The sequence below is a fragment of the Alteromonas lipotrueae genome (assembly GCF_019249215.1).
Lineage (GTDB): Bacteria > Pseudomonadota > Gammaproteobacteria > Enterobacterales > Alteromonadaceae > Alteromonas > Alteromonas lipotrueae.
In genome coordinates this window covers 1-57,671 of sequence record NZ_JAESDI010000015.1, presented here as the reverse complement: position 1 = coordinate 57,671, position 57,671 = coordinate 1, and the positions used below count along the sequence as shown (strand labels likewise).

General features: G+C 44.1%; 46 protein-coding genes and 3 tRNA genes (1 of these 49 running past the window's edge). 25 read left to right on the top strand and 24 right to left on the bottom strand.

The window, feature by feature from the left end; translation table 11 throughout:
* Together JKP82_RS16835 and pckA are read left to right on the top strand one after the other, a co-directional pair.
* Positions 1-859 carry the 3' portion of an aldo/keto reductase gene (locus tag JKP82_RS16835; RefSeq protein WP_218397918.1) on the top strand. The gene continues 128 nt to the left of window position 1, outside the view, so 859 of the gene's 987 nt are visible here — the last part of the coding sequence; the start codon falls outside the window, past its left edge; its stop codon occupies positions 857-859.
* A 135-nt stretch (positions 860-994) separates the two neighbouring features.
* Positions 995-2,629 (top strand): phosphoenolpyruvate carboxykinase (ATP), encoded by a 1,635-nt coding sequence (pckA, locus tag JKP82_RS16830; protein WP_159531394.1) that lies wholly within the window; start codon positions 995-997, stop codon positions 2,627-2,629.
* 137 nt (positions 2,630-2,766) lie between these two features.
* On the opposite strand, the gene JKP82_RS16825 is transcribed toward pckA, so the two are convergent.
* Positions 2,767-3,291, bottom strand: a complete 525-nt coding sequence (locus tag JKP82_RS16825) for a DUF3237 domain-containing protein (protein ID WP_218397916.1) — start codon at positions 3,289-3,291, stop codon at positions 2,767-2,769.
* Positions 3,292-3,352: 61 nt separating this feature from the next.
* Positions 3,353-6,262, bottom strand: a complete 2,910-nt coding sequence (locus JKP82_RS16820; protein ID WP_218397915.1) for a TonB-dependent receptor domain-containing protein — start codon at positions 6,260-6,262, stop codon at positions 3,353-3,355.
* A 706-nt stretch (positions 6,263-6,968) separates the two neighbouring features.
* Between JKP82_RS16820 and JKP82_RS16815 the strand changes: the two genes are divergently transcribed.
* The 6 genes from JKP82_RS16815 to JKP82_RS16790 all read left to right on the top strand — a co-directional run bounded on the left by JKP82_RS16815 (position 6,969) and on the right by JKP82_RS16790 (position 15,122).
* Positions 6,969-8,594 (top strand): tannase/feruloyl esterase family alpha/beta hydrolase, encoded by a 1,626-nt coding sequence (locus JKP82_RS16815; protein WP_159531388.1) that lies wholly within the window; start codon positions 6,969-6,971, stop codon positions 8,592-8,594.
* Between the two features lie 53 nt (positions 8,595-8,647).
* Complete coding sequence (locus JKP82_RS16810; protein ID WP_159531386.1) at positions 8,648-9,682, top strand: AraC family transcriptional regulator; 1,035 nt, start codon at positions 8,648-8,650, stop codon at positions 9,680-9,682.
* A gap of 266 nt (positions 9,683-9,948) precedes the next feature.
* A complete protein-coding gene (locus tag JKP82_RS16805) occupies positions 9,949-11,295 on the top strand; it encodes an MFS transporter (RefSeq protein WP_201299260.1) in 1,347 nt (448 codons plus the stop codon).
* A 42-nt stretch (positions 11,296-11,337) separates the two neighbouring features.
* Positions 11,338-12,735 carry an aldehyde dehydrogenase gene (locus JKP82_RS16800; protein WP_159531384.1) on the top strand — a complete coding sequence of 466 codons (1,398 nt, stop codon included), beginning with the start codon at positions 11,338-11,340 and terminating at the stop codon, positions 12,733-12,735.
* Between the two features lie 65 nt (positions 12,736-12,800).
* Positions 12,801-13,640, top strand: a complete 840-nt coding sequence (locus JKP82_RS16795) for a p-hydroxycinnamoyl CoA hydratase/lyase (protein WP_159531382.1) — start codon at positions 12,801-12,803, stop codon at positions 13,638-13,640.
* A gap of 6 nt (positions 13,641-13,646) precedes the next feature.
* Entirely contained in the window at positions 13,647-15,122 is a 1,476-nt protein-coding gene (locus tag JKP82_RS16790; protein WP_218397913.1) for an AMP-binding protein, read from the top strand.
* Between the two features lie 62 nt (positions 15,123-15,184).
* Here the strand turns inward: JKP82_RS16790 and JKP82_RS16785 are convergent, their stop codons facing one another.
* Both JKP82_RS16785 and JKP82_RS16780 read right to left on the bottom strand, forming a co-directional pair.
* Positions 15,185-15,733 (bottom strand): GDSL-type esterase/lipase family protein, encoded by a 549-nt coding sequence (locus JKP82_RS16785; protein ID WP_159531378.1) that lies wholly within the window; start codon positions 15,731-15,733, stop codon positions 15,185-15,187.
* The gene (locus JKP82_RS16780; RefSeq protein ID WP_159531376.1) at positions 15,718-16,203 is read right to left on the bottom strand and encodes a GNAT family N-acetyltransferase; all 486 of its coding nucleotides are present in this window, start codon (positions 16,201-16,203) and stop codon (positions 15,718-15,720) included. Before JKP82_RS16780 ends, JKP82_RS16785 begins: the two co-directional genes overlap by 16 nt.
* A gap of 174 nt (positions 16,204-16,377) precedes the next feature.
* On the opposite strand from JKP82_RS16780, the gene JKP82_RS16775 reads away from it, so the two are divergent.
* The gene (locus tag JKP82_RS16775) at positions 16,378-18,312 is read left to right on the top strand and encodes an extracellular catalytic domain type 1 short-chain-length polyhydroxyalkanoate depolymerase (protein ID WP_258544420.1); all 1,935 of its coding nucleotides are present in this window, start codon (positions 16,378-16,380) and stop codon (positions 18,310-18,312) included.
* A 95-nt stretch (positions 18,313-18,407) separates the two neighbouring features.
* On the opposite strand, the gene JKP82_RS16770 is transcribed toward JKP82_RS16775, so the two are convergent.
* From JKP82_RS16770 to JKP82_RS16735, 8 genes are all read right to left on the bottom strand, one after another.
* A complete protein-coding gene (locus tag JKP82_RS16770; protein WP_159531374.1) occupies positions 18,408-19,169 on the bottom strand; it encodes a hypothetical protein in 762 nt (253 codons plus the stop codon).
* A 69-nt stretch (positions 19,170-19,238) separates the two neighbouring features.
* Positions 19,239-19,619, bottom strand: a complete 381-nt coding sequence (locus JKP82_RS16765) for a VOC family protein (protein WP_159531372.1) — start codon at positions 19,617-19,619, stop codon at positions 19,239-19,241.
* Positions 19,620-19,732: 113 nt separating this feature from the next.
* A complete protein-coding gene (locus JKP82_RS16760; protein ID WP_159531370.1) occupies positions 19,733-22,888 on the bottom strand; it encodes an efflux RND transporter permease subunit in 3,156 nt (1,051 codons plus the stop codon).
* A 10-nt stretch (positions 22,889-22,898) separates the two neighbouring features.
* Positions 22,899-24,053 carry an efflux RND transporter periplasmic adaptor subunit gene (locus tag JKP82_RS16755; RefSeq protein WP_159531368.1) on the bottom strand — a complete coding sequence of 385 codons (1,155 nt, stop codon included), beginning with the start codon at positions 24,051-24,053 and terminating at the stop codon, positions 22,899-22,901.
* A 168-nt stretch (positions 24,054-24,221) separates the two neighbouring features.
* The gene (locus JKP82_RS16750) at positions 24,222-25,331 is read right to left on the bottom strand and encodes a GGDEF domain-containing protein (protein ID WP_218397911.1); all 1,110 of its coding nucleotides are present in this window, start codon (positions 25,329-25,331) and stop codon (positions 24,222-24,224) included.
* Positions 25,332-25,341: 10 nt separating this feature from the next.
* Positions 25,342-25,956: a PqiC family protein gene (locus JKP82_RS16745; protein ID WP_159531364.1), complete on the bottom strand. Its 615-nt coding sequence runs from the start codon at positions 25,954-25,956 to the stop codon at positions 25,342-25,344.
* Positions 25,957-26,080: 124 nt separating this feature from the next.
* Complete coding sequence (gene pqiB / locus JKP82_RS16740) at positions 26,081-27,715, bottom strand: intermembrane transport protein PqiB (RefSeq protein ID WP_218397909.1); 1,635 nt, start codon at positions 27,713-27,715, stop codon at positions 26,081-26,083.
* A complete protein-coding gene (locus JKP82_RS16735) occupies positions 27,712-28,854 on the bottom strand; it encodes a paraquat-inducible protein A (protein WP_218397908.1) in 1,143 nt (380 codons plus the stop codon). The genes pqiB and JKP82_RS16735 overlap by 4 nt, the downstream gene beginning before the upstream one ends.
* 202 nt (positions 28,855-29,056) lie before the next feature.
* Between JKP82_RS16735 and JKP82_RS16730 the strand changes: the two genes are divergently transcribed.
* Entirely contained in the window at positions 29,057-30,187 is a 1,131-nt protein-coding gene (locus JKP82_RS16730; RefSeq protein WP_159531359.1) for a hypothetical protein, read from the top strand.
* Between the two features lie 99 nt (positions 30,188-30,286).
* On the opposite strand, the gene asnS is transcribed toward JKP82_RS16730, so the two are convergent.
* Positions 30,287-31,684 (bottom strand): asparagine--tRNA ligase, encoded by a 1,398-nt coding sequence (asnS, locus tag JKP82_RS16725; protein ID WP_013784826.1) that lies wholly within the window; start codon positions 31,682-31,684, stop codon positions 30,287-30,289.
* Between the two features lie 292 nt (positions 31,685-31,976).
* Here asnS and JKP82_RS16720 point away from each other — a divergent pair, with 292 nt between their 5' ends.
* Complete coding sequence (locus tag JKP82_RS16720) at positions 31,977-32,372, top strand: hypothetical protein (protein ID WP_159531357.1); 396 nt, start codon at positions 31,977-31,979, stop codon at positions 32,370-32,372.
* Here the strand turns inward: JKP82_RS16720 and JKP82_RS16715 are convergent.
* Positions 32,365-33,333 (bottom strand): calcium/sodium antiporter, encoded by a 969-nt coding sequence (locus tag JKP82_RS16715; RefSeq protein WP_218397906.1) that lies wholly within the window; start codon positions 33,331-33,333, stop codon positions 32,365-32,367. The two genes, JKP82_RS16720 and JKP82_RS16715, sit on opposite strands and share 8 nt — an antisense overlap.
* Before the next feature lie 340 nt (positions 33,334-33,673).
* On the opposite strand from JKP82_RS16715, the gene JKP82_RS16710 reads away from it, so the two are divergent.
* Together JKP82_RS16710 and JKP82_RS16705 are read left to right on the top strand one after the other, a co-directional pair.
* The gene (locus JKP82_RS16710) at positions 33,674-35,173 is read left to right on the top strand and encodes a RimK family ATP-grasp domain-containing protein (protein WP_218397904.1); all 1,500 of its coding nucleotides are present in this window, start codon (positions 33,674-33,676) and stop codon (positions 35,171-35,173) included.
* 2 nt (positions 35,174-35,175) lie between these two features.
* Positions 35,176-36,387: a GNAT family N-acetyltransferase/peptidase C39 family protein gene (locus JKP82_RS16705; protein ID WP_159531351.1), complete on the top strand. Its 1,212-nt coding sequence runs from the start codon at positions 35,176-35,178 to the stop codon at positions 36,385-36,387.
* 167 nt (positions 36,388-36,554) lie between these two features.
* On the opposite strand, the gene JKP82_RS16700 is transcribed toward JKP82_RS16705, so the two are convergent.
* The 3 genes from JKP82_RS16700 to bioA all read right to left on the bottom strand — a co-directional run bounded on the left by JKP82_RS16700 (position 36,555) and on the right by bioA (position 38,990).
* Complete coding sequence (locus JKP82_RS16700) at positions 36,555-36,836, bottom strand: hypothetical protein (RefSeq protein WP_159531349.1); 282 nt, start codon at positions 36,834-36,836, stop codon at positions 36,555-36,557.
* Positions 36,837-37,108: 272 nt separating this feature from the next.
* Entirely contained in the window at positions 37,109-37,630 is a 522-nt protein-coding gene (locus tag JKP82_RS16695) for a DUF2937 family protein (protein ID WP_159531347.1), read from the bottom strand.
* Positions 37,631-37,712: 82 nt separating this feature from the next.
* Positions 37,713-38,990: an adenosylmethionine--8-amino-7-oxononanoate transaminase gene (gene bioA, locus JKP82_RS16690; protein ID WP_159531345.1), complete on the bottom strand. Its 1,278-nt coding sequence runs from the start codon at positions 38,988-38,990 to the stop codon at positions 37,713-37,715.
* 98 nt (positions 38,991-39,088) lie between these two features.
* Here bioA and bioB point away from each other — a divergent pair, with 98 nt between their 5' ends.
* Genes bioB through bioD form a run of 4 tightly spaced genes read left to right on the top strand, consistent with a single transcriptional unit; the run spans position 39,089 to position 43,159 of the window.
* Complete coding sequence (bioB, locus tag JKP82_RS16685; RefSeq protein WP_218397902.1) at positions 39,089-40,207, top strand: biotin synthase BioB; 1,119 nt, start codon at positions 39,089-39,091, stop codon at positions 40,205-40,207.
* The gene (locus JKP82_RS16680) at positions 40,207-41,607 is read left to right on the top strand and encodes an aminotransferase class I/II-fold pyridoxal phosphate-dependent enzyme (protein ID WP_218397900.1); all 1,401 of its coding nucleotides are present in this window, start codon (positions 40,207-40,209) and stop codon (positions 41,605-41,607) included. The genes bioB and JKP82_RS16680 overlap by 1 nt, the downstream gene beginning before the upstream one ends.
* On the top strand, positions 41,604-42,491 hold the full coding sequence (locus JKP82_RS16675; RefSeq protein WP_218397898.1) for a methyltransferase domain-containing protein: 888 nt from the start codon (positions 41,604-41,606) through the stop codon (positions 42,489-42,491). Before JKP82_RS16680 ends, JKP82_RS16675 begins: the two co-directional genes overlap by 4 nt.
* The gene (bioD, locus tag JKP82_RS16670) at positions 42,488-43,159 is read left to right on the top strand and encodes a dethiobiotin synthase (protein ID WP_218397897.1); all 672 of its coding nucleotides are present in this window, start codon (positions 42,488-42,490) and stop codon (positions 43,157-43,159) included. Before JKP82_RS16675 ends, bioD begins: the two co-directional genes overlap by 4 nt.
* Here the strand turns inward: bioD and pepE are convergent.
* Positions 43,130-43,852, bottom strand: a complete 723-nt coding sequence (gene pepE / locus JKP82_RS16665; protein WP_218397895.1) for a dipeptidase PepE — start codon at positions 43,850-43,852, stop codon at positions 43,130-43,132. The two genes, bioD and pepE, sit on opposite strands and share 30 nt — an antisense overlap.
* Before the next feature lie 94 nt (positions 43,853-43,946).
* On the opposite strand from pepE, the gene JKP82_RS16660 reads away from it, so the two are divergent.
* The 4 genes from JKP82_RS16660 to JKP82_RS16645 all read left to right on the top strand — a co-directional run bounded on the left by JKP82_RS16660 (position 43,947) and on the right by JKP82_RS16645 (position 47,584).
* Positions 43,947-44,414, top strand: coding sequence for a low molecular weight protein-tyrosine-phosphatase (locus tag JKP82_RS16660; RefSeq protein WP_159531335.1), 468 nt, complete (start codon positions 43,947-43,949; stop codon positions 44,412-44,414).
* A 2-nt stretch (positions 44,415-44,416) separates the two neighbouring features.
* On the top strand, positions 44,417-45,385 hold the full coding sequence (locus tag JKP82_RS16655; RefSeq protein ID WP_201299259.1) for a FecCD family ABC transporter permease: 969 nt from the start codon (positions 44,417-44,419) through the stop codon (positions 45,383-45,385).
* A complete protein-coding gene (locus tag JKP82_RS16650) occupies positions 45,382-46,155 on the top strand; it encodes an ATP-binding cassette domain-containing protein (RefSeq protein WP_159531333.1) in 774 nt (257 codons plus the stop codon). Before JKP82_RS16655 ends, JKP82_RS16650 begins: the two co-directional genes overlap by 4 nt.
* A gap of 85 nt (positions 46,156-46,240) precedes the next feature.
* Positions 46,241-47,584, top strand: coding sequence for a class II 3-deoxy-7-phosphoheptulonate synthase (locus JKP82_RS16645; protein ID WP_159531331.1), 1,344 nt, complete (start codon positions 46,241-46,243; stop codon positions 47,582-47,584).
* A 95-nt stretch (positions 47,585-47,679) separates the two neighbouring features.
* On the opposite strand, the gene JKP82_RS16640 is transcribed toward JKP82_RS16645, so the two are convergent.
* The 3 genes from JKP82_RS16640 to JKP82_RS16630 all read right to left on the bottom strand — a co-directional run bounded on the left by JKP82_RS16640 (position 47,680) and on the right by JKP82_RS16630 (position 51,293).
* Positions 47,680-48,882: an MFS transporter gene (locus tag JKP82_RS16640; RefSeq protein ID WP_159531329.1), complete on the bottom strand. Its 1,203-nt coding sequence runs from the start codon at positions 48,880-48,882 to the stop codon at positions 47,680-47,682.
* Between the two features lie 218 nt (positions 48,883-49,100).
* Positions 49,101-49,316 carry a DUF3820 family protein gene (locus JKP82_RS16635; RefSeq protein ID WP_013784808.1) on the bottom strand — a complete coding sequence of 72 codons (216 nt, stop codon included), beginning with the start codon at positions 49,314-49,316 and terminating at the stop codon, positions 49,101-49,103.
* Positions 49,317-49,490: 174 nt separating this feature from the next.
* On the bottom strand, positions 49,491-51,293 hold the full coding sequence (locus JKP82_RS16630; RefSeq protein WP_159531327.1) for an ABCB family ABC transporter ATP-binding protein/permease: 1,803 nt from the start codon (positions 51,291-51,293) through the stop codon (positions 49,491-49,493).
* A 300-nt stretch (positions 51,294-51,593) separates the two neighbouring features.
* On the opposite strand from JKP82_RS16630, the gene moaA reads away from it, so the two are divergent.
* Together moaA and JKP82_RS16620 are read left to right on the top strand one after the other, a co-directional pair.
* A complete protein-coding gene (gene moaA / locus JKP82_RS16625) occupies positions 51,594-52,562 on the top strand; it encodes a GTP 3',8-cyclase MoaA (RefSeq protein ID WP_218397893.1) in 969 nt (322 codons plus the stop codon).
* An 81-nt stretch (positions 52,563-52,643) separates the two neighbouring features.
* The gene (locus JKP82_RS16620; RefSeq protein ID WP_218397891.1) at positions 52,644-53,171 is read left to right on the top strand and encodes a GNAT family N-acetyltransferase; all 528 of its coding nucleotides are present in this window, start codon (positions 52,644-52,646) and stop codon (positions 53,169-53,171) included.
* Here the strand turns inward: JKP82_RS16620 and JKP82_RS16615 are convergent.
* The 3 genes from JKP82_RS16615 to JKP82_RS16605 form a co-directional block, all read right to left on the bottom strand.
* On the bottom strand, positions 53,159-54,784 hold the full coding sequence (locus JKP82_RS16615) for a response regulator (protein ID WP_218397889.1): 1,626 nt from the start codon (positions 54,782-54,784) through the stop codon (positions 53,159-53,161). The genes JKP82_RS16620 and JKP82_RS16615 overlap by 13 nt on opposite strands.
* A gap of 543 nt (positions 54,785-55,327) precedes the next feature.
* Positions 55,328-55,403 (bottom strand) — tRNA-Val (locus JKP82_RS16610).
* Between the two features lie 110 nt (positions 55,404-55,513).
* Positions 55,514-55,589: transfer RNA gene (locus tag JKP82_RS16605), tRNA-Val, on the bottom strand.
* Between the two features lie 313 nt (positions 55,590-55,902).
* On the opposite strand from JKP82_RS16605, the gene gltX reads away from it, so the two are divergent.
* Together gltX and JKP82_RS16595 are read left to right on the top strand one after the other, a co-directional pair.
* Entirely contained in the window at positions 55,903-57,312 is a 1,410-nt protein-coding gene (gene gltX / locus JKP82_RS16600; protein WP_218397887.1) for a glutamate--tRNA ligase, read from the top strand.
* A gap of 85 nt (positions 57,313-57,397) precedes the next feature.
* Positions 57,398-57,473, top strand: a tRNA-Ala gene (locus tag JKP82_RS16595).
* Positions 57,474-57,671: the final 198 nt, after the last annotated feature.

Here is a 57,671-nt window from a genome sequence, read left to right as displayed (position 1 = left end):
GCTTGGCGTAACCCATTTCGATACCGCGGCATTGTATGGTTTTGGTAAAAACGAAGCCTTGTTGGGGAAGTTACTCAAGCCCCATCGGCAGCGTATTTTTTTAGCAAGTAAATGTGGTATGACGGGCGTTGACGGTAAGCGCGTAATTGATGGCCGTCCGGCCACGTTGCGCGCCACCCTTGAAAAGACGCTAACCAGCTTAAAAACCGACAGTATCGATTTATATTACCTTCATCGCTGGGACAAAAATGTACCAATTGAAGATAGCGTTGGTGAGTTATCACGAATGGTTGAGGAAGGGAAAATCCAAGGGATAGGACTAAGCGAAGTGTCGTCCCACACTTTGCGCAAAGCCCATGCCGTGCATCCCATCGCGGCACTTCAAACAGAATACTCGTTGTGGACGCGAAATGCAGAAATTTCAGTACTTGAAGCTTGTGCTGAACTAGGTACGGCCTTTGTGGCATTTTCGCCGTTAGCCCGTGGCTTTTTGAGCGGAAAAGTGACGGATAGTAGTGGCTTAATTGAAGGGGATATTCGCAAAGGTATGCCGCGTTTTCAAGCCGAACATATGCAAAAAAACCTACCTTTGTTGACCGCGCTAAATGGGATTAGTCAGGTACATCAGTGCTCAATGGCGCAAGTCAGTTTGGCGTGGTTACTACAGCAAGGCCGCCATATTCATTTAATTCCTGGTACTACTAAACTGCCACACCTTCGTGAAAACGTTAAGGCGTCAAATGTAACCTTGAGTGGCAGGGAAATTGAAACCTTGAACAGGGTATTCGACCATCAAAAAATTAGTGGAAAGCGATACCCCGCAGCTACGCAGTTGGAAATCGATACCGAAGAATTTTAACAGTGGTTTCGCTAATCTATTGCCTAGCCTAATCCATATGTTGCAGCGCGCCAATGTCTAATAAATAAAACGGCGCGCGTAAAATAACAATGAAAAACATCAATCTCTACTCTACACCCTTAAGGAAATAACCCTATGCGAGTGCTGCAAGAACCTCATTCCGACATTGGAAAAAGCGATATCAATTTATCGACGTTAGGCATTACCGATAACCCAGAAATAATCTATAACCCAAGCTATGAAACCTTGTTTACTGAGGAAACTAATCCATCTTTAATTGGGTTTGAGAAAGGTCATCAAACTGAGTCCGGCGCTATTTCAGTCGACACTGGGGTTTTTACCGGCCGCTCGCCAAGAGATAAGTACATTGTTAAAGATGACACTACACGAGAGACCATTTGGTGGTCTGATCAAGGTAAGAACGACAACAAAGCCATGACACCAGAAACTTGGTCTCACCTTAAAGGCCTGGTTACCGAGCAACTGTCGGGTAAACGTTTATTTGTTGTTGATGCCTTCTGTGGTGCTAACGACAATACCCGTTTAAGCGTGCGCTTTGTAACCGAAGTAGCGTGGCAAGCTCATTTCGTGAAAAACATGTTTATTCGCCCAAGCGACCAAGAGCTTGAAGACTTTGAGCCCGATTTTGTTGTGATGAATGGCGCTAAGGTGGTGAATAACAAATGGCAAGAACAAGGTTTACATTCTGAAAACTTTGTAGCATTTAACCTTACTGAGAAAATTCAAATTATTGGCGGTACATGGTATGGCGGTGAAATGAAAAAAGGGATGTTCTCAATGATGAACTACTTTTTGCCGCTTAAAGGTATTGCCTCTATGCACTGTAGTGCTAACGTGGGTGAAAAAGGGGATGTCGCCATATTCTTTGGATTGTCAGGCACAGGCAAAACTACGCTGTCTACTGATCCCAAAAGAGAGCTTATAGGCGATGATGAACATGGATGGGATGACAATGGCATCTTTAACTTTGAAGGTGGTTGTTACGCCAAAACGATTAACCTCAGTGAAGAGAACGAACCGGATATATACCAAGCCATAAGGCGAGATGCGTTATTAGAAAACGTGGTTGTAAATGCTGACGGTAAGATAGATTACGACGACAACGCAAAAACTGAAAATACACGGGTGTCATACCCAATAAATCATATCGACAATATAGTTAAACCTATATCTCGCGCAGGGCACGCCAATAAAGTCATTTTTCTTACTGCGGATGCATTTGGTGTACTCCCATCGGTATCTAAGTTAACTCCAGAACAAGCCGAATATTATTTTTTATCGGGCTTTACCGCTAAGTTAGCCGGTACCGAGCGAGGAATAACAGAGCCTGCTCCCACCTTTTCCAGTTGTTTTGGCGCAGCATTTTTAAGTCTGCACCCGACAAAATACGCAAATGTGTTACGTAAACGGATGTTAGCATCAGGGGCTCGCGCCTATTTAGTCAATACGGGCTGGAATGGGAGCGGCAAGCGTATATCAATCAAAGACACCCGTGCCATTATAGACGCAATTTTAGATGATTCGATTGAGCAACATACTACCGAAAATTTACCCATTTTTAATTTAGAAATTCCATGTTCGATAGATGGGGTTAGCCCTGAAGTGCTCGACCCTCGACACACTTATTCAAAGGCCGAGGAATGGCAAACCAAAGCAAAAAGTTTAGCGACGCAATTTGTCGAGAACTTCGAAAAGTTTACCGATGTGGAAAATGGTGCTGCGCTCGTGTCTTCAGGCCCACAATTGTAGATATTGTAGAAGGTTGACTGGCTACGATTTAATAAGCATATTATTGTTTAAATCTTCATGTATAAGAAAGGGCGATGTTGATCATCGCCCTTTTTTATATGTGTAGCGTGTTGAGATACATTTAGGTTGGTGTGGAATTAGCGTACTTCATAAACGCTAATTACTACTGACCGTGGATTATGTCGCGACTGTATGGTTCCCACAAAAAAAGACGTATTTAGCCAGTCGTATTGACCCTTTGGGGCGTGAAACACAGGGCGCGTAAACGCATAACGACTTCCGGTAAGGTGGTGCACTATCCCCTTGTTGTGAATAATAATAGTTGTGCCATCATGGGTTTTAATCGTATACAGCGCCTCAATGTTTTTCACCTTGTCGGGCCGGTCAACTTGCCAATCAGCCCCCCCCGGCACAACATGGCCGCGGATATCGTTCCCTTGAAAGCTGCCTCCGGTTATGGGCACTATGTAGCGATGGCCGTCATCGGTATTGCCCACATCGACTTTGTCACCCAATAATACGTTTATTTCCAAAACCGGTTCGGCGGCGATCTGCGGTAAAGGGGAGGGTGATTTAATGAGGGGAAGGTCGTTGTCAGTGTGTGGGGAAGAATGAGCTATTAATGAAAATAGTAAGGATAAAAATAATGCAAAGGTTCTCATGCACTTTCTCCGATAAAAAAAGGGCGCTGCATGCGCCCTGTACTGTTACTAACACAGCGACCTAAATTTTGAGTGAAGCCTGTAAATACATAGTGCGACCAATTGCGTCAAATACGCCCTGGTTGGTCACACCTACAGAGCCGCCAATGACAGGTGGTTCTTTGTCTGTGAGGTTGTTCACCCCGCCTCTAAGAGACAAGTTTTCTGTTATTTGGTAGCTACCTGATAAATCAATATAGCTATAGCTATCGCTGCCTGCGGTATCAGATTCTGGGTTATTAACCACGCTTACATCATCCATACTTGATGTATAGCGCCATCTTGCTGTTAGAGAAAATACATCATGATTTAGGGTGATGCTGTTCATCACTTTCCAATCAGGGTAGCTTTCTGAATTAGATATTGTGCCTGCAAAATCCTGATATGGACTGTCTTCAAATACAGCGGTTTCGAACTTATTCAAATGGTTTGCAAAACTCATAATTTCAATGGTAGTTGAGTCGCTAATAAAACTGGCTGGCAACGACCAATTAAAAGAAATATCGAGACCACTCGTCTTATAGCCACCTAGATTCAAATAAGGTTGATTTACATACGAAAAGATACCACTGGACTGGCGCTCAAACTGCTGACAGAAAAAGTTTTCAGTGTCATATGAAGGGTTAGAGCCGTCTAAGTTGTAGCATTTGGCCAGCGATTGATCTGCTGGAATAGCAGCAATTGCTTTATCTATTTCAATACTGTAGAAGTCCACCGTTAAGGACATATCTTTCAAATACGCTTCGGTAAATGGTGACTCTATTACTGCACCGAGGGTAATAGAGTCAGCCTCTTCTGGAGACAATGTTCTATCGCCATAGGTAGTAGTTACTAACGCATCTGAAGGCTGACGAAAGCGCCCCAGTAGAGAAGGGTTAAGCCCGGTTGCTATGCACAAATTAGCAATTGCTTCGGCATTCTCCCCTGAAAGGCCGGGGTGACGATAGTCACAGGGATCGCCGCTACCACTGTTCGGCGAGCCAATTCCAGATACTTGTTGTGTTCCTGCATTGAAGAACTCTTCAGCGTTAGGAGCACGTAAAGCACTCTGGTAGCCTGTGCGTAATAACACATTACTGATTGGACGCCAATCTAACTCTGCCTTGTAAGTATTTGCGGTGCCAGCCAAATTGTATTCAGAGAAGCGATAACCTAGTGTTAAGTTAAGTGATTCCGCAAATTCATGTCCACTTAGTAAAGGAACATATACTTCAGCGGATATCTCCTTAATATCAATACTACCTTCCGTATACTGCGAAGCTGAAAGGCTTGCTAAACGGTTCGCGGCAATGTCATCATCAGGTTTAAATTCGTATGAATTTTTTCTATAGTGGGCGCCTAATGCGAAGCGCACTTCACCAGCATCTAACTCCATCAACATCCCTTCAAGCAAACCTTCTACAACGGTCTGTTCTAAAGTGGTGGTGTTAAGTGGTGTTCTGGAAATATAGGCTAAACACTCGTCAGAAACTTGGCTTAAGCCATTAAAAACCTGATACCCACCGCTACAAATACTATCGCCGCCATCTGGCGCATCAACAAGTTCTTGCATTGCGGTGTAACTAACTGAGCCTGAAGTCGTTTGGTCTTTATTAACTGTGCGACCTTGCGATACGTGAATATTCCAGGACATATCACGGCTATCGATATACCCGCTAAGTCCTACCAAACCTTGCCATACCTCAGACTCAGTATTGTAAGTTCTAGGGCCAGCCGCACCAAATCGCACTTGATATTCAACTGGGGCATCTGGCGTGTTGCGTGAAGCTAGCAACGTAGAGAGCGCTTCATTTTGCGCTAAGTAGGGGTTAGTAACCGGAACGAATACGCTCCAAGGTGCAGCAAGAACTGGTTCAGAGCCAATATTTTGGGCTTCACTGTTTGAATATTGAAAATGACCATAAGCCGTAATTTCATTATCTAAGGTATAGTCCGCTTTACCAAAAATGGCTGTGCGCTCTAACGGTACTTGAACATAGTTATTATACCCTGGGTGATAACCAAACGAACTATCGGTCTTAATGAAAGGCGCGTCTGTTGGTCCTCTATAGTTAGTCGCTCTGCCGCCACTAACGGCAAATATTGTATTGTCATCATTAACACCGAAAAAACTTCTATTGCTTACACCTGAAATACCATACGAGGCAAATAACGCATCAACGGCAGCTTGGCTAGGGGCTACATCCGGGAGTGTGCGGCTATAAGGGGTGAAGCCACTAGGGTTCTGTTCTAAGAAGAAGGGCCTTTCTTGAATAGATATCCCTTTGCGATCTACATATTCTGCGCTAATAAAAGCGTTACCATGGGAGTCGGCAAAATCACTGCCATAGGCTAACCCATACAGTGTGCTTAATCCGTCACCATCTTTAGGCTGCGTCAACTTGGCGGTAACTTCAATACCATCGAGATCTCGACGACTTTTAAAGTTCACCACGCCAGACATTGCATCAGAACCATAGGTCGCTGATGCACCTCCGCTGACAATTTCAACACCGCCAATTGCATTTGAAGGTAATGTGTTGATATCGATGGCGCTATTGGCGCTTGAAGACTGCAAGCGTCGACCATCGAGTAGCACTAGATTGCGCTGAGGTCCCAATCCCCTAAGGTTTAACGTAGATTGCCCAACCGTTCCGCCGGAGCTACTATTACTAAAGTTCCCCGTCCCTGGTTGAAACTGAGGAAGTTGGCGAAGGTAGTTATCTATAGTGGCATCACCAGACACAGCAAAATCTTCAGCAGAAGTTGAGATGGTTGGACTGGAGGAGACCAAGTCTTTGCGCTTTATGCGAGTGCCGGTAACCTCTATGGTTTCAACAACTGATTCGTCAGCCGCTGTTTGATCTGATGGGACTTGTGCCTGCACCATGGCAGGCGTTAACAAGATATTTAATAAGACCGCTAGTTTTGTTTTTGTGTGCTTTTTAGTCATTGCATTCCCCTTGTAATGCTTATGTTTCCTAATCGTTTCGTCTACATCTATAAAAAACTAAGAGCACTAACTTCACGGTGTATTCTCGTTTTATAGAATTGATGGCAAATATTTGAATGTTGCTTAAGTGTTTAATTTGTTGTGAAGATGTTAATGGCGTGCGGATTTAATGAAATGGCAAAAAATGACTAAATAATTGCCATTTAGTGACAATTAGTATTTTATGCAAAGTGTAAGGGGCTCTCGTTGACGAAAGTTAATCGGTCAATGCGGTGTATAGCGCTGCGTAGCTCGCCTTTTATACCAGCAACAGCGCTTACAATAGGAAGGTATAAATATTAGTAATTTCCTACTAAGTTACTGTAACTATAGGTAATTACGTAAATCCATACGTCAAATAATGTCACGCAGCGTTTTTAATCGTTTAATAATATTCAATGAGGTACTAATACCTTATAAAAGCACAACAGCATTTAGGTGAGAACGCTTTTTCAATTTATGTGCATAAAATTGGTTTTGGCGTGATATGTCACATTAATTGTCATTCTGTGCCATGTTAAATAATATACAAACAATTAACATATTTATTGCTTGGCCTCAGATACCGCGTGATTTGGTAAAAAAGAGGATGGAGCGGGTGGTCAACCGCCTTCAACAGATAGCTCAAATGCTATATCGACCCATAAATTATGATGAGAAGATTTTTGTGAATATACCTACGCTAGTTGCTTCTGCCTTATTGGGGACCGTGATAGTAAGTGCATGTGCACCAACGCAATCAATCGAACCGCAAGGCATTACAAATGATCCTACTATTCTAACTGGCGCAGAGCGTTGTGCAGCCTTAATCAATACGAAAAATAGTCGGGTTGCGTTAGAGATTACAGAGGCTACGTACGTAAAAAATGTCGATGGCATTCCTCCACAGCAACATAAGCTGCGACAATTACAACGGGAATCGTTTAAACCCTATTGCAAAATAAGTGGTTATTTTGAACAAAGAAAGGGTGTAAATAACGCGCCGTATGCCATTGGTTTCGGTTTATCGCTTCCAGATGATTGGAATGGAAAGTTTTTATTTCAAGGCGGCGGAGGTCTAAATGGCTTTATTCGAGAACCATTGGGTGCACTGGCAGCAGGAGATACACCAGCCGTATTTAGAGGCTATGCGGTAGCCACTACCGACAGTGGACATCAAAGCAAAAACCGATTCGATACTACCTTTTTCGAAGATCAACTTTCACTGTTAAATTTTTACTCGGGTGCGATTGAAAAATCGACGGCGTTGGCCCTACAGATTGTCGAGGATGTTTACCAAGCGCCGCCTGACAATAAATATTTTGTTGGCTGTTCTACAGGAGGACGTGAAGCGCTCACCATGGCGCAACGTCAGCCAGAGCTATTCAATGGTGTGATAGTGGGAGCGCCAGCTAGGCAAACCAATTACTCAGAGGTAGCAGACCTATGGTCGGCCAAGCGCCTGCATCAAGCCAGTAGTATACCCAATTCAACCCCTTTTTCGAAGGCGCAGCAACACGCAATTGTGACAGAGGTATTGGCGCAATGCGATTATAAAGACGGGCTTATAGATGGTTTAATTTTTAATGTGGAAGCGTGCGACTTCAAACCAGAAAAACTTATCTGTAGTAACAATTCAGACGCAAAAGCATGTATTGATGCATCGAGTGCCACCGCATTGAATGAAGCTTTCGCAGGGCCTAAATACGACAGTGGTAGACAAATTTACCCTGGTTTTTATTTTGATACCGGCATTAGCGCTAGTGGGGAAAAGTCGGTACCTGGGTTGTTGCAAGCGAAGGCTGGACCGTTAGGCCGTCAGTATGCAAAAGAAGATTTCAATCTCGAAAAGCAACTTGCATTGGCTGAGAATTTTCCTTTAGCAGGAGGCAATGCATTACTCACTAATTTATCGAGCTTTGCCCACAAAGGCCATAAAGTCATGTTTTTTCATGGTGTGAGTGACCCTTGGTTTTCTGCTAAAGACACATTGCAGTATTACCAACAGATGCGCAAAGATAGTGGCAATTCTGAATTAGCCTCCCAATGGTCACAGTTTTATTTTGTACCAGGCATGGGACATTGCCGAGGCGGCGAAAAGGCACTGGATAACTTCGATATGCTAACTCAATTAGAGCATTGGGTTGAACATAACCAAGCACCTGAATTCATTCTAGCCACTGGCGATTCCATGCCTGATATCAGTCGTCCGCTGTGTCCTTATCCGCAAATTCCTATTTATGATGGGCTCGGTGATACCTCAAAGGCAACGTCGTTTGTCTGTAAAGTATCGAAACCGGCAAGTGCAAAGTAATAGACGGGCAATATAGTGGTTCAATAGCGCGGTTAATAACCTTTGGAAGTGACATGCGAAATAAAAGCGAATATGGAACGGGTTGTAATCACTATATTAGTGCGCTTTATCATTTGTCTAAAAAAATTGGCTTAGATGCAGATGCGCTATTGGCGCAGGCAAACATATCTAAAGACATCATAGACAAACCAGAAATACGCGTAAAAACAGAGAGTTTGTCTATTTTTCAAAAAGCCTGCTGGGATGGCTCTAAAGAAGAAAGTATGGGGCTGCTGCCTCAACGTCTTGAGCTGGGTACCTACTACATGATGGGTAAGCTAACCGTTAATCAGCCTACGTTACAAAAGGCGTTAGAATTAGGCGCACGCTTTTATAATTTGGTCACTCGTTTCGAATTTATTTCAGTAGATGTCGGTGCTGAAGTGACTGTCATGTCATTTAACAATGTTTTTCCAGAAGACGATTTTGGCCACTTGTTTGCTGAAATGTGTTTGCTAGCTTGGCACCGTTATGCATCATGGTTAATCGCTGATGCACTTCCTTTGATTGAAACAAGATTCAATTATCCCAGTCCACAGCACGCAAGAGAATACAGTTATTTATTTCCAGGGATCCACCGGTTCGAATGTGCGTCGCTGAGTTTAGTTTTCCCTAGCCACTATTTGTCACTTGGGGTGAAACAGAACGAGTCTTCATTGAAGTCCTTTATGCATAATTGCCCGCTTGAATTATTCCGCCAGTATAAGGCTGATTATAGCGTGTCGACAGAAGTGAAACGTATTATAAATCGAACGATTACTGCTGGTAATACCTCGATTGACGACGTTGCAGCTAGTTTGTACATGACCACACGTACCATCATGCGTCGCCTGAAAGAAGAAGGCTCTTCATTTCAACAAATCAAAGATCTTGTTCGACGCGACAAAGCCATTACGCTGTTAACGCTTTATTCTTTGCCCATTAAAGAGGTGGCAGAAAAGGTGGGGTATTCAGACCCGGCCGTTTTCACTCGAGCGTTTAAAAGCTGGACGGGTGAATCTCCACGTCAGTATCGAGACAAATATAACCAAAGTACTGCACCATATTAAGTCTCATCTTTACCCTTATTTCTGCTAGGCCTTTTATGACAAGCGGAAAGGTTTGCAATATTAATTGATATAAATTTCACCATGTCATTTTATGCATGTTATTTAGTCGTAATCTGCCATTCAAGATTTGTACACATAACATTAACATCTTTATCATCTAATCCGACTGGATTTACAGATATGTAACACTTACTAAGGCAATCGCTTAGCCAATATCTGAAAAGTCCTTTTTATAAAATATAACGAAACTAAACGGATAACACTTGATGGGTCAAAGTCCAGCGAACATGCTTAATCATTCTCCTATGAGCCAACTGCAAATAGTCGCCGTGATAATTTGTATCGCGCTCAATGCTTTAGACGGTTTTGACGTGTTAGCAATAAGTTTTGCATCTCCAGGCATCGCAGCAGAGTGGGGTATTAACCGGGCAGAACTAGGTGTTGTCCTCGCCATGGAAATGTTTGGTATGGCATTAGGTTCAGTTATTCTAGGTAATGCGGCGGACAGATTCGGCCGCAAGCCTACCATCCAGTTTTGTTTAATACTGATGACGTCGGGTATGTTCTTGGCCGCAATGGTAGATACGGTTAATCACCTTTTAATGGTCCGTTTTCTTACCGGTTTAGGTATTGGGGGAATGCTAGCATCCACCAACGCTATGGTCGCTGAGTTTGCTAATCAAAAATTCAGACATTTGTGCGTCATTATTATGGCTACGGGTTATCCCCTCGGTGCCATTGCTGGCGGGTCAGTGGTGTCAGTGTTACTAGAGACCCATACTTGGCGTTCTATCTTTGTTTTTGGTGGCAGTGTTACGGCGATGTTTTTAGTGATAGTCGCTTGGCTTCTACCTGAGTCAGTTGAATATTTATCGAATAAACAGCCAGCTAATGCGCTGCAGCGTATTAACGCCACGCTGACCAGAATGGGGCATCAAGGGATTGTGCAACTGCCTGAAAAGGTGCTCACGGTTAAAAAATCAAGCTTCAAGATACTCCTCTCAAAAGATTTAAGGGTGCTGACATTATTATTGATGCTGGCCTATTTCGCCCAAATCATGACCTTTTACTTCATTTTAAAGTGGATCCCTAAATTTGTAGTCGATATGGGCTTTGCACCCGCGCAAGCTGGACAGGTGTTAGTTTGGGCCAACGTTGGTGGTGCGATAGGTGCCATATTACTCGGGTTACTAACCCACAAAATTAAGTTACATAAATTGTTAATTGGCGTGCTGCTTATCGCGTTCGTGATGGTGTCAGTGTTTGGTCGCGGTTATGAGTCATTAAGTAGCTTAGCGATGGTGTCAGCAGCAACGGGTTTTTTCACCAATGCAGGTGTAGTGGGGTTATATGCACTTATGGCTCAATCCTTCCCTTCTGATGTGCGTGCCAGTGGCACGGGCGTCGTGATTGGTTTTGGGCGAGGCGGAGCAGCAATAAGCCCTATCGTTGCAGGTTATCTATTTACTGCAGGTGTAAGCCTTCAAGGGGTGTCTATAGCAATGGGGACGGGAGCCCTCGTCGCTGCACTTTCCATATTTTGTATTGGTATTTTTCAACATCGAACTAGCAACAAGAAATCCTTATCAACTAATAAAAAATCAGTGATTTGACTTAAGTCTAGGCCAAATACGATAACAAATTGCGGAGAAAATATGAATTTTCAGCGAATTAACCCATTAACTGGCGAGCCTGCAAGCGAAGCCGTAGCGATGCAAAGTAGTGACATGGCAGCTATTGCACAAAAAGCACAGCAAGGCTTCAAGCTCTGGTCTGTAATGGGACCAAATGCCCGCAGGGCGGTATTGAATGAAGCGGCACTCGCATTAGAATCGCGCCAAGAATCATTTGTAAATGCCATGATGAATGAAACCGGCTCTACCGCAGGGTGGGCAATGTTTAATTTAAATTTGGCAGTGTCGATGTTGCGAGAAGCATCTTCACTTACCACACAAATAAGTGGGGAAGTTATTCCTTCAGATAAACCTGGGTGCCTAGCATTGGCACAACGGGTGCCTGTCGGCGTTATTTTAGGCATTGCGCCATGGAATGCACCAATCATTTTGGGTGTTCGTGCTATTTCTACCGCGCTGGCTTGTGGTAACGCCGTTATCTTAAAAGCATCTGAAATTTGTCCACTTACCCACTCGTTAATTATCGAAGCGCTAGAAGAAGCTGGGTTTCCAGATGGTACGGTAAATATTGTGACGAATTCACCTCAAGACGCAGGTGAAGTTGTCGGTACGCTTATTGATTGCCCAGAGATAAAGCGTATTAACTTTACCGGTTCTACCACTGTAGGTCGCATTATCGCTAAGCGAGCAGCAGAAAACCTCAAGCCCTGTCTACTTGAGCTAGGTGGTAAAGCGCCCATGCTTGTACTGGAGGACGCCGATTTAGAAGAAGCGGTTAAGGCCGCGGCGTTTGGTGCCTTTATGAATCAAGGACAAATTTGTATGTCGACAGAGCGCCTAGTGGTTGTCGATGCCGTTGCGGATGAATTTGCAGCTCAGTTCAAGCAAAAAGTTGAAACTATGCCTACCGGCGATCCTCGTGAAGGTAATACGCCTTTAGGGGCGGTGGTAGATAAGGCAACTGTGCTGAAGGTCAATAGTTTAATACAAGATGCTGTGTCGAAAGGCGCAACAATACTCGTTGGTGGCACCAGCGACACAGTCTTGATGAAAGCCACCGTTATTGATGGCGTAACCAAAGACATGGCGATTTACAGTGAAGAAAGTTTTGGTCCTGTTGTTGCCATTATACGGGCAACCGATGAGCAAGATGCCATCGAAATATCTAACGATTCAATTTACGGCTTAAGCGCTGCAGTATTCACTAAGGATACTGCAAAAGGACTGAAGGTAGCCGGTCAAATTAATTCAGGAATTTGCCATGTTAATGGCGCGACCGTTCACGATGAAGCTCAAATGCCTTTTGGCGGGGTGGGGGCGTCAGGGTACGGACGATTCGGTGGTAAAGCTGGGATTGATCAATTTAGCGAGTTGCGTTGGATCACGGTTGAAACCCAACCGAGCCATTACCCAATTTAATGCTAGCGGACCATTAAGCCCGCTAGCAATTTGATATTAGTTTATTTGCACAAGAGGAATATGTTGTGAGCATTGAAAGAACTGAACAAGAAACGGTTGCATACGTAGTTGAAAATAATATTGCTTGGGTGAAATTTAATCGTCCTGAGAAGCGAAACTGTATGAGTCCAAAGTTGAATCGTCAGATGCAGCGTGTACTGGATGAATTAGAGTTTCGTGATGATGTTGGTGTAGTCGTGCTAACCGGTGAAGGAACGTCGTGGTCTGCGGGTATGGATCTTAAAGAGTACTTTCGTGAAAATGAAGGTAAAGGCTTAGGCGCGACACGTCAGGCACAAAGAGAAGCTTATGGCTGGTGGCGCAGCTTGCGTTGGTATCAAAAACCTACCGTTGCTATGGTAAACGGCTGGTGTTTTGGTGGTGGATATGGTCCGTTGTTCGGCTGCGATCTAGCATTTGCTAGTGAAGATGCAACCTTCGGTTTAAGTGAAATCAACTGGGGCATTTTGCCTGGCGGCGGGGCTAGCAAAGTAGCGGCAGACTTAATGCCTTTACGTAAAGCTATGTATCACGCCATGATGGGTGAAAACATTGACGGAAAAACTGCGGTAGAGTGGGGCTTAGTTAATGAAGCATTGCCCGCTGATGAACTTAAAAGTCGTGTAGAAGCTGTTTGTAATGTATTACTCGCGAAAAACCCTGTTGCACTAAAAGCGACTAAAGATGCCATACGCCGCGTGAAAGAAATGACCTATGATAACGCTGAAGATTACCTAATTCGTGCACAAGAAGCGGCGAACAGTTTTGATAATGACGGGCGAAAAGAAGGAATTAAACAGTTTATCGACGACAAAACTTACAAGCCAGGTTTAGGTGCCTATGACAAAGAAAAGCAAGGCGCATAAGGGAGAATGACACAGATGGACTTTCTGACATTTCAGGCAAATTTTCGACCAGACAGCTTAGCGGTGCAAGACCTTACTTACGATCGTAGTTGGAGCTTCAGCGAATATAATCTGTTGGTCAGTAAGTTTTCTGCGTATTTGCTACAACGTGGCATAAAGCAAGGGGATAGAGTGGCCTGTGTGAGTAAAAACAGAGCCGAGGTGGTAGCCCTACATTTAGCGTGTGCACGGTGTAAGGCTATCTTTGTCCCCTTGAACTGGCGTCTTGCCTTGTTCGAAATTGAAAGCTTGCTTGATGACTGCGAACCTTCATTAGTCTTTGGCGACGAAAAAGCCGCTGAGATTGGTTTAGCATTCGAGCCCATCGACAACCTTATTAGTGATACTGCGGCTATTAGCGGGGAAGATTTAATCGCGTTTGATGACGATGCTGCGAGTTTAATTCTGTATAGCTCGGGAACGACAGGACAGCCTAAAGGTGCCATCCATACTGAAGCTACCTTGATGGAAACCGTACTTAATTCTACGTTACTTTACGAAGTGGACCAACACAGTGTATTTCTGGCTGAATCCCCCATGTTTCATGTTATCGGACTGGTTGCATCTGTCAGGCCGGTACTCTACAACGGTGGCAGGTTAGTTATATCAGACGGTTTTATACCTGAACGAACGTTAGAAAGGCTTTCCGATTCCGAGTTAGGAATTACTCACTACTTTTGTATTCCACAAATGGCCAATGCGCTTCGACAAGAAGCGAGTTTCAACCCGGTTAACTTGAAGCATTTGAAGGCATTACTGACCGGTGGGGCTCCTCACCCAGAAGTGCAAATTCGACGATGGTTAAATGACGGAATTGCCATAGTGGATGGTTATGGAATGAGTGAAACAGGTTCCTTGTTGGGAATGCCGCACCAGCTTAACTTAATTGACCAAAGTGCAGGATGCGTTGGTACGAGCCCCCCACGATTGACTATTCGGTTGCTAGACGAACAAGGTAATATAGTGAAAGCTGGGGAACCTGGAGAAGTGCAAGTAAAAGGAGCTAACTTATTCAAAGGTTACTGGCGAAAGTCGGCTTTGTTTAATAATAGTTTCACTGCTGACGGTTGGTTTAAAACAGGTGACATTGCCCGACAAAATGAGCAAGGTTTCTATCGGGTTGTTGATAGAAAAAAAGACATGTTTATTTCTGGCGGTGAAAATGTGTATCCCGCTGAAGTAGAGGCGGTGGTGTTGAAACACCCTCAGGTATTTGAATGCGCAATGATTGGCGTACCCGACGACAAGTGGGGAGAAGTTGGTTGTTTATTTGTGGTGTGTAATTCTGATGTGAAATGCCTTGATCTTGAAGGGTTGAATCACTACTTAGCGTCGCACCTTGCGAAATACAAAATACCCAAATCTACTGTTGTACTTGACGTGTTGCCACGCAATGGCGCAGGTAAAGTTCTCAAGCACGTGTTATTAGAAAGTGTGGCCTGATTTCAGGCCCTTTTCTATCTGAATTTTCAAGCATGCCCGATAGTATTGGTTCTGAGCCAACGTCACCAGTTCTGGGGACTATTTTTGCTTCTGGAGAGTGCATTATTCAGTACGTTAAGCTCAAAGCCGTAAGCCATCTCTTTGTTTCCTGCCTCTCCGGGATGAATATAATCACCAGAGTCATATTCAGGTGCGATGTGGTTTAACGCGTTGGCGTATCGTAAAATACTGTCAAAATCGATTACGTTATCGAAGGCCTGGCTGGTTTTTATCCATTCATTTAAGGCAAGGCGTAACTGATTTTTCTCATCGCTGTAATAGTGGGTAATTGGCGTGCCCTCAAGTGTCCCTTGAAAAGGGGGAATTGTTGCGTCTATCATGCTGACGCCTTGCATATGTGCCTGCTTAACAAGCTGTGTAAATCCGGCGGTTAGTTGCTCTATATTCGGTAATGACGTCTCAGGCGCAAAAGGCGTACCCGGCCAAGCGATGTCATTTATACCCAATAGTACGATTGAGGAGCTAATGCCGGGTTTTGACAAGGCATCGCGCTGTAATCGACTCAGCGCATTACTGCCCATCAAAGGCGGTCTTGTTATATGCGCAGCCATTTATACATAATGTAGCTATCAACAAGTCCTAATTGACCGTGTTTATATGCCTTAGGTATTGTACCTATAATGGAATAACCGAGCTTTTCCCAAAGCCTAACAGCTACATTATTAGTCGATACCACACTATTATATTGCATAGCATCAAAGCCAAGCTCAATGGCTTTCTTTTGTGAGTGCTCACACATAAGACGAGCAATGCCTTTACCCCTAGCTTCAGGTGATACCATATAACCGCAATTACAAATATGGCTACTCGGACCCATGGCATTTGGCCTAATGTAATAAGTACCAAGAACAGCGTTACTTTCAACAAACACGTACGCGTTCAATGGTATTTCACACCACAAGGAATATGCCTCTTCCAGCGTCATATTGGGATCAAACGCATACGTTTCTTGGGCTTGAATTACCGAATAAAACGTTGGCCAAAATGACTCAAAATCTAATTTTGTGATTTCTCTAATCATGAATTTTCCCCAAAAATAACCACTTCATCGTCTGATTATTATCTAAACCGAATCTACGGTCGACGGTTTTTCGATGACCGACGGCTAGCCTCAGTACGAAAGTTCTACATCTGTTTTGCTAATTAAAGGTTAATAATATGTAAATTAAAGTGTGTGGGTAATAAATGAGAGGGCATGATTATGATATTAGGTAAACGATTTACGTTAATACGCATTATTGGCAATAGTTTGTTGGCTAGTATGGTGTGTTTATTCACTTCACTGGGGGTGAGTGCTGGTAGTTGGCAACAAAACGTTGCTGCAGGCGGATTTAACAATGTGCACATATATACCCCCGATACCCAATCGCCTATTGGTGAAGGACGGGCGTTATTAGTGGTATTACACGGATGCACACAGTCGATAAGCGCTTACCTCAGTGCCAATCTTGAGGAAGCAGCTGAAAGTTACGGTATGGTAATTGCTGTGCCCGATGCAATGAATAAAGCTGGATTTAGCTGTTGGTCCTATTGGCAGGGCGCTAAATCTCGTAGTGCAGGTGATTACGCTAATTTACTGTCGTTGGCTAACACACTAACCGCTGATAGCAGCTATGGCATCGATGCTGATCAAGTGTACATTGCTGGGTTGTCGTCCGGCGCAGCATTTGCTAATACCACGGCTTGTTTAGCGCCAGATGTGTTTGCTGGCATGGGAATCAGTGCCGGGCCGAGTATAGGTACAAGTTCAAGCGGTGCTATTGGTAGTTGTGAATACGCTGATGTTGCCACTCGCTGCCAACAATATGCCGGGAGTTATACCGCATCCTTCGATGATCAAATTGCCTCCATCGCTCATGGTGATGCAGATACCACCGTTGATACTTGTTACAACCGGCAAAATGCTGAAGGGATGGCGGATGTATACGGTGTTTCTGAACTAGCGGGCAATTCTATTATTGGTGCTACAGGTCGCACTGCTGAAGAAGTTCTCTGGCAAGAAGGGCGTGTATCTATGTTGTGGCTAAACGGAGTGGACCATGCATGGTCGGGTGGGGACGGTGCCAGTGGCTCTTATATCAATGGGAGCGGTATTAACTACGCTAGTTACTTGGGGCAGTTCTTCATTGATAATAATAAGCGAGTGGACCGCAATCAAGCGCCCGTACTTAGTGGTGTAACCGCGCAGGAATCGGGTGGGCAGTTAATTGTGCAAGGTAGTGCCGTTGATGAAGAGGGAAGCGTTGATCAAATCAATGTACTTATTAGTGACAATATAGGAAACGCTTATCAATATACAGCGATTCCCCAGTCTGATGACCGTTTTTTAATCACCAGTGCTGCACTTGCAGATGCGTTGTATGTGGTTTCTGTGACAGCAGTGGATAATGAAGGGGCGGTGTCTGCAGAAACAACGCTAACGGCGCGAGTAGGCCCGCCACCACCGCCAATTGCTCCGGTTATATCCAATGCAATTGCGAACGTTTCGGGTCAATGCGCGGCGGTGTCTGGTGATGTTTACGATGAAAATGAAGATCTTACTAATGTCATCGTAAGCTATTCAACCGGCGATATTAGCGCCACTATCGAAGGTTTGTCTTTTTCTGCCACAGCCTGTGATCTGCCTGGTGGCCAGCAAAACATCACGATAACGGCCAATGATGCGGCTGGCTTGTCGAGCAATACTCAGCTGAATGTCTTCATTGACGCTGGCGTTACCGCAACACTATCCGAGCACATTTCTGCAGGTCGTTTGGGATACACTGAATACGCCACCTGCTATTTGGAGTACGGAACTGACACGTTCAAACTCACTGAAGCAGTACAAAGCGACGGCAATTGTATTTGGCAAGACAATGATGTGTCGTGCTTCGGGGTTGCACAATCTTGCAGTACTGGAGGGGGTAACAATGGCGGAGGAAACGGTGGTAGCAGTTCCTGTGTCGAGTTTACAACTAGCAACTACTATCATAAAGTTGCGGGTAGGGCTTACAGCACCGGTAATCTCTTTGCGCCTGACTATTTTGCAAATGGGTCTGATGACGCAATGTTAGGTTCTACGTGGGGGACCGTTACACTGTACTCTAACAACGATACCCTCTGGTATGTGGGGGCTTGCCCATCGGTATAATGTCTATTGGTATAATGTATGACTAACGTTTGCGTGGGGCTCAATATCAAGCGTATTAGGGCCCTGCGTATATGCGTTGTAGCCACAACGTTTGGCTAGAGCGCGAAACGTCCAATCAATGTGGCCCACTCGTTCTCCAGTTGACTAAACGTTTTACCAGTAACTGATTGCAAATCCTCTCCAGCATAAATTTTTAGGTATAGACCTAAACCGTAGTTTTCAATTAAAAACTGTGTAAAGGCACCTTCTTGCAGATAAGCAAGCTTTCTGCCTTTGCCTGTTTTTGCTGAATGCCTTACATTTTCTGTTTCTTTTAGAGGAATCAATCCTCCGTAACTTATTGAAGTTTCGGCGACTGCTCTATATAGATCTTGGCCAAAGTTAGGGTATTCGGGGGTCTCACCAAATCTATGTTGTAGGAATACTGCTAAGCCATCATCGAAAAAACGGTCCTCGTATCCATTTTTCTTCTTTTTACGAAAATAACTGACTGCATAGACGTGTGTCAGTTCGTGAATTACAGCCATGCCGCTATTTTCTGATTTGTCTTTAGAAAAAGCGGATAGCACCCTTTTTTCTGGAATATGGATCGTATTCCAATCCTGATAGGGTGTCCGGCGTTTTTTCGAAATGTATACAATTACATCTTCCTGAATAGGAGTACCTTGATATTCTACTGACTGGTTAAGATAAGCTTTTACAACGTTTCTATTTGCGCTGATCGTTGATGCTAGTTGTTCAACGATTGAAATGGAAACATTCTCATCATATTCGATGGTAAAATCTTTAGCCTGAAAAGTTTTTGCAAATGTCGACGTGGAAATCAACAGAGAGATCAACAAGTACTTCTTGAACATAAATTCTTCCTTGGTCACTAAGCTATGTGTTTTTGTCCCAATGAGCCTGCGAGATATTTAATGGGCTTGTTATACGCGTATTTCCACTTTCCACGGTGGGTTCAAGCGGTTTTCGCCAGCCCAATAGAGTTTGATTTTGTTACCTGAAGGGTCTTTCAGAATAGCCTCTTTCCAAAGGTAACTTTGTTCCGTAGGGGGTTGCACAATCTGAATACCTTTTTGTGATAAGTTTTTACAAAGCTCATCTAGGTCTTTGTGTTCAAAATAGATTACCGAGTTATTCTGAAGCTCTTCATTTTCAAGCGATAAAGAAAATGTAGAGTCGCCGTCTGGGCATGAAAACCTAGCGTAGTGAGGTGTTTCGACAATTTGAGTGAAGCCGAGCTTTAAGTAAAAACTAACCGCATCGTTCATATTTTTTACGGGCAAAGTAACCTGATTAAGTTTCATTTAACTTCCTAAAATATAACGTTTAAATAAATGAGTTAGTAATGTGAACGATACCATTATTCTGCACTTTAAAATGTCGCTAAATCGAAGGCTGAAAAATGAGCAAGGAAAGACTACTCATTCTCAAGTTCAATCCCATTGCTCACATTAAGGTTTAAAGACCTTTTCTGTCGAAAAACGTTGTTTTTTATCCATGAAAACGGAATGGTTAAATCGAGTAATATTAAATATAAACACGGTACTAAAATAAGCGTGACCAGTGTGGCGTAAAGTACAGCAAAACCAAGAGCGGCCGCCATGGGCACCACGAACGCAGCTTGTAGGCTACTTTCAAACATAATCGGCAGTACACCGGCGAAGGTAGTGATGGAGGTCAGAGTGATAGCCCGAAAGCGAGCACTTCCGGCTTCGGTTACCGCTTCTTTAATACTGTAGCCCTGGGCGCGGCGTTGGTTCACAAAATCGGTCATTACCAACGAGTCGTTTATTACAACACCAGCAGCAGCGATAAGACCGAAAGTAGACATCATGCTTAAATCGAGGCCCAGTAAGAAATGACCCCATATCGCGCCTGTAAAACTAAAGGGAATGACAGACATGATAATAAGCGGCTGCCCATAGCTTTTAAGGGGCACTGCTAGAAGGATATAAACCATAATCATCGCGGCTAAGAAAAACAAAATTTGCTCGTTTTGCTGGGCTTGCTGTTCTTCTATATCGCCGCCAAGCTCGGTCATCACTGATGGGAATTCTTCTTGAAGTTGTGGCAGTAATTTTTCACGAATTTGTTCTACTACTTCATTAGGCTCCACCGCCTCTTCATCAATGTTGCCCCACACATACACGCTGCGATAACCACCTTCACGGCGAATATAACTAATGCCAGGCTTTTCTTCCAACAACACGATGTCACCTAGCATTACGTCACGGCCTTCGGGCGTTTTGATAACGGTATATTTCAAATCAGCAAAACGCTCACGGGTAAGTTCGGGATAGCGCACCATCACCTTCACTTCTTCACCATTACGAATAACACGCTGGGCTTCGCCGCCATAGAAGCTAGCACCAACTTGAGAAGCAATGTCAGAAAGGGTTAAACCTAAGTCGTACGCCACGGGCAACATGACTAATTGCACTTCTTTGCTGGCAGGATCTATGGTTGAACTAATATCAAATAGTCCATCTTGTTGTTGCAGCATTTCAATAAACTTCAAACCTGCAGCGTTCAATGTGTTGATATCAGGGCCAAATAAAAGATAGCCAAACTCGCCATCATCGCCACCACCATTCACATCATCTATTACCGTGAATGACTTCATACCAGGAATTTCTGGTATGGCTTCTCGCCAGCGTCTTGCTAACTCGAAGGTATCAATAGGGCGCTTGTCTTCGTGCACTAAGGGGGTCAAAATTTGGCCTTGGGTGCGTTCTTCGTTGAAAGCGAGTCTGTCGCGGATCATACCGGTGCCAAACTCTTCAATAACCTGTTCTTCAACGTCTAAGATCGTTTGTTCTATGGTTTTTAACGCGGTGATGGTGGCAGCATCCGACACGTTTTCATTCATTTCAATGCGAACGCTAGGAAAATCATGAGGTACTTTCGGGTTGGGTACCATACGCACATAGTTTGCATTGATTAGCCCAACGCTAATCATCAAAATACCGAAGAAAAGGAAAAATACCGCCCAACGCCACTTTAACGCACGCTCTACCGTTCGTTTATAAGGGCCGTTTACAAAGCCGTAGAATCGAGCGTTAAATTTATCCCGCCAGCTTCCTTTTTTAATCGGTGTAAAGTGTGTATGTGCAATATGTGCTGGTAGTATTAGCTTTGATTCAACCAGGCTGAACGCTAAGCAAAAGATAACCACAATAGCGATATTGTAGAAGAAGGCTCCTTCAGGGCCGCTACTTAGGGTAAACGGAGCAAATACCGCAATGGTTGTTAAAACACCGAATGTGGCTGGCGTAGCAACACGCTTTGCGCCGCGTACTACGTTATCAATACCGCCGCCTTTGCTTTCTATTTCCGTATAGGCACTTTCTCCTATGACAATGGCATCGTCTACCACAATACCCAGCACCATAATGAATGCAAATAGCGAAAGAATATTAATACTAATGCCAAATATCGGCATCAGCATAACGGCACCTAAGAAGCAAACCGGTAAGCCTACCATTACCCACAAGGCTAGCCTGAAACGTAGAAATAGGGTTAGCATCAAGGCGACAAGAATGGACCCTTGAAACAGGTTTTTTAGCATCATGTCCAAGCGAGCATTCAAGTAGTAGGTCATATCTACCAGTATTTCTAAGCTCACTCCATTTGGAAGGGTTTTATTTCTCTGCTCAATGTAAGCTTTCACCGTGTTAGCAACGGGGATGGTATTTTGTGATTTAGTCGCACTTACCGACATGTAAATGGCGTTTTTGCCATTGTATTTAAAGTAGCGTTCGCCTTCGGTAAAGCCATCTTTAATTGTGGCTATGTCACCTAAAGTCACTTTTGCACCTGCAGTACCAATCTTAACTGGAATTTGGGCAAACTCAGTGCCGCTGTAATATTGGTTTTCTACCCGAACAGAAATAATACCTGCGTTGGTACGCAATTGCCCGGCAGAAATATTAGTGGAATAGTTGCTTATCGCACGGCTAACATCGGCAATGCTAAGGCTGTATTTACGCAGCATTTCTGGTTTTATTTCAATGGCAATTTCATCACTGGGCGTAGATATTTCTACTAAGGACACGTTGCCTAATTGAAGCAGCTCATCTTCAATTTCTTTGGCGATAACTTTAAGCTCGGGCAGGGGTAAGTCGCCCACCAATGGCATTTCAATTACGTCTTGTTGAAACTCAATTTGCGAAATATTTACCGGTTCCATTCCCGCAGGAAAGGTAGCAATACCGTCAACTCTTAGTTTCACTTTATCGAGTACATCGGTAAGTTCTTCATCGGTATCGATTTCAAGTGTAACGGTTCCAGAATCACGAAAGGCGCGAGCTACCGTTCTTTTAATCTCGGTAACGTCTTTTAGCGCCTCTTCTACCTTAATAAGAATACTTTCTTCTATTTCTTGGGGAGATGCCCCAGGATATTGTGCCGACACCGTAATGTAGTTTATTTCGATGTTGGGAAACATTTGGCGCTGTATCGTAAAGTAACTGGCTAAGCCCATCAAAATGATAAATATCATTAATAGGTTAGCGGCCACGGCATTATTAGCAAACCACGCGATGATGCCAGTTTCGGAATTCGTTTTATTCATGGTGGCGCTCCTATTTCGCGGTGTCGCTGTTCGCCACAAAATCAGCGCTGTTATCGATGACTTTTACTTCCATGCCATTTTGAGGGTATTCAGGTAAAGACATCACCACTTTGTTCGGGTTGAAATTACCTTGAATAAGAAAATCGCTGCCATCTTCACGAATAACCTGAATTTTTTGCGAGACTAACTTACTTTGTTCATCTATTGTCCAAAGTGTGCGGTTGGTCACTAATTCTTGAGGAATACGGTACACATCTTCTAGTCTTTTGCCCTTAAAGCTAATCGTGGTATAGGTGCCGAATTTAACGATGGGTTTGGCTGCATTTAAGGCGTAAGGGTCTTCAATTCTGGCTACAAAATGCGTCATGCGGGTGGCACTATCGATAACCCCCGTATCGCGGTGGATAGTGGCGGTAACTTGTGTTTTGCTTACATCGTCTAGGGTAAGTATTGCTTTTTTCCCTAGGGTGTCTTCATCTAAAAATACCCGGTCGAAGCCTGCGATTGGGAAGGTGATTTCTGCCTGCTCAATATTATTGATAACCGCAGCGGTAGTCCCTTGGGTAACATAATCGCCGGTACTGATCTCTCTTGAAATAATGAGAGCATCATAAGGGGCAGTTACTTCACAGTTATCTAAGTCGCGCTTGGCAATTTTGAGTTGAGCTTCTGCCGATTTAACCGCTGCTTGTGCACTCATAACCTGTGGCTTTCTAAGGTACAAGTCGGTGATCCTAGCATCAGGCATAGATTTGGCTTCTAGTGCTGCTACATCCGCCTGTGCTTGCTCTTGAATTAATTGTGCTTGTGCACTGGAAAGGTTAGCTTGCGCGAGTAATAGTGCTGCCTCGTAGGCGTCTTTTTCTACCGAGAATAACACTTCACCTCGACGAACCAGTCCGCCACTTACAAATTTGGGGTTCCAAGACTCAACCTCACCAGAGACCTGAGCCGCAAGATTAGTGCTTTCTAGCGGCTGCACTTCTCCATAAGAAGATAATGTGATGACAGAACTCTCGACATCAATTTGCTCGATAGTGACGGTGGGACGAGTGTCTACCGCTTCCGTTATGGCTGAATCTGAGGCAGAGGCCTCAATGCCTTTCATTATAAAGTAACTCACTACCAGGATGGCAACGGGAAGTATGAATTTCATCCATTTCATAATCGGGTCTTATTTGAAAAAATTACCTGAGCGTAGTTTAACGTCAAACTGTGTCAAAGTTATTCATCAATTGTAACTAAACGTGAGTCAATAAATGTAAAGACTTGGGGAGACCAATACTTGCACGTGAAAAGGATTTTCGGGAGGGGATATCACTGGTTGATAAGTCTAGCGACTACTTTTACGCTTAAGCTCTTTTGCAGTACATACTTTATTTCTACCGTCATTTTTTGCTTGGTATAACGCTTGGTCGGCCAAGTTTAACGCAGCAGTAAGTGTCATTGATGGCGTAATCTGGCACACCCCAAAACTTGACGTGACACGGTGAGATTTGTCGTCAACCGGAATGGCTTTAGCACTCAGATTTTCTCTTATTTGTTCAGTCACAATCTTCGCATCTTGCTCATTAGTTTCTGGAAAAATAAACAAAAATTCTTCGCCGCCCCATCGCGATAGGCCATCTTGTGCGCGCAAGCGGCTGTTGAAAACGCCGGCAACCTTTTTTAATACCTCGTCACCCGCATCGTGTCCGAAGGTATCATTTATAGATTTAAAGCGGTCGATATCAGCGAGCGCGATAGAAAACGATTTTTTGTTTCTCTGCATTCTGCTGAGTTCCTGCTCAAGCTGCTGCTGGCCTCCTCTGCGGTTTAGCAGGGTAGTTAGAGGGTCATATCTTGCTTGACGTTCAAACTGTTCGCTCAAATACATGGCCGTATTGTAGCTACGTTGACGGCTATACTCATAAAATGCGGATAGGAAAGAAACCGTGATGAAAGTATAGACAATGCGAGTTTTAAACTCGAAAGAATACTCTGTCGCCAATAAGGCATTATCGGGTGCAAAAAATATGACAATAATAACTGCCGCAAAACCTGTTAGCGCCATTAGCCCCCGGCGAAAACCAGTAAAAAACATGGTGACGGAGGGGACGGTAAATATCCAAAGCGGCCCCGTATTTTCGCTACCGCCAGTCACGACTAGTGTGAGCATAAGTGACATGAGGCAGGCAATTAAAACGGTAGCAGAAATGAAACTGCCTCGCTTTGCCCCTATCATGGCCTGTAACTTGTGAGATATTGCAAACAGTATGGTGGAAGAAAATAACACGCAGGTTAAGAAGGCTTCTTGTGCAAACAGTGCCCGAAACCCAAGTAAAAAAGTCACGGTCATTCCAACCGCAGAAAACATGTTAACGACTCTGATTCGACGATTTAAATCGTCAGACAGCGATGCATCGGTTCCAAGGTCTACAAACTTTTTAAGGGCACTAATCATAAAAATAGGGTTATCCCTTAGTGATTTCGCTAGCTATATTTTCCGCCAAGGCATGAATAGCTTCTCGCATCACTTCGATACTTGCAGGGAATCCATCGACTTCAAGAGGGAGTATGTACTCGAAATCCCGTGCTGACTGCGAATCGTCTATGTGCTTTACAACGTATTGCCCGCTCAGAATAATATCGCCTTGCCATGTAGTGATAAAGTCATCTATCTGTAGGGTTAAATAGTCATTAACCTCTTTAGCATTCACATTATGGGTAACTAACATTACACCTTGGGTACGTAACGATGCTTTTAATGACTTAGTAATACCCTCATCAAGGGGCTCGGCCCAAAGGTGATCAGTCGCGATATGTAAACTGGTAGAGCTGGTTTGATAAACAAGGCCTCGTTGTTTCAGATAATCGGGGAGGATAATCTTATTTATTAATAAACCATGGGGGGCAGTTTCATACTCAGTTGCAGAAGACGAAGTCGTTGAATGTAGCAAGTAATATTGCAGTGCGCTGCCAGATGAAGCACAGCCTACTAATGAAGCGCCAAGAAAAGCAGCGAAAATTAATCTTGCTCTAATAACTTTGCAAACCAGCGCATTCCTATTATTAATAAAAGTGTTCATTATTATCCTTACAGTACTTAGATAGCGCTTAGCTCAGCCGCTTCTAGGTTGGCATTTACTTGCCCACGCAAACCCAGAAGCCTTATACGTATTTTAGTTCTTAGTTGAATAAGTTTCTATTTCGCTAATTTTTCGCTTTTGGTTCAATACCAGAGCTATTGCTATCAGTAAAAATTAAGCTATTCGGTGACTGATTCAGCTTTAATAACAAAGGCTGAAGATTACGCATAGTATCTTGCATAGTATCTACCGTTTCTTTGATTTCAGACTGGCTCAAGCCCCCTTCGCTGTAGTTTTTTAACAAGCTGTCTAAGCTTATCAATACTTGATTTAAGTTAGTGTTAAGCAGCTCTGTATCTACATTTTCAATAAGCAAATCAAAGTCATCACTCGCCGTTTCAACAGACTGCGCAGCCAGTTTCATATCTTCTACGGCCAATAATACGTTTGATACCATGTCATCCAAAGGCAGTTGATTTATCTTGTCTAAAATCGCATCTGCTTTTTGCGTAATTTGCGTAAACTCGTTAGATACAGTTGGGATCACTTCGTAACCGTTCAGCACTGCTATCTCATCACTGTCGTCAGGTTTTGAAACGTGCTGTAAGTCTACAAAAAGACCACCGGTGAGTACATTACCCATTCGGAGGGTAGCCCTTAAATCTTTACGAAGCCAATTGCGCATGGTTTGTTTGATGGCATTCAACCCTTCTTCTGTGTCCGGCTGTCTGACTTTTCCAGGGTAGATGTTAATAATGACGGGGATGGGATAATCCCGTTCAAGTATGTTGCCTTCCACGGCAGGAAACGAGTTAATAGCCGTTACATTACCGATTTCAATTCCTCGGTATTCAACGGGGGCGCCTACGGTAAGCCCACGAACACTTTCATCAACTAAAAGCACATACTCGGCGGCAAGCTTGTACCGTGCATTGGAGGCAGTAGCAATATCACCGTAAATAGTAAAAAACGCGTTCTCTACCACTCGCTCACCAATTTGAACCCCTTCAGGTACACCAAAGGTAATACCGTTGGCTAACAGGGTTTCTAAACTGCCGGTTTCCATTTTTACGCCGCTTGATTCAAGCTTAAGCTTTACGCCGCTCACATCCCAAAAACGCGTATTTTCGGTAACAAGCTTATGGTAGGGGGCTTCAATAAACGCATCGTAGTACACCACACGTTCTTCAATATTAAAGACCGCATCTTCAAACTCACCGACTTTGAAGCCTTTATAAATGATGGGGTCACCTGGTTTATAAGCAAACTCATCATCGCTTTGCAGAATGACGTGTAATCCAGGTGTGCCAGCAGGTGTTACAGGAGGGCGCTCGAGGGCGATAAAATTAAGCTGTTCTTTACCGCTGTCATTCGCCGCCATGGCGATATAACTACCAGAGAGTAAGGTGTTTAGACCAGACACTTCTGAAAAACTAATTCGCGGGGCCACCACCCAAAATTCACTTTTATCGGTAAGTAGGTGAGATGCATTGGCATCGATGCGCGCAGTTACTAATACACCGTCCAAGTTAGGCTTAAGCGTAATTTTTTTCACTTGCCCCACATCCAAATCCCGCACTTTGATTGGGGTTTTGTTAACTTCGATGCCAGTGGCAGATTGCAACTCTATGGTGATAAGAGGCCCTTGGTTTTTCCATTGTTGATAAACCATCCAGCCACCAACCACTACTACTAATATGGGAATGATCCATATACGAGAGATTGATTTTGTGGACGTAACTTTTGCCTCTTCTGTCATGGTAGTTGTTTCCAATGCTGCCAAATTAACCGTGAATCAAATGTCATCGCGGCTATCATCGTAGTAAAGACCACCGCGCAAAACGCAAGCGCTGCGGGGCCAGGAAAAATAGAAAGTGTATTACCCATTTGAATCAATGCAACCAATACCGCGACAACGAAAACATCAATCATAGACCAGCGTCCAATTGCTTCGGTGATGCGGTAATAGCGAATGCGTAATTGTGTAGAGCCTGTTCGGCCCAGTTGAACACTTAGATTCAACCAACACAGAATGATAATTTTAGCGACTGGTACCACTACGCTGGCCACTAAAATAATAATGGCGATGGGGTAGGAGCCCCCCTCCCACAGCGTGATCACGCCGCCTATAATGGTATTTGGGGTTTCTTGACCAAAAAATTCAGTTCGCATGATAGGTAATACGTTAGCGGGGATATACAAAATAGTTGATGTAAGTAGCAGCGCCCAAGTGCGTTGTATACTGCCACTGGCTTGTTTTTCTTCTAAAGGTTTTGGTGGTGGCAACTTGCCTTCGTGCAGCCACAACGCAAACCCTGTACTGTCAAAGTTCGACATAGAAAGAGCCATAAATGCGGTAAAACCAATAAAAGCGTAAAAAGACATACCAATAGCTACATCGGCGAGTTCGGAGACTTTTATCAAACTAACTAATGTTCCAACTAAGAATATCTCGGCCATACTCCACGGTAGCAAGGCTCTTACCCAATAAAATATTCGCTTAATAAACGGTGTTCTCGCATTGTTTAAATGTGCTAACCCAAGGGTAATAAAACCTAAAAGCACCATGCCGGGTAAAATTAACGTCGCTAATCCGGTAATAATAGCCAACGATAAATAGTCATTTTCCATTAAAACTGAAAGACCACCGGGAAGATCGATACTATGCTTCTGACCACTTGATTTAAAAGTCAAAAAGTTAAAAGGTAGGGATAGGGCCAAAAACACAAACGCACTTATTGAAAACGCCAAAAGCCGCTCGCTTGCATTTCTCTTAAATGTGAGCAAGGTATGATGGCATCGAGGGCATACTGCCCGTTCTCGATGATTCAATTCTGGCAATACAACGCGATGATGGCATTGTTCGCAAACGAGGGTTAACCTATTACCTTCAGCCATAGGGGTAAGAAAACGACTACCTTATTTTAAATGGAAACATCGAACTGTAGATCCAAGCCTTAGAGCCGGAATGTAAACCCAAACTATAAAAACGACGGTTAAACCGTTGAATTGTAATTGTTAACAGAATAGCGTATTCCACGGTTAGCGGGAAGCTTCGCTGAGAAGTACAACTAAAAATAATCACAACATAAGACATTACATGAGCATAATAATTCAATTCCAGCGCCGCTTTGGGGTATTTAAGCGCGTAATCGAGCGTGGCTTACTAAAACGATCTTCAAGGGGAACAACGTTTTGGAAAAGCCTGAATTTGGCGCAGCGTTGTTATGCTGCTGCAACCTTGGTGTATTTTAGTGTACTGTTTTTCGATATTCAGGGTGTTTTCTTTAACATCGTAATTGGCGTATTGGTGACGATTGCCATTCTTCATGAATTCTGGCCAAGGTTCATGGTGGTATGGAATAGCTTACCAGGTAAAGCTTTTATCCTTTTCATTTATGCTGTAATCGCCAATTTTGCGTTGGCTTCGGCAAGTGGATTAGTGAATAGCGTTTCGGGTGTCAGCGCCGCATCACTGCCTTACAGTCATAATTTTGCCATTATCCTCATGCTACCAAGCTGGTTTTTTATCACCACGCTCTTAGCGCTGGTACTTGTTCAATTAGTCATGCCGCTGTACTTAATCGCATTACTGCTGCTAAAGCCTTTTGGTGTTCATGGCTTATGGCATGCGCCAGACTACCGGTTTGTGTTCACCACTGCTTTAGTCCGCTACGTATGGACGATATTGATATTGGTAAAGGTGTTAGAAGTGTCGATGGAATCGGGGGTGGTGAGCTTTTTCTCAGACACGCCCTCTGAAGTCGTGTCGACTAGCTCAGAAGTTGAAGATAAAGGTGTGAATGATGCCCAAATCGGCAACGCAAAAAAAACGGTTAGGTTGGCTGACGCTGCTAATAATTTAAAAGGGCTGATTGAGGCGGAATTTGAAGCTGAGCGTAAATCTACTGCAGTTCTCGAAGCCGATTCAAAAGCATTACCAGATGCTACCTCGCCAGGCTCAACCGAAGATGAAAAAGTGGTTAGCTTTGACCTTGCTGCTCAAAGTGCTAAGTTTCGACTTATGCAGATGCAATTGCTTGCTGAGTTTATTTTCCATTATGAAGCTGACGAATTCTCTCGCTGCGCTAACCCCGAAGGTACACGAGTTGTGGAATTGAACGACTATGAAATTTTAACTATCAGCCTTTTAGAAAATGATGATATTGGCTATTCCTATACGGTAATACCGTGTCGCTCAGCAGCGATTGGCAATGGAATAACGCCTTAATAGAATAGCGTGAAGTGATGAGTGGTAAGAAACGCTGACTGCAGAAAACAAAAAGCCAGCACAAGGTGCTGGCTTTACATAAACAAGATTTACCGCAATTTAGAAGCTTGCGTTACCTGGTGTACGTGGGAATGGAATAACATCACGTACGTTTTGCATACCAGTCACATAAGCAACCAAGCGCTCGAAACCTAGTCCGAAACCAGAATGAGGTACGGTGCCGTAACGGCGAAGGTCGCGATACCAAGCGTAGTCTTCTTTCGACAATTCCATTTCTTCCAAACGGGCATCGAAAACATCCAGGCGTTCTTCACGCTGCGAGCCACCAATAATTTCACCAATACCTGGTGCAAGTACGTCCATAGCTGCAACGGTTTTACCGTCGTCGTTAATACGCATATAGAATGCTTTAATATCCTTAGGATAGTTTTGCATAATGATAGGCGCGCCAACATGTTCTTCGGCTAAATAGCGCTCATGCTCAGAAGACAAATCGATTCCCCATTCAACAGGGAATTCGAACGTCTTTTTGCAGTTTTGTAGAATGTCGATAGCGTCTGTGTAGTCCATGCGAACAAAGTCAGAACTCACTAGCTTTTCTAAGCGTTCAACGGCATCTTTTTTAATGCGCTGAGCAAAGAAGTTCATGTCATCTGGCAGCTCTTCAAGTACGGCTTTACATACATACTTCAGCATATCTTCAGCTAGTTGAGCAATATCGCTCAAATCAGCAAAAGCGACTTCCGGCTCAATCATCCAAAACTCAGCCAAGTGGCGAGATGTGTTTGAGTTTTCTGCGCGGAAAGTAGGTCCAAAGGTATAAACCTTAGACATAGCTGTACAGTAAGTTTCAACGTTCAACTGACCCGAAACGGTAAGGTAAGTTTCTTTACCGAAGAAATCTTCTGAGTAATCAACGTTACCTTTGTCGTCTAGTGGTAAGTTCATCATATCTAATGTAGATACGCGGAACATTTCACCAGCGCCTTCTGTGTCACTTGCGGTTAAAATTGGGGTTGACACCCAAAAGTGGCCGCGTTCGTGGAAAAAGCGATGGATGGCCTGTGATAAGCAGTTACGCACACGGGTTACCGCACCAATTACGTTAGTACGAGGGCGCAAGTGAGCGTACTCTCTCAAATACTCGATACTGTGACGCTTAGCTGACATTGGGTAGGTATCAGGGTTTTCTACCCAGCCTAATACCTCAACCTCTGTTGCTTCAATTTCTACCGATTGGCCTTGGCCTTGAGATGCTTTTACCACACCCGTTACCGATAGTGAGCAACTTGCTGTTAAACGCTGTACGTCAGCGTAATTTGACAGAGAACTCAGTGCCACCACTTGAATAGGGTCAAAGCAACTACCATCGTGTAGTGCTATAAAAGATAACCCAGCCTTAGAGTCGCGGCGTGTTCTTACCCAACCTTTAACGGTTACCGATTCGCCAACTGCGTACTTACCTTTAAGTACGTCGACAACGGGCGCATGCGTCATGTTAATTTCTCCGTCTCACTGATTTATGCTGTTTTGTGTCATTGGCCACAAGCAACAGCAATGTGCATTTGCACTAATAATGGTTTTTACGTCAATCTTTTGGATTTTCTGCCGATAATTCAGCATGTTTTAGAATTTTCATCCTGAAAAAGCGAGATAGCACTTAGTCATTTTAAAAACGCGAGAATGGCGTTTACAAGAGGACTAAAAATAAATACCGCTAATAACGCATAATCCAATAGCACGCTAGTATACTCAACCTAAAGCGGGATGCCAGAGAACAGAGTGACAAATGGGAAATAAATATAATCCGTACGGTGTTGAAGAGCGACGTTCAAGACCTAGAACCGAAACGAATTTCTTTCGCGTGATGCTGGCCCTGAATGTAGTAGGGTGGTTAGCCTTAGTCGTAACTCTGGTTCTTTTTCACTTTGCGCGCCCCGATTTTATCAGTGGTGTACAAGAATATTGGGGAATTGAAGGCGACACAGGGTGGTCGGCTGAATATGTAAAAGCCATGCAAATCATGCTGCAAGTGTGTTTATTGGTAAGCTTGGTCAGTATTGTAATGCGCGCCCGCCGAAGCAGGCGACAGGGCGATCAATTCGGTTTTAATTTATTCGTATTGGCCAGCATAGCTGTTATTAGCCTTATTACACTGGCCACTACTATGGGAGCCGCTACATAAAGGCGATGCTAATAAGCCAATAGGTGTAAATGGCGTAAGCTGCCACAAATGCGCCCCCTTCTACTCGATTTAAGCGCCCTTGGCGCTTGTAGCCAATGCAAAATACAAACAGTGCTACGGTGGCTGCTAGCATCACCACTACATCGCGATATAAGAAGTCAGCACTTACCGTCATCGGCTGAATAGTACCTGCAATACCTACTACGGCGAGGGTGTTGAACATGTTAGAGCCAATAACATTACCCAAGGCCAAATCGTGCTCCCCTTTTTTCACTGCAATGAGGGATGAGGCAAGTTCGGGCAAAGACGTACCAATGGCAATAACCGTCAAGCCAATGATGGTATCGCTAACGCCAAAGAAGGTGGCCACTTCAACAGCTCCCCACACTAATATGCGAGAGCTGGCTACTAGCAGCAATAGGCCGGTAATAAGCCATACAATATGGGTTTTAATAGTACCTTCTGTTGCATTGATTTCCTCACTGTATTCATCGGCTAGTTTATCTTTACTGCCTTGCATGCCGTGCCAAATACTCCACGAAATAAGCAACATAAACAGGCCTAGTAATGAGAAAGCATCATCCTTTGATACCGTTTGGTCTAGTACCTGCCAAGAGGCAAAAAAGGTAATGCCCAGTAGTACGGGAATTTCCTTTTTAATAATGTTCGATTTAACCGCAATAGGGCTGATAAGTGCGGTTAATCCTAAAATAAGCAGTATGTTAGCGATGTTTGAGCCGTAGGCATTACCTAGCGCAATACCTGAGTTACCCTGAATGGCCGCGAAGATTGAAACAATGATTTCAGGGGCTGACGTTCCAAAACCAATAATGAGCATACCAATAAGAAGTGGAGATACGCCAAAGTGATTGGCGACGGATGCTGCGCCGCCTACAAATTTCCCTGCACTCCATAGCAAAACCGGTAGCCCGATAAGAATGGCTAAACTGGCTAGTAACATACAATCTCCTATTTGTTTACTGAAATCTGTTCGCAGTATTTTTTATAAAAAAGCTAAGTGAAAACGACAGCTGTCTTGGGCTTTCGCCTCATTTCGGCTGAGCTTGAATCACAGCCTAGCGCCTTCTAACGGGCGATAGCTCTTCACCATCAATAACCCTACTGGATAGATTAGTTTTCGTTGTCTTAACGATGAAAAAAAGCCGTGCTCAATTCACTTTGCAATTTTCACTTTCGGCGTAAACTCAGCGCCATTCTTACTCGAGTGGTGGCGAATATTACTTTCAAATATCGCATCACTCGAATTGTAACTTACTTAATATTATTTAGAAGCGAATTACATGCACAATACGTTGATTGTGGCTGACGATGTTACGCCATTTAGCGAAACAGCGTTATCGGTACTTACTTTTCAAGATTACTTGGCGGAGTTTCCGAAACTTAATGAACCAAAAATACGGGTGATAAACCTGTGTGATACTACCCGCTATTTAAGCCAAGGGTACTATTGTTCATTGCTAGCGCAGGCACGTAACCATTTAGTATTGCCCGGTGTAAACACCATTAACGACCTACGACTAGCAGAAGCACGCAGTGTGGATAGGCTGCCTTTTGCATTGTCGTTACCCGTGGATGAAATTGACATTCCTACTGCACCTTTATTAGTACTTTTTGGTGAAGTTAAAGATCAGCGTTTCAAGCGTGTCGCCCGTCAAGCGTTTGAAAAATATCCGTGTCCGATTTTGCTACTTACCCTGTCGGTATCTGATTCCCGTGCAGATAAAAAGGAGGGTAAAAAAGTAAGTGGTAAACATAATGTGGTTGGCTTTGCTGATATTGCTGCGAAGCCCTTTACCGCGCTAGACAGTAAACAACAGCAGCAGTGTATTGCACAGTTAGAAAACTACACTACGAAACAGTGGCGTGCTTCTAAAGTAAGTAAGCGCACTCGTTGGGACATGGCTATTTTAGTTAACCCTGATGAGTCGACGCCTCCTAGCGATGAAAGAGCCATTCGCCACTTTGTAAAAGCGGCTGAGAAGGTGGGTTTTAGAGCTGATGTGGTTTCACGTTTGTCGCCTGAAGATTTGGGCCACTATGATGCGTTATTTATTCGTGAAACTACGGCGATAGACCATCATACCTACCGTTTAGCCAGAGCGGCTGAGCGAGAAGGGGTAATAGTGATGGATGATACCCAGTCTATATTGCGCTGTTGCAACAAAGTGTTTTTACAAGATGCGTTTACTTATCAAAAAGTACCGGCACCGAAAGCCACCTTTGTGTCGAATTCAGATGATGAAACCTGCGATAAGCTTATTGAAGAATTCGGCTTACCTTTGGTATTGAAGTTGCCAGAAAGCTCGTTTTCAAGGGGGGTACACAAAGCAGAAAACCGCGATGTGTTAAAAGCCCGATTAGTCGAGATGTTAGCAGAATCTGCCTTAGTACTGGTTCAAGAATATATTTTTACCGAGTTTGATTGGCGTATTGGTATGTTGGGCGGTAAGCCGATTTACGCGTGTCAGTATTTTATGGCGCGAAATCATTGGCAAATTTATCACCATCAAGGCGAGCGTTTTTCATCCGGTGGCTTTACTACTATGCCAACCTTTGAAGTACCTAAGCCGGTATTGCAGGCAGCAATTAAAGCAGCAAAGGTTGTGGGTGATGGTTTATACGGTGTAGACATCAAGCATTCAGGCAATCAGGTATACGTGATTGAAGTAAACGATAACCCGAGCATAGATGCTGGAGTGGAAGATAAGTATTTAGGCAAAGCCTTGTATGAGTTAATTATGCAAGAATTTGCGGACAGACTAGAGCGGCGAGGACGATAAGCATGAACAGTGCACTTGCTTCTGAATACAATAAACTTGCGCCTGAATATAAAGGTGGGGATGAAGCTGAAAAGAATGCCGTGAACAATGTTCAATTGAGAAAAGCCACGTTAGATGATGTGAAACGAATACAACACATCGAAAACACGTGTTTTAAAAGCGATAAGCTGAATGTTCGCCGCTTTCGTTTTTACGTTACAGCCAAACATGCTGAATTTTATATTGCCGAGCATCATAGCGCGCAAGGGGTTTCGCTAGCGGGTTATGGATTACTGTTGCTACGCAGAGGAACACAACTTACTCGGTTGTATTCCATCGCGGTGTTGCCCGAAGCCCGTGGCCTCGGAATAGCTGAAAAGTTGATAGCAAGGCTAGGGGAGCAGGCGTTAGCCAGGGGAAAGCGCTTTATGCGCCTAGAAGTGTCTGCGGACAATAAGGGCGCTATTTCACTTTACCAAAGGCTAGGTTTTAAACAGTTCGGTATGTACGTTGATTATTACGACGATCATTCAAACGCCTTGCGTATGCAAAAGGTATTGGTGTCATCGAAAGCCATGTCCCATGCTATATACCCTTGGTATCAGCAAACGACTGAGTTTACCTGTGGGCCATCGGCATTGATGATGGCCATGTGTTCATTGCAAAATGGTTTTGCAATGAACCAGCAAAAAGAATTGGCGATTTGGCGTACGGCGACCACAATATTTATGACGTCAGGCCATGGCGGTTGCCACCCTATTGGATTGGCGCTAGCGGCACAATTGGAAGGGTTTACGGCAGAAGTTTTGATTAACCAGCCTTTGCCATTGTTTGTGGATGGCGTAAGAAGTGAGCATAAAAAGCATATTGTTGGGCAAGTAGAAGCTGACTTTTTGCTTCAAGCGCAAAAAAGTAATATGGCTATTGCTACTGAAGAGTGGCGTGTTGATGCTATAGAACAAGCGCTAGATGCTGGTAAAGCGGTGGTGTGCTTAATAAGCACCTATGCATTTGACAAGAAAAAAGCACCACATTGGGTGGCTATTACCAGTTACGATGAACAATGCTTTTATTTGCACGACCCCGATGCTGACGAAGGCAATAGTCAAAACGAAAGTCAGCGTGTTGAATTTCAACACATTCCAGTGGCAAGAGACGACTTTGTTCGCTTAGCCAGTTACGGTACACGCAAAGTGCGTACGCTAGTGCTACTGTCTACAAAAGCTGCTATCTAAAAAGCTACTTTCTAAAGCATTTCGCGGCTGATGGGAATGACTGATTAGCCAAGATTGCTTCAATAATAAAAGCGCGGTTGTTTTCATAACGCTAGGGACTACAAACTTAAGGCAGAGTGAAAAGCCTTAATTTAGGCACCTTGAGCTAGAATATAGCAGCGCAGTTATTAATGCCTAACCTGCGCAATTGTTACTTCTTCATTAAGCGCGTTTAGGCGGTTAACTAAACCTGATAATTCTTTAACTGAACCAGAATAGGCAAGTTGCTTGCTGGTGTGTTGACCTTTCACCGCAGACTTGAAAATGGCCGTGCTTTCGAAGCAGGCTGTTTTCTTATCAAGTGCGTCCCACTCAGTTTGTAGCTCGCTAGGGATACAATGACGTTTTGCACTGATTTTGTCTTTTATTTGCAACACTTTCCCAATAAGTAATTGTGCGTCAGTAGGCATTATGATTCTTCCTTACTATTTAACTAACTAAAATAATTGCGCTTTTTTGTTATTGGCACGGTTTATTTATGCTAAAACAAAAAACTCCTATTAAGCTTACTGCATGGAGAATGCCAAATTTGCATAGAAATTATTCAAAGTGCATTTAGGATGAATAGGTAGGGGAATAGTGTAGGGAGAATAGACGTGCAAGTGAGGGGCATAGTTGCCTTGCTCTGGCTTTACATTGTTTGCCTCGCTATATAGGGCGTAATAGGCTGCGCCAAAGAGCGTTAACGATAACTGGCGTGCCGTGGCTTGTGCTTCAAGTGCCTGACTTGGCAGTAGCAAAGGTATGGGCCCCACAATAGTAAATTAATCAGTAAAGCAGTGATAAAGCTGAAAATAATTGATGATGGGGTAAGCGGCACGGATGGGCTGAAATTACCCAATACCTTCTGCAGTGTAGGCGCGTTTGAGGGTGTGAGCATATACCAAGCTTTTTCATAATAGTGGCCGTGCTCAAGGTTCTTGATCCCTTGTTCTATATGGTCTAGCTTGGTGAAAAGCGTCGATTTACGTTCTGCATCTGCTCTTACCACGGCTTCACTGTTTTGCCTTAGTGCACTTAACATTGCCCCCACTGATGCATAGCCATGCTGCGTTGCTAATGCCGACATGGCAGACACTTCTTCGCGGGTTGCATCGTAATAGCCGCTCAAGTACTGACGATAGTGATCGGCTAAAATAGGCACCTGCAGTGCGGCAACAAACAGAGTGGCAAAAACGATTTTATCAAAAACGCGTACAAACATATAAATGACTGACCTAGAGTTATTTTTCAGCGATTAAGCAGTGTATAAATTACGGTAGACCAGTCATCGCACCCCTATATTTTCACCTTATACTTCCGCTTAAATAGGTGTAGATAGCATGGGTCAGTTTGCTGAGTTGGTCTGGGCTAATGATGTATGGAGGCATAATGTATACCAGCTTACCAAAAGGCCGTATCCACACACCTTGTTTTACAAAGTGGCGCTGAATATCGGCCACGTTGACAGGATGAACGGTTTCAACCACACCTATTGCGCCTAGCACTCTCACATCGGCTACCGTAGGCAGGTTGGCACATTTTGACAGTTCAGTGTGTAATTGTTTCTCAATGGCGGGGATTTGTTGCTGCCAGTGATTTTCGTTTATCAATGACAAGCTAGCATTAGCTACGGAACAGGCAAGTGGGTTACCCATATAAGTGGGGCCGTGCATGAATACGCCAGGTGAGCCTTGGCAAACACCTAATGCAATATCTTCAGTACATAAGGTGGCCGCTAAGGTCATGTAACCGCCAGTAATAGCTTTTCCTAAACACATAATGTCTGGAGAAATGCCTGCATGTTCACAGGCGAATAGCTTGCCTGTTCGCCCAAATCCAGTAGCGATTTCATCACAGATAAGTAGCACGTCGTAGTTGTCGCAGAGTTGGCGGCAGCGTTTTAAATATTCAGGGTGGTAAATACGCATACCGCCCGCACCTTGGACAACGGGCTCAAGAATAAGCGCTGCCATTTCATGGTGATGGTTTTCGAACAGCTCGGCCAAAGGTAAAATGTCGTCTTCGCTGAACGTCTGGCCGAAACGGGTTTGTGGGGCTGGGGCAAATAGCTGTTTGCTTAAAACACTCTCAAATAAGCTGTGCATTCCGTTTACCGGATCGCATACCGACATGGCCGCAAACGTATCGCCATGATAACCATTGCGTGGTGCTACAATGCGAGACTTTTCTGGGCGACCTTGGCACGCCCAATATTGAATGGCCATTTTGATAGCCACTTCTACCGAGACCGAGCCGGAGTCGGCTAAAAAGACCCGTTCAAGTCCATCAGGTACCATTTCTAGAAGCGTGCGACATAGGTCGACCGCTGGCTGGTGGGTAATGCCGCCAAACATCACATGGGAAAAAGCATCTATTTGGCTGTGGGCCGCTTGGTTTAATACAGGGTGGTTGTAACCGTGAATGGCCGCCCACCAACTCGACATGCCATCTACTAAAACGTCGCCCGTTGAAAGCGTAAGCTCTGCTCCTCTAGCGCCAACCACTTCATAGCAAGGCAAGGGGTTAGTTGCTGACGTATAAGGGTGCCAAATGTGTTTCTTATCAAAATCTATATTGTTCAAAATTCAACCGTTAGTAAAGCTTTTGAAATGGTCAGAGTTGACAACTCGTGTTTGAAGCATAGACTAAGCCAGCATTCTTAATTAGTAAAGGACAGTCAATGACTCTGGCTTCAGCGCCTGACGCGCAAAATAATACAATTCGTCACGATTGGTCACAAGCCGAAGTAGAGGCGCTTTATGCCTTGCCATTTAACGACTTGCTGTTTCAAGCGCAGGTAGTTCACAGACAACACTTCAATCCAAACGAAGTACAAGTAAGCACCTTGTTGTCGATTAAAACCGGTGCATGCCCGGAAGATTGTAAATACTGTCCGCAAAGCGCGCGTTACGATACCGGCTTAGAAAAAGAGCGTTTGCTTGAAATCGAAAAAGTGATTGAACGAGCAAAAGAAGCCAAGCAAGTAGGCTCTACTCGTTTTTGTATGGGTGCTGCGTGGCGTAACCCACGTGACAGAGATATGCCTTATATTGTAAAAATGGTGGAAGAGGTTAAACAACTTGGTCTTGAAACCTGCATGACACTTGGCATGTTAACCCGCGACCAAGCGGTAGCGCTTAAACAGGCTGGTCTAGATTATTACAACCATAACCTTGATACCTCGCCTGAATACTACGGCGATATCATTACCACTCGTACCTATCAAGACAGACTAAACACCCTTGAAAACGTGCGCGCGGCAGGCATGAATGTGTGTTCTGGCGGTATTGTGGGTATGGGCGAAACTGCAGGCGACAGAGCCAGCTTATTGATTCAATTAGCGAACTTGCCGGAACAACCTCAAAGTGTACCCATTAACATGTTGGTTAAAGTAAAAGGTACGCCACTAGCCAGTTTAGAAGATTTAGATTATTTCGAGTTTATCCGCACCATCGCAGTAGCCCGTATCATGATGCCTAAATCTCATGTGCGTTTATCTGCTGGTCGCGAAGCCATGAATGAACAGATGCAAGCGCTGTGTTTTATGGCGGGTGCTAATTCTATTTTCTATGGTTGTAAGTTGCTGACTACGTCTAACCCAGACACCCACGAAGATGTTATTTTGTTTAAAAAGTTGGGTATAAACACCGAGCGAACTCGCGATTTTTCTGATGAAGCACATCAGCAAGTGTTGGAAGAAAAAATTGCACAGCAACAAGAGCAAGGCTCTGATGCTAGCGATTTATTTTACGACGCTAGTGCACCGCGTAAACAGAAACAGCAGCCCGCGGAGGCATAATGGCCTTCGATTGGCTGGAAGCCCGCTTAGCCGAACGGGCTCAGCTAGGTTACCTGCGTAAGCGGGTATGCCAGCAGTACGAAAAAGACAACATTATCTGTATTGATGGTGAGCACTATTTGAATTTTGCTAGCAATGATTACCTTGGCATGCGCCATCATGAAGGTGTGTTGCAAAGCTGGGTAGAAGGCTTGGCGCAATTTGGCGGTGGCAGCGGCGCGTCGCCGTTGGTAACGGGCCATACCCAAGCACATTTGGCTCTTGAAGCGTACATCGCTGACGGTTTAAATCGAGACGCTGCGTTATTGTTTAATTCGGGTTTCGCGGCTAACCAGGCATTATGCATGGCGCTATTTAGTCGTGATAATCATCAAGGCGCTAATCATCAAAACCCAAGTGCCGCGGCCGGCAGTAAGCATACCGGTGAAATTTTTGCCGATCGGCTTATGCATGCGTCCTTCCTTGAAGGCGCTATGGCAACCAAGGCCAAGTTGCGTCGCTTTAGGCATAACGATCTAGCTCACCTATCCAATTTATTAGCTAATTTACTGAACAAGGCGGATACAACCAATAACAGTGACAAGCTAATAGTCACTGAAGGTGTATTCAGTATGGACGGCGACAGCGCCCCCCTTCGTGATATGGCGGGTGTAGCAAAGCAAAACAAAGCATGGCTAATGGTAGACGATGCACACGGTATGGGCGTATTAGGTGAAAACGGACTGGGAAGCATTGAAGCGCAGGCGTTATCTCAAACCGACGTACCTATAGTGATGGGTACCTTTGGCAAAGCCGTGGGAACCGCCGGTGCGTTTATAGCTGGAAGCCAAGCGCTCATTGATTACCTAGTCAACTTTGCCAAGCATTATGTCTATTCCACTGCCATGCCGCCGGCCCAAGCAGTAGCAACATTATATTCGTTAACGCACATTGCTGCTGATTCGAGTCGAACCGACGCGTTGAATCACAATGTCGCGTATTTTCGCGAACGGTTTAGTGCCCAAATCGGGAGTGCACGTCGTAGCAATGATGACAGCGAAGACGAAAATGGATACACACTCAAAGCGTCATCGAACAAAGCTTCGTCAACCAAAGCTTCGTCAATCAAAGCTTCGACAATAAAAAAACCGTTGAACCAAGATTCGTCAAATACCCATCATGCTCTGGTCTTGGCTAATTCACATAGCGCAATACAACCTATTATTGTAGGCAGCCCTGAGCGCGCTTTAGCATTAAGTGATGCGCTAAAAGCCCGAGGCATATGGATACCTGCTATTCGCTATCCTACCGTACCAAAAGGGGAAGACCGATTGCGCATTACACTAAGCGCTACCCATACCCAGCAAGATATAGACGTACTTGTTGATGCTATTGCCCTAGCGATGGAGTCGACATTATGAGCCCGCAATCCTTGGCTAAACAAGCGCCACAGCCGGTTTCTCAACCGTTTTACCAACAGGGCGCAGTTGCAGTGCATGCTGCTAGTCACTCTGATGGTCTATTAGACCCACAATCAGAAAGCGGTATAAGCGAGGCGGTGGTCGCGAAGCAATTTTCAAAAGCCGCAGATAAGTACGATAACGAAGCGCATATTCAGGCCGAAATTGCGCAGGCAGGGTTAAACAACTTACCTATTTCCTTACATGGTGACGTACTTGATGTTGGCTGTGCAACGGGAACCCATAGTGATGCGCTGCAACAACGTGGCGCAAACGTCACGGGGGTAGATATTGCACCAGGCATGGTACACAACGCACAGGCCCGCTTCCCTGATATTAATTTCAAGCAGGGTTCAGCGCAGTCGCTACCGTTTCAAAATAACTGCTTTAGTACGGTATTTTCCTCTATGGCATTGCAGTGGTGTAACAGCCCGCAAGCAGTGGCTAGCGAACTTTATCGAGTACTTAAGCCATCGGGAATGGCAGAAATTGCCATTATGGTGAGTGGTTCTTTTTCTGAGCTTCATAAAGCGAGAAGTGTTGCCCAATTACCTGCTGCGGTTACGCGTTTGCCTGAAGCTAGGTTGTGGCTTAATTCGTTTCTTGGGGCTGGGCTGCGGGTTAGCCGTCTTATTAATAAAGATTATGTTGATGAGCACCAAGATGTACTTTCTTTACTTCGTTCAATTAAAAACGTTGGGGCGGGAACTACGGGGGCTAAACAGCAATCCCTTTCGCGCAGTGACATTAAGAAATTGTCGTTGGCCTATAAAAATATTAGCGCTGTCGATGGCGTGCTACCCCTTACTTACAAAGTGTGTCATTTCAGAATAGAGAAACCATGAAGCAGTATTTCATTACCGGAACCGATACCGAAGTAGGTAAAACCTACGTTACCTGTCACCTACTAAAAGCCGCTGAAAGTGAGCAAAAAACGAGCTTAGGTTATAAACCTATTTCGGCAGGCTGTGAAAAAGTGGGAAACGACTGGGTAAACGAAGACGCATCTGAAATTCAGCAAGCAAGTAGTATTAAACTGCCTATCAGTACTATCAATCCTATTACGTTTGTTCCGCCGATTGCGCCGCACATCGCAGCTAAAGAAGCGGGCGTAACATTAACCAGTGAAGCTGTGATTGAAGGGCTAGTTCGCCTGCAACAAGAGACTCCAGATCTTTTGTTGATGGAAGGAGCGGGAGGTTGGCGATTACCGTTAACCGATACGCTGTTTCTTTCAGATGTGGTTAGCGACTTAAAAATGGACGTGATTTTAGTGGTGGGTATGAAGCTGGGCTGTTTAAACCATGCATTGCTTACCGCGCAAGCAATTCAAAATGACGGGCTTAATATTGTAGGTTGGGTAGCTAACGATATCACCGGTTGTATGTCTAGATACAATGACAATTTGGCTACGCTTAAAAACGTTATGCCAGCGCCCTTATTGCTGGAAGTGCCTTTTTCAAGCGCGCCAAGTAAAGATGCCTTAACGGCTGCTATTCATAAGCTCTGTTAAATCTTCATTTTGCGCTATTGGGCGTTTTTCATTACCTAAAAAGATAAACCCGCCTTTCTCACCCACCAGTGTTAATTGCTGCTTAGACAAAGAAAGAGCGGTACCTTCACGAATGGCTACCACGGGGGTGGTGGGGTTTAGCACCGTAAATTCAGCCAATCGCTGATCACGTGTTTCACCATTGTGCCCCGGCGGGTGATAATCGCTGTAGTGCGGATTCAACTGAAAAGGGACTACATTGAGCGCATTAAAGCTTTCTGGCTCAACAATTGGCATATCATTAGTTGTACGAATGCTTTGCCCACAAATATTAGAGCCGGCACTCCAGCCAATATATGGCGTGCCTTCAGCAATGGCGTGCTGAAGTGGTTCCAATAAGTTTTGTTGGTATATAGTATGCATCAAATGGAAGGTATTTCCGCCGCCTACTACAATGGCTTGATTATTTGCCTTTGCATTTTTGATAGCCTGTACAGGGTTATCAAAGGTATGAAGCCCTGTCACTTTACATTCTGGCAAGGCTGTTGCGACAGCTGATACATAGTTGTCGTAGCTTTGTGTCACTGCTGCGTAGGGAATAAATAGTAGGTCGCGAATGCCACCTAAGTGTGCAAGAATAAGGCTTCTCGCATGTTCAAGGTACGCTTCGTCGCCCTGACGAGAACTACTTAACATTAATACATGTGCGGTCATTACTGCTCCACAATTTTTTTAAACGGCGTTATTTACGTGAAAGTTAACATAAAGTTTAGCTTAGTGCCGTTATTGGTTTTAAAGGAATTTTTATATGGGTCAGAACACATCGGTGTTATTCGTTTGCTTGGGTAACATTTGCCGTTCACCTACGGCCGAAGCTGTGTTTCTTGCTAAGGCTGCTCGAGCTGGCTTAAAACTAGACATAGACTCTGCAGGAACCCATGGGTATCACATTGGCAAACAACCAGATAAACGCTCGCAAGCGGTTGGCGTGGAGCGTGGTTATAGCTTCAAAGGCTTAAAGTGTAGGCGGGTAGATGAAAAAGACTTCGAAAAGTACGACTACATTCTGGCAATGGATAATAGCAACCTAGACAATCTACGTGAAATGTCCGCGCCGGAACACCACGAAAAAATTCACTTGTTCTTAGACTTCGCTGACAGTGAAGATAAGGAAGTTCCCGACCCTTATTATGGCGGAAAACGGGGCTTTGAATTAGTGTTAGATTTAATTGAAGAGGCCTCTGACGGGCTAATCGCACATATTCAACAGAGCTAGATATGCACACTGTGTTAAAGGGAAGGGCTGCTACCTTCCTACTTTGTGGTGTTACCTTCCTGCTCACCGTTGGCGTGTTAGCCACGGTATGGCTAACCGATTCACCCACGGCATTAAAACAACACATCACACTACAGCTTCAAATTCCGCTTATCATTACCGCCGTTTTAGTCGGTAGTGTATTGGCAGTCAGTGGTGCTACCCTTCAAATAGTATTACGCAATCCGCTGGCAGACCCAGGTATTATCGGTATCACTAGCGGCGCCAGCTTAGTGGCTGCAACCCTGTTATTACTCACCCCTTTGTGGGCACAGCCTTATCTCCATTATATATTGCCTCTAGGCTGCTTCATTGGTGCATTAATAACAACGTTTGTTATCTATCGCCTTGCAAGAAAACTTCTGGGTTCAGCGGTTGCTGTTATTTTATCTGGCATTGCTATCTCTACCTTGAGTGGGGCTGTTATTGCTTGGATGTACATGTTTAGTGATGCCCAATCCTTGCGTAACCTAACATTTTGGCTGATGGGAAGTGTGTATCAAACCACGTGGCCTATTTTGTGGGTAAGTGGCCCACTTATTATAGGGAGTTTGTGGTATCAAATACGTCAATCTGCCAAATTCAATCGTCTGTATGCTGGTGATTTAGCCGCGTTAAGCAGCGGCGTGCATGTGCAACAACTTACCGAACGTAGCCTTATTGCTACCGCCGTAGGGGTAGGAGCGGCGGTGTCTATTGCGGGGGCTATTGCCTTTGTTGGGCTGTTAGTGCCGCACATTCTTCGGCTTATTCTTGGCCATGACAATAGAATACTGTTACCCGCAAGCGCGTTATGTGGCGCCAGTTTATTACTTATTGTGGTGCTCATGTCTGAACTTACTCGTGCGATAACCCTGCCTGTATCTATGATCACTGCCACCTTAGGCGGCCCCTTACTCATTTGGGCATTAATGAAGGGGCAGCTTCGATGAACCCAGTTATTTCATTGCGCGATATTTATGTGAAAAAGCGTTTAACTAATATTACCCTTGATATCAATCAAGGCGATTGCGTACATATTTTAGGCCCGAATGGTGCAGGAAAATCTACCCTGTTATCGATAATGGCTGGCGTATTAGCCGCTGAACATGGCGAGGCTTTGCTGCTAGAACAACCCCTACATCAATGGCCTTTAAGTGTATTGTCGACATTTAGAACCTTATTGGCACAGCAAAGTGAAGCTGTGTTTGCGGTCTCTGTAAAAGAATACCTTTCGTTTTTTTCAAGTGAAACCGTGTTTGAACTTCCCAATTTGCTAGAAGCCACACTGGAAGTAACCGGTTTTTTTCCTACGCCCTTAAATAGACTTTCAGGTGGGGAGCGCCAGCGTGTTGAAATTTGCCGCACATTACTGCAAGTTTGGCCTGCCATTAAGCGGGGCGAAGCGATTTTGCTATTAGATGAACCCTTGCAAGGGGTGGATATTCGACACCAATATGCGCTGATGGCGCTGTTTCAAACCTTATGCAATAAAGGGAATACCTTAGTGCTAAGCAGTCATGACATTTTATTAAGCGCAAACTATAGTAATACAGTACTGCTAATGAAACTCGGTACGAGCGTAAGTTTCGGTTTGCCCGAGTCGGTATTGTCAGTCAAAAACCTAGAACATACCTTTGATTGTCATTTTGCAGTGAATAAGCGCGACGACTTTCTAGATATTCAAGTTTGCGCACCTATTGTATTAGATCAAATGTGGTAAAGTAGCGCGCATACAGATAAGCGCTCACACACAATGAGATTAACGTTTGCCTAAACGTAAAAAACATTTAAATCAGGAGAACCCCTTGAGTAATTGGCAAGTAGACAGTTGGAGGCAAAAACCTATCCTTCAACAACCAGAGTACGATGATGCGGCACAACTTAAACAAGTAGAGCACACGCTAAGTACATATCCTCCGCTGGTTTTTGCCGCTGAAGCCCGTGATCTTCGCCGTCAACTTGGTGAGGTTAGTTTAGGTAAAGGTTTTCTGCTTCAAGGCGGTGACTGCGCCGAATCGTTCGACGAATTTAATGCGCCAAAAATTCGCGATACGTTTAAAGTATTGCTTCAGATGGCTATTGTTTTAACCTTTGCAGGCCGTTGCCCAGTCACCAAAGTGGCTCGTATGGCGGGTCAATATGCTAAGCCTCGTTCATCAAATTTTGAAACCCGCGATGGTGTTACACTGCCAAGCTACCGCGGCGATATTATTAATAGTTTCGAGTTTAACGAAGCCGCTCGCCGCCCAGATCCGAACCGTTTGATTGAGGCGTACCACCGCAGTGCATCGACGCTTAATTTACTTCGCGCTTTTTCTCAAGGTGGTTTGGCCGACCTTCACGAAGTAAACCGTTGGAATATGGCTTTCGTTGAAAACAACCCGCTAAAAGAACGCTACCACGATATGGCTGTGCGTATTCAAGATACATTGTCGTTCATGGACGTGATTGGCATTAATTCGCAATCTAGCCCAACTTTACATGAAACCTCGTTGTTTACGTCGCATGAAGCATTGCTGCTTAACTATGAACAAGCCCTAACACGAATTGATACACTAACTGGCAAGCCTTACGATTGTTCTGCGCATATGATTTGGATTGGTGAGCGTACCCGTCAGCTAGACCATGCTCACATTGAGTTCTTCCGTGGTATTCACAACCCTATTGGTGTGAAAGTTGGGCCTAGCATGGAAGAAGATGAACTTATTCGTTTGATTGATGCACTAAACCCGAATAACGACCCTGGTAGGCTGACGTTAATTACCCGTATGGGGGCTGATAACCTAGCTGATAACTTGCCGCGTTTATTACGTCGCGTTAAAGCAGAAGGTAGACACGTAGTATGGAGTTCAGACCCCATGCACGGAAATACGTTCTCTGCATCAAGCGGTTATAAAACTCGTAATTTTGATGCCATTTTGCGTGAAATTAAACAGTTCTTCCAAGCACATAACGATGAAGGCACGCATGCTGGTGGTATTCACCTTGAAATGACAGGCCAACACGTGACCGAGTGCACTGGCGGTGCGTATGAAATTAGTGATGAAGACTTAGCACAAGCGTACAAAACTCAATGCGATCCTAGACTAAACGCCGATCAAGTACTTGAAATGGCATTCTTAGTTGCAGACCATTTGCGCAACGCATAAGCGTTAGCAAAACAGAGTGAAAAGGGTAAATCGCATGTCGACTTACCCTTTTTTTGTCTGACCTTTAGATTAAATCATCACCTACGTGCACAGCACTAAACGCTAGTATGAGAATGAAGATTCTTTATGCACAAGCGATTCAAATTATTAACGAATAACGCACTACTAACAAATGCTAGGCTAACCACAACCACACCGAACCAAGAAAATGTGTTAAATGCAATGAGGCCAGTATAAGAGCCTAGTGCACCACCGAGATAGTACCCCAGCATGTAAATACCATTTATTCGACTTTGCGCTGAAAGGTCGATTGAAAATACGCGAACTTGGTTGGACACTTGGGCACTGAATATCCCCAGATCGATAAGAACTATACCTACAATTAACCCCCATAAGTTTTCACCGAACAAACCTGAAATAGTAAACCCAAGAAAGATAAGCCCCAACGCTATATTTATCATATTGCGAACACCCACTTTGTTTACCAAGCTCCCCGATACTTTTGCACCCACAATACCTGCCAATGCCACTACACCAAAAAGCCCCGCTTGTTGCGCATTGTAGTTAAAAGGAGACTCATGAACATGTAAAGCTAAGGTAGCCCACAAGGCGTTAAACGCAGCGAACCACAAGCTTCCGGTTAACGCAGACTGACGAAGCGCAGCATGTTGTTTTATTAGCGAAATCATACTTAATACTAACTTGGGATAAGGCATTGTGCTGGCGGGTTTATTCGCAGGTAAGTATAAATGGAGCAAGATGCCAAAACATGTAGCTAGTAGTGCTGACATGAGAAACACCGCGCGCCAATTAAAGAACTCTCCTACAAACCCACTTACGGTTCTAGACAATAATATGCCCACGGTTAGCCCTGTCATGATAGTACCGATAACTTTCCCTTTATTCTCTGGGGTACTTAAGGACGCCGCGAATGGAATAATTTGTTGCGTAATATTGGTCCCAAGACCAATTGTGAAACAGGCGGCAACGAGCATAAATAAGCTAGTTGTTGAAAATGCCACGAGTGAAGCGATAACAAGTAAAAGAGACAGTAAACCAATTATCGTTTTACGGGATACGGTGTCGCCCAAAGGAGATAGAAATAACAAGGCCACAGCATATCCAATCTGGCCAGCAGACGGAATAGCACCGAGCTGGTGGGTACTTAGCCCCAGATCTTTGCCTATTTGCGGCAATATAGGTTGATTGTAATATAGATTAGCAACGGTAGCCGCTACCGCGCTCGACATGAGCAACAATTTACCTGTTGTGAGAGAGGGGGATGATTTGGTATCCATAATAATATCTACATGTTGTGTGAGCTGTTAATGGAGGTATTTTATGGTGTTTTTATTTATTACAGAAATGATGGATTTGTGTTTAATTAATCCCGGTTTTGCATAAGTTATCTTTTGAGGTGTGTCATTCACAGCGCATAAAAACTCGTAGTAGGATAATAGAGTGGGTTAAGCGCTTACTTGTTATGCACCATTAAAAATAAAATAGTGAACCGAACTTAGTCGTCATTAAGGAGTGGCTCAACAACTGACTCTAATCCATTTAGTTTAATTTCGTACATGAGCGCGAGTTGCTGCCCCAGCTTTCCTTCGGGAAAACCTTGTTTGTTAAACCAAACTAAATAAGGTTCTGGTAGGTGAAACAGGCGCCGTCCTGCATACTTTCCGAATGGCATGGTTTGGTTGATTGCACTTTTTATTGCTTCTGGATCCATATTGCTCAAAATTACTTTAATGTCGTTAGGTTGTTAGAGTGCTTACAAGGTGTCAATATTCTCGTCTGCGATGAGCAGGTATATGCACTTGTGTTCACGGTTTGAATATAAATGTCGAATATGCTGAATGGGTACATTCGGTAAGAGCCTCAAGCCGCATCACTTCTTTAGTCTTCACTGGCCCATACTTTCATGATTTGAATCTCGCTGCTGAGTAGCCCACAGCCGATTGTATATACCTTGTTGTGCTAAAAGAGTCTCGTGGGTGCCATGTTCGGCAATCATGCCCTTGCTTAACACTAAGATGGTATCGGCATCGACGATAGTAGACAGTCTATGCGCAATAACCAAGCTAGTGTGACCTCTTGCGGCGTCTCGCAGCGCGCCTAATATCGCTTGCTCTGATTGACTGTCTAACGAAGAGGTCGCTTCATCGAATATCATTATTGGCGCACCTTTTAATAGCGCACGAGCGATGGCAACTCGCTGTTTTTCGCCGCCAGAGAGTTTTAGCCCACGTTCGCCTACTGTTGTGTCTAGTCCGTCTGGCAAGCTTTCAACAAATTGGGTTAAATGCGCAAGCTTAATAGCATGAGTAACTTCTTCGTCGCTAGCATCAGGGTTGCCGTAACGGATATTTTCTACCAAGGATGTATTAAACAACACGGTATCTTGTGGAACAATACCGATATGGCTTCGTAAACTGTGTTGGCTAAGTTCGCGAATATCCTGCCCGTTTATGAAAATGCCACCCTCGGTGGGGTCGTAAAAACGAAACAGCAACTTCATGATGGTGGATTTTCCCGCACCACTTTCGCCAACCACAGCAATCTTAGCGCCTGATGGCACCTCGAAGCTGATTCCTTTTAAAATAGGCCGTGCTTGCTGATAGTGAAATTGAACGTTAGTAAAACGTATGTTGGCCTGTTTTGCTGAGAGGTGGGTAGCATTGGGTTTATCTTCAATTGCAGGTTTTTGGGATAGCAGGGAAAACAAGTTTTGAATGTTCGCTAGCGAGCCACGGATTTCCCGATACACAAAGCCCAAGAAATTGAGGGGCATAAATATTTGCATGGTGAAGGCGTTAATTAGCACGAAATCACCAATGGTCATCTCGCCTTCCATTACGCCATAAGCTGCATTCGCCATCATGGCTGTCATTGCTAGGGCAATAATGCTGGCCTGTCCGCCATTTAAGGCAAACAGTGATAACCGATTTTTACGCCTGGCTTTTTCCCAGCCAGCTAAATCTGTATCGTATCGATTTGCTTCGAAGCGCTCATTGTTGAAATACTTTACGGTTTCAAAGTTAAGTAAGCTGTCTACCGCGCGTGAGTTGGTGGTGGAGTCGGCTTCATTCATTTGCTGCACAAATCGCGTGCGCCAATCGGTGGCTTTCATCGAAAACATGACATAGCTGATGACACTGACCACAATGATCATCGCAAACGACCAGCCAAACTGAATCAATAGCAATACCACGACTAAGCCAATCTCTAAAAGGGTAGGCACAATATTGAACACCATAAACCGCATTAAGAAACTTACGCCGTTTGTGCCACGTTCTATATCTCTGGATAAGCCGCCCGTTCTGCGGTTTAAATGGAAACCTAAATCTAGATTGTGCAGATGATTAAATACCTTTAAACCTAGCCGGCGCATAGCACGTTCGGTAACACGCCCGAACAGAGTATCTCTTACTTCGCCAAGTAAAACATTGGTGAGCCTAAGTGCGCCATACGCAATAATTAAGCTGATAGGCACGGCAATGGCCAATGCTTCCACATCACCATTTAAACTATCTACCGTGTATTTGAGTACATAGGGTAGACCAATGCTGGCAAGTTTGGCAGCGACTAAGCACAGTAGCGCTAATGCTACCCGACCTTTGAACTCAAGAAGATAAGGCCATAACTGTTTGAGCACTTGCCATTTGATAGGCTCATTCTCGTTTAGCGGGAATCGATTTTTTCGCATGGTGTAATTATGTTCTCACTGCATATTTGTGACGTTGTAAAACGATGACGCTAGCGGAAGGCAGGAAGGAAAGCCTCTGTACAAAGGTGAATTATGGTAGATTAACGAACTCTAAACTAAATCGTCTACGGTGAACCGTTATATTTATTTAAGATAAATAAGGCAACGGTACGATAAAACGTTCTAATTTATGCGTTATCGAGCATTTCATTCTTATTTGCAGCCGCGTAAACTGGCTCAAAGACATCATAGTCTATTTAACCACACTATTTGTTTCACGTAGCCCTTAAGGGAGAAAATTTGTTAGAAGATAGCTTTGGACGACAATTCCATTATTTGCGTTTATCAGTAACGGAGGCGTGTAATTTTCGCTGTCAGTATTGTTTGCCTGACGGTTATCAAGGTCCTTCTAGTGAGCATTTTCTTTCCTTAAGCGAAATCAACACGCTATTGAGCGCGTTTTCAGGGTTGGGTACAACAAAAGTCCGGCTTACAGGCGGCGAGCCAACACTTCGCCGCGACTTTCTTGATATTTTAAGCGCAACGGCAAATACACCTGGTATTAAGCGCGTGGCCATGACCACCCATGGTGGCCGTATGGCTGAATATGCTGCCGCTTGGAAGCAGGCGGGTTTACACCAAGTGAATGTCAGTATTGATAGCTTAGATCCCAGGCAGTTTGCCGCAATAACTGGGCAAGATAAATTGAAGCAGGTTTTAGCTGGGCTCGATGCTGCGGTTGAGGCCGGTCTTGATGTAAAAGTAAATTCGGTGCTGTTAAATGACTTTTCTGATGCTAGGTTGAATCGCTTCCTTGATTGGCTGAAAACCATGCCTGTCACATTGCGGTTTATTGAATTGATGGAAACCGGCGATACCACTAAATTTTTCAAAGCGCAGCATCAAGGTGGAACACCACTTAAGCAAACGCTTATAGATGCTGGATGGCAACCCATGGTTAGGCGCAAAGATGCCGGGCCGGCGCAGGAATTTTATCACCCTGATTATGCGGGTAGAATTGGCCTCATAATGCCGTACAGCAAAGATTTTTGTAAAAGCTGTAATCGACTTCGCGTTGCGGCAAATGGTAAATTACATTTGTGCCTATTTAGTGAGCACGGCATTGATATGCGACATCTATTAGCTGACCAAGATGTAGTAGGGCTACAACAGTTCTTAGTCGAGTGTTTAGGTGAAAAGCATGCGACGCATTTTTTACATGAAGGCAACACAGGGGCAACGAAGCATTTAGCCATGTTAGGCGGCTAACAGTTACGTTTGTTGCGCCAAAAAATACGAAAGCACTAGTATAAAGTGGCTCGTAAAAATAACGATAAGAAAGGGAAGTCTATGTTTATTGAAGATAGTGCGCGTCTGTCTTTCCATTATATCACCGATGCTGATGTTGAGTTCCTTTGGGAGCTTGACCAAGACGAAGATGTAATGCGATTTATAAGTGGTGGTAAAAAAACATCTCGTGAAGATATTACCAACACGTTCGTACCACGCTTTCAAGCGTATTCAAACCCTGCTCTAGGTTGGGGGTTATGGCGAGTGCAAGAAAAAGAGAGTGAAGAGGATATCGGTTGGGTTTTAGTTCGACCTTTTGGCTTTTTCACAAAAGAACCTGAGATTGATAATATTGAACTTGGTTGGCGTTTCAAACAAGCTAGCTGGGGGCGGGGATATGCCACTGAGGCTGCGATACAAGTGAAAGACGCCCTGTATCAAATTGGTATCGACAAATTTTGTGCTATGGCAAAACCTGAAAATCTAAATTCCATCAAAGTGATGGAAAAACTAGGCATGAGTTTTAGTCACGAAGTTGAATATAAAGATAACCTCTACCAAGAAAAGGTAGTGGTTTACACTACTTGATCTAACAGCCCTTTAACCGTTTCATAGCGTTGGCTTTGTTCTTCAGATAAAGAAGCACTTTCCAGCGTAAAGCGGCACTTCTTCATTACCGCATTCATACTGGCTTCTGCTTTTCCTTCACGGGAACGCCGCATTGCTGACGCTTGAAGTAGGTTTAACGCAATGGCAGGGTTGCGGGGCATAACCCTGAATGCTTGCTCAAAGGTTTGGTAAGATTTCATTAATTCGCCACGCTTATATTGCACGACGGCCACGTCATTAAGGTTTTTAGGGCTGATTGATATTGCCGTTTTCTCCTCTACTTCTTGATTAATATAACGGCTGAGTAAACTATTTGGCGCATCCAGCTCTTTTTGTCGTAACGTCGCCTTGTCGAGTAATTTGAGGGCGCTTCCTCTTAACCCCAAGTCGTGGAAGGCTTTTGCCGAGTCTAATAACGTTTCGACAGATTGGTCTTCTAGGTTATCAGTATCTAGGGCGTCGAGCAGATCTTTTGCTTTATCATTTTCATCTTTTAGATAGTGAATACGGGCGCTAATAACGTGGAGCTGATGATCGAGATTCACCTTTGGGTAGGCGCTTTTCAATTGGCGTAGATATTCATTGGATTGTTTAATAATTTTGTTTGTTTGTGAGGTTTCTGCCGTCATCGCAAAATCAATACCCGCCCTAGCAACAGACAAGTACATCTCTGGGGTATCGTGTACCGAGTTTTTACCGAAACGAACCACTTTTTTAGCGCTATTAAATTGCCCTTCATAGTCGTGGGTTAGCCTCGCGAGTTGCACCGCAGTAATATGGCGCATGACATTTCGAGGTGAAATGTCACTGGCTACATTTACACATTCTAGTGCTTCATCATAGGCTTCTAGCTTAATTTGCAACTCGGCCAATAAATCGTATGCACTCAGCATACTTTCTGGTTGCAGCGCTAGCTTAATAAGATCTTTTTCTGCATCATCAAACTCATCTAGGTGGATATAGCATTGAACGAGGCCGAGCTTTGCCCACGTAAAATTTTGAATATTGATGATTGATTGGTAAAAAAGCTTCGCGTTTTCAAACTGGCTATTCAATAACAATAAGTCGCCCTTAGTTTTAAGTGCTAATGGGAAGTGCTCAGCATTTTTAGGTTCAACTAAAATAAACTCTAATTCTTTAAGTGCTTGCTCGGGATTCTGGTCATCCATGTAACGATATACATCATGAAACACCTTTTTATGAGTGACGACTTTACTAAGTCGTTTATCTAGTTCGTTGACGGAAAATGGTTTTGCTAAGAATTCATCGGGTTGCAGTTCGATGATGGCATGGACCACATCTATAGCAGTGTCGGCACTGGTAAAAATGAAGCCGGTAGTAAGAGGAATAATTTTTTCAGTTTTCAGTTGCTCGAATAAATTGTAGCCGCCTTGTTCGTGCCTTAAGTCATAAGCGCAAACGATAACATCGTACTGCCGGGTGCGAAGTGAGGTAAGGGCATACGCGGCACGATCTACATAATCAATATGTTGGAAGCCAAGCTGCTCCAAAGCATATTTTATATGACTTTTTGCCAAAGCCTGATCTTCCGCTATTAATAAACGGGTTTGTCTAGCCAACTGTAGGTTCATTACAACCTCGTATATGCGTCAATGCTTACTTGTGTAAACAACCTAATCAGAGTTTAGTTGATTAATTAACCTATCACCATCGTTAAATAGGGTCTTTAAGATTGCGATGCATGGCATGAAAAACAGGTAGAGGGCAGGGGGAAGTAAGTTTTCTTTTGAAAGAGTGGTGGACGTCTGCTGTGGTTCCTAACGAAGTTATCGTAACGAAGTTGTTGAACCAGTGATTTTTGATTGTATAAAGATAAAGAGAGATGGTGGGCGCTGCTGTGGCTCGTAACGAAGTTATTGAACCAGTGATTTTTGATTTTATAAAGATAAGAAAGATGGTGGACGTCTGCTGTGGCTCGTAACGAAGTTATTGAACCAGTGGTTTTTGATTTTATAAAGATAAAGAGAGTGGTGGACGTCTGCTGTGGCTCGTAACGAAGTTATTGAACCAGTGATTTTTGATTTTATAAAGATAAAGAGAGTGGTGGACGACTGCTGTGGTTCGCAACGAAGTTGTTGAACCAGTGATATTTTATTGTATGAAAATAAGAAAGATGGTGGACGCTACTGGGCTTGAACCAGTGACCCTCGCCTTGTAAGGGCGATGCTCTCCCAACTGAGCTAAGCGTCCGAATACTTTTTCTAATAAACAAAATTGGTGACGACTGCTATGGTTCGTAACGAAGTTATCGTAACGAAGTTATTGAACCAGTGGCACTTGCCATACACTTTCAAAAAAAGTGGTGGACGCTACTGGGCTTGAACCAGTGACCCTCGCCTTGTAAGGGCGATGCTCTCCCAACTGAGCTAAGCGTCCATCTTGTTTATTATCTTGCCTAAGCAAGTGGGGCGGTATTATAGAGTCGGTTCTCATACTGTCAATAATAAAATGAAAGAAAAATGACTGTATGCCTGAAAAGTGAACATTTTGCCCTTTTTTTATCTGAATTGATGAAATTGTAAGCGTGATGCGACGCCATGCTATCAAACAAGACTTCATTAAAGCATAAATATAAGTTTCTATTGGTAGCTATATGCCAAGCAAATGCATCGTGCTGCTTTTGTCGTGAAGCGGAGACTGGTAGAATGCGCGCAATTTCACAATCTAATAAAGATAGAGAGTTTTTATCATGTCGGTTGTAACACGATTTGCACCAAGCCCTACTGGCTACCTTCACGTTGGTGGCGCACGCACCGCTTTATATTCTTGGCTACTTGCTAAAAACAATGGCGGCGAATTTGTACTTCGTATTGAAGATACAGACATTGAACGTTCTACGGAAGAAGCGAAGCAAGCAATTTTAGATGGCATGCAATGGCTAGGTTTGACTTGGGACACCGGTCCTATCTTTCAAACTGATCGTTTCGACAGATATAAAGAGCTTATTCAACAATTGTTAGACGAAGGTAAAGCGTATAAGTGCTTTATGAGTGCAGCAGAGCTGGATGCGATTCGTGAAGCGCAGAAAGAACGTGGGGAAAAACCTCGTTACCCGGGCACATGGCGTGACCGTACAGATCACCCCGAAGGCGAACCTTTTGTCATCCGTTTTAAAACGCCATTAGAAGGCACGGTTGTTATTACCGACCACGTACGCGGTAAAATCGAAATTAACAATAGTGAATTGGATGACTTAATCATTCAGCGCACCGACGGCACGCCAACTTACAATTTCTGCGTTGTAGTAGATGATTGGGATATGGGCATCACACACGTTGTGCGTGGTGAAGACCATATCAATAACACGCCCCGTCAAATTAATATTCTGCAAGCATTAGGTGCGCCTGTACCTGAATATGCTCACGTATCTATGATTTTAGGTGATGACGGTAAAAAGTTGTCGAAACGTCATGGCGCAGTAAGTGTTATGCAATACCGTGATGATGGCTTCTTACCTCAAGCGGTACTGAATTATTTAGTTAGGCTAGGGTGGTCACATGGTGACCAAGAGATATTTACTCTTGATGAAATGATTGAGTTATTCAGTTTAGACGCAATTGGTCAGTCGGCTTCTGCATTTAATACTGAAAAATTGATTTGGTTGAACCAGCACTACATTAAAAGCTTACCAGCCAGTGAAGTTGCCACACACTTAAAATGGCACTTTGATGGGTTAGAAGTTGATTTAACTGCGGGGCCAGCACTCGAGTCTGTTATTGCCATTCAAGCTGACAGAGTAAAAACGTTAAAAGAACTTGCTGAGATCTCTACTTACTTTTATCAAGATTATGAAGAATTTGATGCCAATGCTGCCAAAAAGCATTTACGCCCAGTAGCACGAGGGCCACTAGAGCTAGTTAAAGAGAAGTTGATGGCTATTGAAGCGTGGGAGCCGGAAAATATTCATGCTGCTATTAATGCAACAGCTGAAGAATTAGAAGTGGGTATGGGTAAAGTAGGGATGCCATTGCGTGTTGCTACCACCGGAAGTGGCAATTCTCCGTCTTTAGATGTAACCCTTAATTTGCTGTCAAAAGAGAAAGTTGGCGAGAGAATCGACAAAGCGCTTACTTTTATAGCAAACAGAGAAAATTCATAAAAAAACCGTTGACATAAATGGGGTGGATGCCTAGAATGCGCCCCGCTGTCACGGAACAGTCACACAATAGTGACTATGACACAACGGGGCCATAGCTCAGCTGGGAGAGCGCCTGCATGGCATGCAGGAGGTCGGCGGTTCGATCCCGCCTGGCTCCACCAAATCTAACTACAGTTTTATATTGTGGTTTAGGCTGAAGGTTTTACCTTCGGGCATAAATTCTTTTGTAAGGATAATGTCGCTCAGCTCGCAGAGCTCGCTTCACCTTACAAAAAATCTCAAAAGCGTTGCTTTTGAGTTAAGTTAGGCCGGTAATCTTTGAAATTACCAGTGACAAAAATTTAGTACTTCTGTAAGAA

Excerpts from the sequence above, each read along its gene's own strand:
- pckA (WP_159531394.1), top strand. The coding sequence starts at position 995 with ATGCGAGTGCTGCAAGAACCTCATTCCGACATTGGAAAAAGCGATATC.
- JKP82_RS16825 (WP_218397916.1), bottom strand. The coding sequence starts at position 3,291 with ATGAGAACCTTTGCATTATTTTTATCCTTACTATTTTCATTAATAGCT.
- JKP82_RS16820 (WP_218397915.1), bottom strand. The coding sequence starts at position 6,262 with ATGACTAAAAAGCACACAAAAACAAAACTAGCGGTCTTATTAAATATC.
- JKP82_RS16810 (WP_159531386.1), top strand. The coding sequence starts at position 8,648 with ATGCGAAATAAAAGCGAATATGGAACGGGTTGTAATCACTATATTAGT.
- JKP82_RS16805 (WP_201299260.1), top strand. The coding sequence starts at position 9,949 with ATGGGTCAAAGTCCAGCGAACATGCTTAATCATTCTCCTATGAGCCAA.
- JKP82_RS16800 (WP_159531384.1), top strand. The coding sequence starts at position 11,338 with ATGAATTTTCAGCGAATTAACCCATTAACTGGCGAGCCTGCAAGCGAA.
- JKP82_RS16790 (WP_218397913.1), top strand. The coding sequence starts at position 13,647 with ATGACACAGATGGACTTTCTGACATTTCAGGCAAATTTTCGACCAGAC.
- JKP82_RS16785 (WP_159531378.1), bottom strand. The coding sequence starts at position 15,733 with ATGGCTGCGCATATAACAAGACCGCCTTTGATGGGCAGTAATGCGCTG.
- JKP82_RS16780 (WP_159531376.1), bottom strand. The coding sequence starts at position 16,203 with ATGATTAGAGAAATCACAAAATTAGATTTTGAGTCATTTTGGCCAACG.
- JKP82_RS16775 (WP_258544420.1), top strand. The coding sequence starts at position 16,378 with ATGATTATGATATTAGGTAAACGATTTACGTTAATACGCATTATTGGC.
- JKP82_RS16770 (WP_159531374.1), bottom strand. The coding sequence starts at position 19,169 with ATGTTCAAGAAGTACTTGTTGATCTCTCTGTTGATTTCCACGTCGACA.
- JKP82_RS16765 (WP_159531372.1), bottom strand. The coding sequence starts at position 19,619 with ATGAAACTTAATCAGGTTACTTTGCCCGTAAAAAATATGAACGATGCG.
- JKP82_RS16760 (WP_159531370.1), bottom strand. The coding sequence starts at position 22,888 with ATGAATAAAACGAATTCCGAAACTGGCATCATCGCGTGGTTTGCTAAT.
- JKP82_RS16755 (WP_159531368.1), bottom strand. The coding sequence starts at position 24,053 with ATGAAATGGATGAAATTCATACTTCCCGTTGCCATCCTGGTAGTGAGT.
- JKP82_RS16750 (WP_218397911.1), bottom strand. The coding sequence starts at position 25,331 with ATGATTAGTGCCCTTAAAAAGTTTGTAGACCTTGGAACCGATGCATCG.
- JKP82_RS16745 (WP_159531364.1), bottom strand. The coding sequence starts at position 25,956 with ATGAACACTTTTATTAATAATAGGAATGCGCTGGTTTGCAAAGTTATT.
- pqiB (WP_218397909.1), bottom strand. The coding sequence starts at position 27,715 with ATGACAGAAGAGGCAAAAGTTACGTCCACAAAATCAATCTCTCGTATA.
- JKP82_RS16735 (WP_218397908.1), bottom strand. The coding sequence starts at position 28,854 with ATGGCTGAAGGTAATAGGTTAACCCTCGTTTGCGAACAATGCCATCAT.
- JKP82_RS16730 (WP_159531359.1), top strand. The coding sequence starts at position 29,057 with ATGAGCATAATAATTCAATTCCAGCGCCGCTTTGGGGTATTTAAGCGC.
- asnS (WP_013784826.1), bottom strand. The coding sequence starts at position 31,684 with ATGACGCATGCGCCCGTTGTCGACGTACTTAAAGGTAAGTACGCAGTT.
- JKP82_RS16720 (WP_159531357.1), top strand. The coding sequence starts at position 31,977 with ATGGGAAATAAATATAATCCGTACGGTGTTGAAGAGCGACGTTCAAGA.
- JKP82_RS16715 (WP_218397906.1), bottom strand. The coding sequence starts at position 33,333 with ATGTTACTAGCCAGTTTAGCCATTCTTATCGGGCTACCGGTTTTGCTA.
- JKP82_RS16710 (WP_218397904.1), top strand. The coding sequence starts at position 33,674 with ATGCACAATACGTTGATTGTGGCTGACGATGTTACGCCATTTAGCGAA.
- JKP82_RS16705 (WP_159531351.1), top strand. The coding sequence starts at position 35,176 with ATGAACAGTGCACTTGCTTCTGAATACAATAAACTTGCGCCTGAATAT.
- JKP82_RS16700 (WP_159531349.1), bottom strand. The coding sequence starts at position 36,836 with ATGCCTACTGACGCACAATTACTTATTGGGAAAGTGTTGCAAATAAAA.
- JKP82_RS16695 (WP_159531347.1), bottom strand. The coding sequence starts at position 37,630 with ATGTTTGTACGCGTTTTTGATAAAATCGTTTTTGCCACTCTGTTTGTT.
- bioB (WP_218397902.1), top strand. The coding sequence starts at position 39,089 with ATGACTCTGGCTTCAGCGCCTGACGCGCAAAATAATACAATTCGTCAC.
- JKP82_RS16680 (WP_218397900.1), top strand. The coding sequence starts at position 40,207 with ATGGCCTTCGATTGGCTGGAAGCCCGCTTAGCCGAACGGGCTCAGCTA.
- JKP82_RS16675 (WP_218397898.1), top strand. The coding sequence starts at position 41,604 with ATGAGCCCGCAATCCTTGGCTAAACAAGCGCCACAGCCGGTTTCTCAA.
- bioD (WP_218397897.1), top strand. The coding sequence starts at position 42,488 with ATGAAGCAGTATTTCATTACCGGAACCGATACCGAAGTAGGTAAAACC.
- pepE (WP_218397895.1), bottom strand. The coding sequence starts at position 43,852 with ATGACCGCACATGTATTAATGTTAAGTAGTTCTCGTCAGGGCGACGAA.
- JKP82_RS16660 (WP_159531335.1), top strand. The coding sequence starts at position 43,947 with ATGGGTCAGAACACATCGGTGTTATTCGTTTGCTTGGGTAACATTTGC.
- JKP82_RS16655 (WP_201299259.1), top strand. The coding sequence starts at position 44,417 with ATGCACACTGTGTTAAAGGGAAGGGCTGCTACCTTCCTACTTTGTGGT.
- JKP82_RS16650 (WP_159531333.1), top strand. The coding sequence starts at position 45,382 with ATGAACCCAGTTATTTCATTGCGCGATATTTATGTGAAAAAGCGTTTA.
- JKP82_RS16640 (WP_159531329.1), bottom strand. The coding sequence starts at position 48,882 with ATGGATACCAAATCATCCCCCTCTCTCACAACAGGTAAATTGTTGCTC.
- JKP82_RS16635 (WP_013784808.1), bottom strand. The coding sequence starts at position 49,316 with ATGGATCCAGAAGCAATAAAAAGTGCAATCAACCAAACCATGCCATTC.
- JKP82_RS16630 (WP_159531327.1), bottom strand. The coding sequence starts at position 51,293 with ATGCGAAAAAATCGATTCCCGCTAAACGAGAATGAGCCTATCAAATGG.
- JKP82_RS16620 (WP_218397891.1), top strand. The coding sequence starts at position 52,644 with ATGTTTATTGAAGATAGTGCGCGTCTGTCTTTCCATTATATCACCGAT.
- JKP82_RS16615 (WP_218397889.1), bottom strand. The coding sequence starts at position 54,784 with ATGAACCTACAGTTGGCTAGACAAACCCGTTTATTAATAGCGGAAGAT.
- gltX (WP_218397887.1), top strand. The coding sequence starts at position 55,903 with ATGTCGGTTGTAACACGATTTGCACCAAGCCCTACTGGCTACCTTCAC.